Raw genomic sequence first — 57,671 nt, 5'->3', positions numbered from 1 at the left:
TGACCTCCTCATGTCGGATCATCATGATGAGCATTCTCCATCCTTCGGTCAGTCCCAGGTAGTATGCAGCAAAACCAGCGATGAGTGTTATAATAATTCCATCAATAATCCCGGCAATGATCCTTCTCCCAAATCCAGCATAGAACCTTTTATCATCTGAAATTTGATTATTGTGATTAATATCTGACACAATACAATATATCTTTTAAAGAGCAATGAATCTGTCGCAAAAATTAGGGGCTAATGGATATCTGGAAAAAATATTGAAAATTCAGATCTTTGTTGGTTCACTAAAGAACATGACGGCCGTTGTTGTATTATTGGATGATGATTCTGAACCATTTTTCTTGTTTTTCCCTTCCTTCAGCCATGGTTTCGTCTCCATCAGTTCATCATGCAGGGCCTGGAGTTCAGGGTCCACTTCAAGAGTGGCAAATGAATCATCAATGTGACATGCCGGACAGTAACTTTTCGTCTGTACCGATGAACCGCTGGATGAACTGGTTCCGTTCGTCTCCTCATTTAATGCATCAGAGTATTTGCTGAGATGGCCGTGCACCATCTCCCACCAGCAGCAATACATGGCAGCGGAGATCGGATTGTTGGGATCATATTCAAACTGCCAGTATCCGTTCCAGTTTTCGGTGTCAGGAGACATATGCGGGATCGACCAGGCGGCACTTACCGGAGAAACAAGGCAGACCGCCAGGACGATCAGTATTGAAAATATAAAGAGAACCTTCATAATTATCAATCATCTTTCAAACCAATAAAACTATCAATCTCTTCTGATAGTAAAGATCGAATATCCACAGACCTCTTTCTCCTGAACATGAACATTCCTCACCTGTATAGCTCCCTGCCTGGTGTTGGAGATTGTCCGGATAAATGTCTCAAGAACGTCTGTTTTCCCTTCAGCATCGATCTCTACCGTCCCGTCCGGGAGGTTTCTCACCCACCCGGTAATCCTCATGTCCTCTGCAATATCCTGAACATAATACCGGAACCCGACTCCCTGAACCTGCCCTGACACGATCATAGATACCCGTTTCATGAGGAGAATATTTGTTCAGTATCCTTTGAATATATATTCAGCCAGAGAGCTCATCTTATATCCCGGAGCAAGATATTTGTAATAACAAAGAGCGGGTTCCGGTTCTGTTCATTATGGTAAAAATCCTTCTTGTCAACGACAAAAGTAAGGACGCTTCCTCCATACAGTCTTCCCTGTCTGACAATTTTCAGATTGAATTGTGGGAGGTCAGATCTATTGCTGAAGGAGAGGAAAAATATCAGGCTATCACTCCTGATATAATTCTCATACCATTCACCGCAGGAGATGATCTGAGCCGTGTCGTCAACTGGCAGCGTCAGTGTATGGTGCACGGATATCATCCCGGTTTTCTCTTTTACATAATACAGAATAACAACGCCATCTTTTTTGATATATCACAGGGGAGTTTTTCAGTTGCTCTTCAGGAGTATGAGGCATCCCGTCAGATCTTTGCATCGATTCGGCAGGTATCTGGACGGGCAAAGGTGGAGCGTTCCCTTCGGGAAGACTATGATCATCATAACCGGATCATCAGTACGATGCCTCTCTCCTGTCTGGAAGTCCGGGGAGGAACCGTTACCCGGGTGAATCCGGATTTTCTTCAACGATCCGGGTATGATGAACATGAAATTCTTGGGCGTCCTCCTGATACATGGCTGATGAATGGACAGACTTTAAGAGATGAACTCTTTCGTCACCAGTGCTTTCATATATCTCTTGAAGGGATTGTCCGGAAAAAAGATGGAAAGGAGATGCCATGTCGGATTACGGTGCATTCTTTGAATGAGGATAACCCGATAGACGGAATCTGGTTCATTGAGGACCACAGTGATTATGCAGCTCTTCATTCTGCACTCAGAGAGACTGAGTATAAATGCAGGGAACAACTGTATCTTGCAGAAACTCTGGTCATCAGACTTGATCCGGATGGGTTTATCACCTTTATCAATCCTTCAGCGGTCAGGTGTTTTGGATATGAGATGGATGAGTTGACAGGAAGGAGTATAGGAGTTCTTTTTCCACCCAGGGCAATACAGAATGTGATAAATCCGGCATCTTTGTTTCTTGAAGTATCTGACGAATCCTCATCAGCCCTGCATATTTTTGAACATTGTAAAAAGAATGGAAATCATCTTTGGGTTGCCTGGACCAGCCGGGGATTGTATGACTCTGACAATACCCTGACCGGCATCATTTGTGTGGGCACTGATATGACCGAACAGGTATCCAGCGGGGAAGAGAGGATATCAACACGGGCCTGGCGTGATCGCATCCTTTCCTTTACGGATATCTCACCAGAGGCGTTTGATGCGGTACTTCAGGCATGTATCGAAATCGGGAGAGAAGGGCGGGAAGGAAAGACAATCGGAACCTCCTTCCTTATCGGCGATTCAGAAGAAGTACTGAAGCGATCCCGTCAGTTGATATTAAATCCGTTCTCCGGCCATCCTCCTGAAATGAGAAATATTTCTGTTCCTGATGTCAGAGAGATGTTGAAAGAATATGCGCTTTTGGACGGTGCATTTGTTGTGAGCGGAAATGGTCTTCTGGAGGCGGCAGGACGATATATCACCGTCGATACATCAATTATATCTCTTCCGAAAGGAATGGGGACCCGTCATTCATCCGTCGCTGCGCTCACGTATGTTACCGATGCAATCGGGTTTGTGGTGTCTGAAAGCGGCGGGAAGGTATCGATCATGAAAAAAGGGAAAATAGTGAAGGTTATCGCCTGAATCAGACTGGTCGAAAGAGTCTTTTAGCCGCTAGACAGACAGGGCATACCCATTCTTGTGGCAGGTTTTGAAAATCAGTTCCGGCAGGAGCATCCTTATCTCCGATGACCGGATCGTACACATGGCCGCAGATACTGCATTTCATCTTTTGCATAGCAGATAGTAGGTATTATAATGATTAAATCATATGTTTTGGGGGTTCATGTCTCCATAATCCTTTCGGGATAGATATCTGAAACCTGGCACCCTCTCCGGACTCTCCTGTTTCAAAAATAGAATACCCGGAAATGTTTATGATCTCTCTGGCAAGAAAGAGTCCGTACCCGGTATTGCTTCCAAATCCCCGTTCAAAGATCTTTTCCTTAATTCCAGCAGCGATTCCATATCCGTCATCCTCATACACAAGAGTCATGTCACCATCCGTATGGTAACAGTAAAAATGTGCCCTGGATACCCGTTTCCCATGTCGCTCTGAATTATCAAGCAGGCAATAGAACACTTTTTCCATGAGGGGATCGGCCAGGATATGAATATCTGAAAGATTCTCACTTATCTCAATACAGGGAATATGAGATCCTTTCCCCGCCTGCCTGACCAGAGTCGGAACATGATGCCATTGTGGTGCGTTCACTCCAATCTCTTGATAGAGTCTGGTGAACGAGATCTGGTTGTTAATAGTATCAATGGTCCTGTTCATCCGGTTCAGTATAGCGTGGATATCCGGATTGTCAGCATAATCGGATAAGAGATCTGTATATCCGCTTAAAACCGTCAGTTGATTCAGGATATCATGCCGTGTTATACTTGAGAGCAGGTGAAGTTTCATGTTCGCCTTTTCATATGCTGCGGTGACTTCTTTTCTAAACGTGATATCACGTTTGCTCTCTCGCCGTCCCAGCCATGTACCGTCGTCACGAAACACTGACTGGCAGAAATGACTGATCCATCGCTCCTGTCCGTCTTTCGTGATTATCCTGTAGTCCATGTGATGAATGCCATCATGGCGGAGTGGTGCATTTGAGTAATGTCTCTCTACCATCTGCCGGTCATCAGGATGCGTAATTTCCAGAACAAGGCCCGGGTTATGTAAAAATTCCTCAGCACGGTATCCGGTAATACGTTCACAGGAGGGAGACGTGTAAATATAGGTTCCTGTCGGGCTAATCCAGGATTCCCAGTCATAGGTGAAGTCAGCAAGGGTGCGATACTTCTCTTCATTCTCAATGATGATCCGTTCAAGTTTTTTTCTTTCACTGACATCAAGGATAACGCCGATAATACCTGTCACCGATCCCTCATGAGACAAAAGGGCAGATTTTGAAAATAGGACATCATGAATTTCCCCTTGTGAATCCGTAATGACATACTCATACTGCTGGATGTAAGGGTTCTTGATTATGAGTTCATCCATATGCCGGTAGTGGTCAGCAAGATCTTTTGGATAAAAGTCATGCACCGACCTTCCGATTATCGAATATTTCCGATGACCAATGAGGTCTTCAAACGCCTTGTTACAGTCACGATACACTCCGTTTGTGTCCCGGAAGAAAACAGGAGCCGGTATTGCATCAAGGAGTGCCTGAATGTATTGGGCATATTCCATCTGTTGCTCGGCAAGCTCCCTGTACCTGTGTTCATTCAGGATGATCTCATCCTGCTTTCTTCTTTTTTCGACAGCTTTTTGTATATACCTTGCAAGTTTAGTCAGTACCTGTACGCTGCCATCACCTTTCTTAAGATAAAAGTCGGCACCTTCATTCAATGCATCTATTGCAATGTCTTCGGATCCGCGACCGGTGAAGAAGATAAAGGGGATAGAACTTTGAGAACTTCGCACCTGTTTTAAAAAAGAAATCCCGTCCTGATCCGGCAATTCATAATCTGCCACGATCACATCGAAGGGATACTCGGATAGGAGCATGAGAGCTCCTTTAACACTATCTATTGTTCTGACCCGGAACCCTTCCTGCCGATTGAGGAATGCAGATGTAATATCGAGAACTGCCGGCTCATCGTCAAGGAGCAGGATACGGATCACGGAGTATTACCCAATACGTCGAATAGCCAGGTTAGGTTACCCTAACCCAGCCTTCCAAGAACGGACCGTGCGATTTTCACCGCAATCCGCTCAAGTTTTTCACTACCCGCTTTTATGGGCGTAATGAAGGAACATCCGTATCGATCTTTGCTTTGAGAGGAAAACTCCTTTTCTGTGTTCAAAATACTCGGTATCAATAAACGGATTTGCATCCAGTTTTATGAATTTCCGGTATTGAATTTTGGTGTTGGAGAAGTTTTCGAGAGTAAGAGTAGAGGTTCTAAAGACCTGTTTTTTGGTAAGTGTTGGGTGCCAGTATTTTCTGGCAATCCATCTCTTCCCTTTATTATTATGACGGCGCTTTGCCCATCTCCACAACATATTTCGGACAACCCAGTCAAGTTTCCCAAAGGTCATACTTGCAGAAACCGTCCGGTGATACATTGCCCATCCCTTAATTACGGGATTTAGGGCTTTGATAAGGTCTTCCTGTTTCCAGGCCTTCGCCGACTTAATGATTACCCTTACTTTATCAATGATTGCGGCAATAGCTTTCTTCGAAGGTTGTATCAGGAATTTGCCTTTGAATTTTCTGAAATTCCAGCCCAGGAAATCGAACCCCTCGTTGATATGAACGATTTTGGTCTTTTCCTCAGAGAGTTCAAGCCCTCGTTCATGAAGAAATTCAGTGATGAGTTCCTTGCACTGGAGTGCCGTTTCCTGTGAGTCTGCCGTTACGAGAAAATCATCTGCAAACCGTATGAGATGAACCTTATTTCCGGGAAAGTGTTCTTTCAACATTCTTTCCATGCCGTCAAGAGCCATGTTAGCCAATAAGGGGGAAATTAAGCCGCCTTGGGGCGTACCTGACTTGTTACGGTAGAGTATTCCATCATAAATATAACCGGCTTTCAGGAATTGGTTAAGGATTCTTTGGTCAAGAGGGATGTTATCAAGCATCCATTGGTGTGCGAAATTATCGAAGCACCCGCGGATATCACCTTCTAATATCCATTGACCTGAAGTCTTTCTGCTTAAGCACTGAAAAGTGTATGAAGCAGCATCCTGTGCATTTCGCTTCATTCGGAATCCGAATGATGTCTTGTCTGCTGTGGTCTCAGCCCAAGGCATAAGAGCCATTGCATACAAAGCTTGCATAGCACGGTCATACATGGTTGGAATCGAAAGAGGTCGCATTTTACTCGATTGCGGTTTAGGGATGTAGATTCTCCGGAGAGGTTTTGCCCGATAGCCCTTGTCCGAAAGCGTTAATGCTGCTTTCATTTTCTGTTCAGGGGTGGTCCATTTTTCCCCATCTACTCCTGCACTTCTTTTACCTCTGTTTTTGGTTACTCGTTGTACTGCCAACATTTTTGCATAAAACGAATGTGTAAGCAGATACTGGAGTCGTCTTGCAAGTCGATATTGGCCGTTCTTCACTGCTTTTGCGATACGTGTCTGAAGTCGCTTTACATAATCTCTTGCTTTAGCAAATGGAAATTTCTTCCATTGTTTTGCAAGTTTTCTGTCCGAGATGTCCTCGCTTTTATGCGTAATTGAACTTATCCCGTTCATTGAAACCATCCTGTTCGCCGTGAAAAACCAGCTGCACGTCGGCACCCTTTCAGGTCAGGGCAAAGTTTGAACCCCTATCCACAGCCATTACAGCCGGGCATTCGCGTTTTGCAGCCTCCTACTCCCACTACGCATGTGGTTCCTCTCACAAGGTTCTTACCTAAAATTTTTTTTTTTTTTTTTTTTAGGAGCGTATTGGGTTTTCCAAGTTCAATAAATCGGATAATTGTGGTATTTTAGGACCCGCCCATAGACCGGAATCAGCTTCGTCCATTCGTACCAGCATAATTCAAGCTACTGATACCGTGATTCTCCCTCAGTGGGGACAGGGGCAAATCTCTTTCCTCCTGATATAATTAACGATCCTGCAGCGGTTCAACGTTTGTTTGTCCATGATACCTTTCCCTGGCAGCTTATCCCAAAGAGACTATGGGAATCACCACGTTGTTCCTGCAGCTTCGCACCCGTTTATTGCTAAACACGCACGTGCAGGTAGGGACGCCCAGAATGGATTGGGTGGCGTTCCCGATTTTAAACCGGGTTCGCAATCCGATTTACTGCTTCTTGTCGCACTGAATTATTTTTAATATGCTTAATAGAACCGGTGGTCTGCACCACGTGCCGGATGCAAAATCGTATGTATGAAGTATGCGGATATTTCTCTACGATTATATATGGTGTTCCTTCGGAAATATCTGGAATCATGCGGCTGTGAACCTGACCTCATAGCACTTATACGATTAATCTCTCGTCAGATGGACCCTATCAGAAAAGCATTTCTTGATAATCAGATGTATGAACATACCCTAAATGCCTCTGGAGAACTGCAGGCCCAGATGGATACATGGGCAGATGAGCACCTGATTAAGGTGGTAGGAGAGTCCGGCCTGGTGCGGGAACTTGCATCAGAGGAACAGGCTGATATCATCCGGTTTGAAAACTCACGGTGTGAGTACTGTATGGTCATGGACCCGCTTGATGGTTCCTCGCTCATCTCGACAAATCTTGCAGTTGGCACTATCGTTGGTATTTATGAGAACGGAGGAGTGCTACAACCGGGCTCGAAACTCCGAGCTGCTTTTTACACCCTCTTTGGACCACTTACAGTCCTTGTAGTCTCCGTAGGAAAAGGGGTTCAGAGCTTTGCATGGGATCCGGAGAGTGAGCATTATCTCCTGCTTAAGGACCACTTCTCAGTCCCTGAAGGGAAGCAATATGGAACCGGCGGTGTGAGAAATGAATGGCTTTTACCTCATCTAAAAGTCATCGAGTATTTTGATCAGAATGGCTTTAAAATCCGATATTCCGGCTCATTCGTAGCGGATTGTCATCAGTTACTGGTCTATGGCGGGATTTACACATATCCGGGATCTGAGAAGAGCCCGAATGGAAAATTCCGGCTTTTATTTGAAGCAAACCCCCTGGGATTTATCATTACCCAGGCAGGCGGACGTATAACAGATGGAAGAAGGAATATTCTGAATATCGTTCCTGAAAAACATCATCAGAAGACTCCGGTTTACATTGGAAGCAAAGGTATTATAGAAAAGATTGAGGAGATCTACAAAAACTTATAACACTTTTTTCATATCGGTATCAGGAATCTTTAATATGGCTGCAAGCCTTATATAAGGCAGATGGTTAGCAGCATTGTCCTCCCAATCAAGAAAGTATATTCTCTTGTTGATACTTTGATTTCCGTAGAAATGAAAGAGGATGAAGGAAGGACATTTCAGGGCCGGCTTGTGGCAGTGGATGAGTACCTGAACCTGCATCTTGAAGAGAGTATTGAAACATCAGGGAAAAACAAGGGTCGCGAGCTTGGAACACTCGTTATTCGTGGTAACAATATTTTGTCAATTGCACCGGTTGCTTAAAGGTGGACATGTCCGGAACAGACGAGGATGCATTTCGGATCATTGCCTCTTCACCTGAAGGTGTACTGCAGAGTGAACTCTGGAAGATCCTTGGGGTTGACAGCAGGAAATGTTCACGAATCGTAAAGAAACTTCTGGATTCAAACAGGGTTGAACGCGTTGAATACCGGCAGGATGGCATTAAGACATTCAGACTTATTGCCCGTAAGGGTCCTGCAGATCCATACTGTCTTCTTGCCGGTGATGAACTGATTCCCTGCATCGCATGTGATGAGGATTGTACCATCGAAACATGTAATGATCTACTTGACTGGATGTATCAGCTGGCAATCAGTGATGCAGAGGAGTCATCCTCTGTTTCAGAAAAAACTGAATAATAATTTATTGTGATATCCCTTCAGGGGTACTATCATCAACAAATGCATTACATTCCGCACAGGAAAGAATGGATATGTAATATTTATGCATGTATTCTTTTACCATCCGGCGGGATGAAAACCGGGGTGCATTACTCTTGATTGACTCCTTCATCATCGCAACCCACTTATGGGGTATTCCATCAAGATCAGTATCGTAATAGAGTGGGACTATCTCATTTTCAAGGAGGGAGTACATTTCAGACGCATCCTCCCAGTTCCGATCATTATTGGTATGGCTCTTTCCGAATATCCATCCGTTCTTGCCATTATATCCCTCTATCCACCATCCGTCAGCAATTGAGAAGTTGAGAACACCATTGACAGCAGCTTTCATTCCGCTTGTACCACTGGCTTCTAATGGGGGAACCGGGTTATTCATCCAGACATCAACTCCCTGCACCAGGTACTTTGCTACCTGCTCGCCATAGTCTTCAACAAATGCAATTCTTCCGCCAAATTCTGGTTGTTGTGCATACTGATAGATCCGCTGTAAAATCCGTTTTCCTTCATCATCAGCCGGATGTGCTTTTCCGGCAAAAATTATCTGTACCGGTTTCCAGGGATTATTCAGGATCTTTTTCAGCCGGTCAAGATCCTGGAAGATAAGGTCAGCCCGTTTATATGTCGAGAAGCGGCGTGCAAATCCGATGGTCAGGGTATTGGGATCTATCAGAGCACCACCTGCCACCACATTTGCACAGTCTGCCTGGTATTTCATCCAATCGCGCCTTTTAAATTGTAATATCCGGTTGATGAGTTTTATCTTCAGCGCATAATGGAGTTCCCAGAGTTTTGCATCAGGTACCCGGTCAATGAGAGCCCATACATACTCCTTATCATGATGTTCAAACCAGTCCGGGCAGATGGGGGAGATGTACCGATTTATGAGCGTAACCAGGCGTGGGTTTATCCATGTGGGAATGTGCACCCCGTTCGTTACCGAACCTATAGGGACTTCATCTAGTTTGTGTTCAGGCCAGAGGAAATGCCACATCCGTCTTGCAACTTCCCCATGCTTTTCACTTACTCCGTTTGCATGTGCAGCCATACGCATACAGAACGCTGCCATGTTAAAGGTGTCCGGGGGATCCTCGAAATGCAGACCTTTCTTCAGAAAATCCTCCCTTGACATATGCATTCCGGAATAGTATGCATTAAAGTACTTGTCAATCATCCAGTGAGGGAATTTATCATGGCCTGCAGGGACGGGTGTATGAGTGGTGAAGAGCGTTGTATTATAGACATGATGGAATGCTTCTTCAGAAGTAAGCCCTTCCTCTATCTTCTGACGATAGAGTTCAACCAGAGCAAAGGCTGCATGACCTTCATTCAGGTGGACTGCAGAATATTTTACCCCAAGTGATTTCAGGGCATGAGTCCCCCCAATACCAAGGACGATCTCCTGAAGTAGTCTCATCTCATTGATACTACTGTACAGACGGCTGCTGATATTGCGAAGATGCGGTGGATTCTGCTCTATCTCCGTATCAATCAGGTAGAGGATAACACGACCGATATCCACTCTCCAGAGAGCAAAATGAATCTGGGGTGCAATAAAAGGAACCTGAAGAATTAACTGGTTACCATCCCTGCCAAGAACCCGCTTGACCGGGGCATTATCACGGTCAAGTTTTTCTTCGACATCCTCCTGCCAGCCGTCATTTCTGATTCGCTGGTGCAGATATCCGTCAGAGTACATGAATCCGACGGCCACAAGTGGTATCCCTATGTCACTACATTCTTTCAGATGATCTCCGGCAAGGAATCCAAGGCCCCCGGCATATAGGGGGAGTGAGTGCTGAAGCCCGTATTCTGCAGAAAAGTATGCGATCTTATGATGCTGGTGTTCCGGGTAATATTCATCAAACCATTGGTTTTTTGCCAGCATGTATCGCTGAAACTTCGCGATGACCGCATCATAGTGATTGGTATAGTCAATATTGGATGCCGCTGCTTCAAGTAATTCAGGTGGGAGTTCCTGAAGCATTCTGACCGGATTGTGTATGGATTCTTTCCATCCCTGACGGTTCAGATTTTTAAACAGGAGCCATGCTTCAGGGTGCCATGAGGACCAGAGATTATATGAGAGATCGATCAGCCCTGAAAGACGATCAGGAATATGATCAAAATCTATCCATCGAATGCCTATCATAATATGCCCGTGCACTCTTGCTGATAGGTGATTATCTTCATATATCGTATATAGTTAATGGCCGAATGTTTTGAGAGGATATCGTGCAGATGAATCAGTCGCTATACTGTGGATAGTCAGCAAAAAAGATACTCCCGGACGGATTCGAACCGTCGTCATCGGAACCAAAATCCGATATGATTGACCTCTACACTACGGGAGTTGAAAAGAGCAGGACAGGCCTTGCCTTTACATATTTGTGCTGCTGGAATATAGAAATTCCCGCATCGCCTATCTGCGTTTTTTCAGAAGGCCTGGGAAGTACTTCTCAATTCTATCTAAAATATCTGGGTCAAGACCGATTTTGCCTGCTGATTGTGCTTTTTTTATGAGGAAATCCTTTGCCTCCTCTTCGGAGAGGGTTCTGTACGCTTCCTTAGACTCGCGCTGCCAGTCGGTCCAGGATATTACATAATAATAGTGTATCCCGTCAGGAAGAGTTCGAAGATAGAGATCCTCACCCTGCCGGTAATCAAGCGATGCTCTGACTGAGGAATGGGGCGTTTTAAAGATCCAAGGATCTGTTTTTGGATCTATCTGTAGCCATTTTCCATCTGTTGTCCGTATTGTCCTCATGGTTCTTCTCCCTGGTATTGCCGGGTACCGGTTTCAGATACCGATCTCCGGGTTGAAGTAACAAGCGGGAAAAACTCCCGATATACCTGACGGCGTTCATCCACATCGGTATGTAAATATACTTCAGTGGTTTTAATAGATGCATGTCCCAGGTTCTCCTGCACAACCCGGAGATTTCTGGATCTCCGATAGAGCTCACTGGCATAACTATGCCGGATCTTGTGTGGTGTGATCCCTGGTGGTGCGTATTTTTTAAAGATAAGCTGCACGGTTCTCACGGATATATGATTGCCTCCCTGACCGGGGAAGAGGGGACCTGACAGTCGGTTTCCGATAAGGCCTGCAATCTCATTCAGAGTAACTTCATCCACAAAGACCATCCGGACTTTCCCTCCCTTTCCCAGCACCCGGATCATCTGATCATCAAAGTCCACATCCTCAACATTCATCGTGCAAAGTTCAGAGACCCGTACTCCGGTTGCATAAATAATCCTTATCATGAGCCGGTCTCGTTCATCAGGAATGGACTGCAAAAGACGCATAACCTGGCTGTGTTTCAGATACTTCAGTTCTTTCTCTTTTACCTTCGGACGGTCAATTCGAGGGACCGGGTTTGTCTCAACCACCTCCTGCATGAGAAGAAACCGGTAAAAAGATGAGAGTGAGGAGAGGATACGGTTGTATGTGGTAGCATGGTACTGCCGATCAAGAGAGAGGAATTCTAAGTACCTGGAGATATCAGATGCACTAACATCAACTCCGGTCTCAAGCCTGAGCAGTTCCTTGTGCTCCCACTTTTTGGACAGGTCACCCCTGAAGGATCGGGTCAACCAGATGAACTGACCAAACCGCCTGATGGTGAGATCATAACTGCTCAAAGTTTTCTGCGAATAATTCCTCATTTTCAGATATTGGATAAATCTGGGAATCCATTCTGAAAAATATCCTTTTTCCACTGTTATATTAACTCTATCTCTAAAATATTAAGCATTTCGTAGAATACCTATTCTGCGAAACTGAGATCTCGGAATTACTTTATATCGATTATTCCAACTATGATAACGGAAACATGCGTGAGTCGCCTGCTGTCTGGCGAGAACCCCCTGAGGTTTATCATATATGCCTGAAAATACAGTCCTGATTGTCGAGGACGATGAGATAATAGCCCGGGTCTTAATCTCTATCCTACGCGACGGTGGATTTATTGTTCATACCCCGGTAAACTCGGGTGAACAAGTACTCGAGCAGGTAGCCGTGGAAAAACCAGACGTAGTCCTCATGGACATTGATCTTCCCGGGGTCATGTCAGGGATAGAAGCTGCGGCACAACTCTTCAACATATTCTCAATACCGGTTATCTTCGTCACCGGCCATGATGAGAAGAAGATTTTTGAGAAGGCTATGTCTTCTACGCCATTTGGTTTTCTCATAAAACCGGTCAATCCGAGTCTTCTTTACTGTGCGATCAAAGTCAGTTTGAATCTATGTGACAGGATACGCCAGACAACAGAGGGAAAAAAGGCAGGTCTCTCTCCTTCCATGTGGGTTCAGATAGCAGATTCTTCTCATCCGGTGATAATCATAAATTCAGATCATGCTATTCTCTGGATGAATCAGGCGGCTGAAGAATGCATTGAAGAACGCAGTTCTGCACTCTTCTTAAAAGACATTCGCCAGGCACTTCGTCTCTTATGCCCAGACCTTGACATCTCACCTGATTTTTTCAGGTCGCATGATGAAAGTGGGATGCAGCTTTGTGTTGGTTCAGGCCAGGAAGAAAGACAATATATAATTACTGCCCGGCCGATTATGAATATGTTTGGTACATATTCCGGTTCATTTATTACGATCACAAAGCCCTCGTAACCTGGCACATGCCCATGGCCCCCAGAACGGGTGAATGATCCGAAGGAGTAATGTATGGATCTTCGGGCAAAAACATTCCTTATAATCGGACTGACCCTGCTCGGGGGTATAGCGCTCATAATACTCTTTTCCTTTACTCTTCTGACTGACAGTTATGCCCAGTTTGAAGAAGATGACACCAGGCAGAATCTCATCAAAGGTTTGAAGGTACTCAGTTATGAAAAGGATCAGATCTATTCCCTGACCGGGGACTGGTCACGGTGGGATGAGACGTACAATTTTGTTCAGGATAAAAACGATGAGTACATCATACAAAACCTCAATTATGCCTCTATCCACAATCTTGGTATCGATCTCCTGATTTTTGTAAGAGGTGATAGCACCCTCAAATATGCAACCAGGATAAATACAACCGCAGGGCGAATGGAATCCGTCCCTGATGAGATCCTGTCACAGGTACTCTCCATCCCGGATATATGTACATTCGAATCGATTCTAGATGGAAAGTCTGGTTTCATCATCCTGCCTGATGGTCCTGCTATTATTGTTGCTGAACCTATCATCACCAGTATCTATGAGGGTCCATCGGTTGGAACTCTCATATGTATTGAATATTTAAATGAGGCAAAAGTTAAGACATTGTCAAGTATAGCAGATCTACATCTTACCATCTCATCAATACATGACTTTCCACTTATAAAAGCCCTGAATGAGATCAATGAAATAACTACCTCCGATATAATCGTAACACCTGAATCTGACACAAACATAACAGGAACGTCATATCTTTCATCCATTGATTCAAATGGCTTTCTTGAGTTTACCGTTACATTACCCAGAGATATAATCACACAGGGGAAAGCAACAATTCTGACCTTTATACTATTCCTCATGATCCTGGGCCTTGTAGTAATCGTTGTCTCACTCATAATCATTGACCGGTTTGTTCTCTTCAGGTTACGAACGCTTATAGAGAATATTAAAAACCGGAACACAGAACGTGCACAGATAGATGCCCCTCTTCTGGAGGGTGATGACGAATTTTCCAGACTCGCCAAGGAGATACATCCCATTTTTCTTGAATTAAACCAGTCACAAAAGGATCTGGAAGAACATAATCGACTTCTCTCTGAAAGTGAGCGCAAATACCGTGAACTCGCGGATTTACTACCTGAATTCGTTTTTGAAGCAGACTTGGATGGGAATATCTCATTCATCAATCAGATGGGAATGAAGATATCCGGACATCGAATGGATGATAAGAATACCGGTTTTCATATATTGAATTTTATTCACCCACAAAGCCATCCTCAGTTTCTCCAGGCACTTGATCAGATCAGAAAGGGAAAACCAATTAACGGGACTGAATTTTCAGGAATTAACCACAATGGTGAGACCTATCCTATTACTGTATATGCATCCCCTATTTGGTCAGGATCACAGGTTACCGGGTTTCGTGGATTTGCAATTGACATATCAGACCGAAAAGAGATTGAGAACTCACTTCGGAAACTTGCCGATATTGTTGAACATACCAGCACCGGTATCGTAACCGGGACCGGGGCAAATGTCGACTATGTCAATGCAGCATATTCACAGATGCATGGAATGGAACCTGCAGAGTTCATCGGAAAAAATCCATTTCTTGTGGGAACCAGGTATCCGGAGAAAAATTTTCTGTCATACCTTGACAGTGCTCTCTTTTCCGGCCATGCCACGTTTGAACTTGATCACATCAGATCTGATAACTCTGTCTTTCCGGCACTTCATGATCTGACCATCCTCTCCGGAACATCAGCTGACAATGCCGTATGGTCGTTGAATGTTCAGGATATTACCGAACAGCGACTGGCCTGGAAAGCACTTATCGACAGCGAAGCTCTTCGTGAATCAGCCCGACAACTCCGCGATGTAATCTCCAGGCTTCCTGATGCAACGTTTGTTATTGACAAAGATGGATGGGTAATCTTCTGGAATCAGGCTATGGAACATCTGACTGGGATTCAGGAGGCAGACATCATCGGAAGAGGAAGATATGAGTATGCAATACCATTCTATGGAGAAAAGAGGCCAATGCTCCTCAATGCCGTTCTTGACAAGGAAGGTACCATCATAAAACTCTTCCCGAATGTCAGCCGGTCGGGCGATTCACTCTTTACCGATGAAACATTCCCGAAGATGGGGAAAGGAGGGAAATATTTCTCATCGATGGCCGGACCGTTATTCGATTCAAAAGGGAATATTATCGGCGCTATCCAGAGCATGCGTGATATTACTGCACGGATCATGGCTGAACAGGCACTCATGCGGACAAATGAGAAATTAAATCTCCTCTCCAGCATAACCAGGCATGACATCAGAAACCGTGTGACCGTCATTCTTGGACTTCTTCCCCTGCTAAAGGAGGCCAGGAATGATCCGGAGACGGCAGAGATTGTAAAGATCATGGATAATGCAACCAGACTCATTCATGATCAGATTGAGTTCACGCGAGTATATCAGAACCTTGGTATTCAGTCACCAGAATGGAAGGATGCAGGATTTCTGGTTCGTAAGGCAGCAGAAATTGGCATTCCTGAACGGATTACTGTTGAGAATAATCTCTCCGGTCTTTTCATATATGCAGATCCCCTCCTTGAGCGGGTATTTTACAATCTGATAGATAATGCCCTCCGGCATGCAGGTCCGAATCTCTCATCCATCCGGTTTTCATGGTACTCTATTGACAATGAGGTGTGTATCTGCTGTGAGGATGATGGTCAGGGTATCCCTGATGACCTCAAGGAGAGGATTTTTGATCGGGGATATGGAAGTAATACCGGTCTTGGATTATTCCTTGTTCGGGAAATATTATCAATAACCGGGATTCGGATCTTCGAAACCGGGACTTATGGGAAAGGCGCTCGATTTGAGATATGGGTTCCGTCTGGCGGCTATTCAGAAAAGGATAATATTGATTAATGAACGCCCAGATCGGAATTCGAATCCGAGTCGTCGGCGTGACAGGCCGACATGATAGGCCACTACACTATCTGGGCTTTGGGAACAACCCCTATACATGTTATCTCTCTTCCATAAAAAACCAGATGCCTGCATCCCCTATCTTCATCCCGTGGACTTATCTGTAAGGCACATCTAACGGTACACTGATGGCAACACCATTCCGTTCACGGGATCCTACCAAGTATCACAAGTTCAGGAAGGTAGACGGCGCATCATATCTGCAGGTAAACCAATTCCTGAGGAAGAGGACCTTCATCACCGCCAGAGAATGGGCGATATCACGGTTATGTGCTGATTTTCAGACTTCCTCAGGGGCTGAAATGACATATATCGGGAAAAATCTCCCTGAACTGGTTCCTTTCATGACTGGGACATATACGCCACAGGCAGTCAACCAGGCACGAAGTTCATTTAAGAAAAAGGTGAGTAAGGCTGGTGCAACATTTCTCTATGGAGCAATGTGCGGGTTTTATACACCTGAAGAACTTGATGATTTATTGTTTGAGGTAAGTGAAGTTGCCCGGTTTCTCATGGAGATAGAGAGCACATCTATTGATGTTGATGATGAGATTGAAGTGGAAGACCGGGTAACTGAGGTGATGCGTCATGTTGCTCTGGCTTCATCACGTCTCCTGAAGATTCGTGAAGATCAGCTGAAGGAAAAGCAGGAAAAACGCAGAAAAAAGGATTCTGGAGCAGAACCGGAGGAAGATCCCGGCATGCAAAACGAAACAAAAGAAGATGCATATGACTGAAAAGAAAAAACAGTTATTTGGGACAAACGGAGTTCGTGGTATCGTTGGAGAACTAATCACTCCTGAACTGGTCATGAAGATCGGAATGGCTGTCGGCTCTATGAGACCGGGAACCATTGCAGTCGGCATGGATACCAGAACCTCCGGGCCTGCATTAATTAATGCAATGAAAGCAGGCCTTATGGCAACGGGCTGTAATGTTATAGACTGTGGGATCCTTCCAACTCCCGCACTTCAGTATATCGTTATGAACCGGTATGATGCCGGAGTAGTCATTACCGCATCACATAATCCGGGAGCCTACAACGGAGTCAAGGTCATTGAAAAAGACGGGACCGAGATGGATGATGAGGCATCTATCGAGATAGAAGAACGGGTCTTTTCTTACAACTTTGACCTGAAAGAATGGAAAGATGTTGGTGTCGTCATTCCCGAAGGGGATCTGGTATCCAAATATATCGCCGGTGTTGTGAAAAAAGTCCCAGAAAAGATAGGTGAAGGCATCATGGTTGCGATTGATCCCGGGTGTGGCGCTGCATACCGGACAACGGCTGAAATATTACAGTCCATCGGGTGTAAGATCTTCACTTTGAATGCATATCCTGATGGTAACTTCCCGGCACGTGATCCAGAACCGTCCATTGAGGGTCTTGCCCCGCTTGCAGAGATGGTTGTTTCGACCGGAGCAGCATTTGGTGTTGCCCATGACGGGGATGCGGACCGTGCTGTCTTTATCGATGACAAGGGGCGGTTCGTTGAAGAAAATAAGGAGTTTGCACTCATTGCTGAGTATATCTGTTCACAAAAGAAGGGAATTCTGGTAACACCGGTCAGCACGTCCAGACTTATCGAGACGGTCATCGCACCTCATGGATGCACGGTTGATTATACCGCAGTTGGTAGTATTTATGTTGCCAGACGGATGCGGGCACTCATTGCCGAAGGAAAACCAGTTGCTTTTGGAGGAGAAGGAAATGGTGGCCTTATCTATCCGGATCATCAGTTCTGCCGTGATGGGGGTATGACGGCAGCAATGATGGTTCTTCTTCTTGCAACGAAAAAACAACCGCTTTCCACCCTCGTCGATTCACTCCCCCCTTCAATAATGTTAAAACATAAATTCCACACCGATAAAGCCTCCGAAATCCTGACAGCAGTGCGAGAAAAATTTTCACGGGACTCTTTGAATCAGGTGGATGGGATCAGAATAGATCGGAAAGATGCCTGGGCTCTTATTCGTCCGTCCGGGACCGAACCTCTTGTCAGATTATACGTGGAATCCACGGACGAATCAATTGCCAAAGGATTTGAAAAGGAAATATTATCCTGTATTTCTAATTTTATTTAACTTATTTTTATATTTATTATAATATAATTGTCTCAATGCCACTTCGCAATCTTCATATATTAAATCATATGATGCTATATATTAGATATACAAAAATATTGTAAAATTTATTAAAATAAATATATACCTGGGTGAAAATATGAAAATAAAAACTGTGGAGAAAAAAGTTAGGGAAAAATAGTTCCGTTAGAAACCTATGGTTTGATAATTGAGAACTGTGCTTCTCCTCGCAATGACTGAATGAGCACATCTATCTGTGTATTGATAAGTTCTTCCTGAATGGATTTTGAAAAAAGATGAATTAATTCTTCAATAACCTCATCATGTAGAATACACCGATCTTTTGTTCGTTCATAGCCATTCTGATGTAACCTGCCGGATCTCAGAAATCCAATCGCATGGTTGTCAATCATCTTCGGTTTCCAGCAGTTCATAAGATCCTGAACAAGGGCCTGATTTCCTCTGTTTAAATACCCATGGCCAGGATCCAAATGTCCACCGATGACAGCCCGTGTACATGCTGATGAGAGCATTCCATACCCAAAAGAGAAAATAGCGTTTACCGGGTCAAGGTACGGACGACTGGTTCTTCTTTTAAAAAGATACGTCGGACTGATGAGTCGACCAAGGATTTCATAGTACATATCCCGGACCAATTGTTCTATTCTCCGCAGTTCTTCAATAAGAACCATGTTTTCCAGTTCCTTCGCATACCCTGTAAGGATGTCAAGTTCTCCGGAGAAAAGAATCTCCGGTCCAATCTCTTCTGCATATTTTTCTATTGCAAGAATCCTGGACTTAATTGATTCATTTGCACAGGCAAGGGCATATGAATACGGAGCTGCAGTCTTTTGCAGATTCTGAATCTCCTTGAAAAGAGAATAATCATAGGGTGAAATATATCCAACCGGCTCACCATCAGACTCACAAAATGAGATAAAAACTCCTTCTTTTACCAGGGATGTTATCGTTGATGTCTGGATGGTATGACCACCGATGAGAAGAAAATGAGAGAGGTCTTTGATTGGTATATCAGTAATTTTTCCCTTATGCTGAATAGTGATTTCAGTCCGGTTTGATTTAATGTGGGCTCCAAATCCTCCCACTACTCTCCATGATATCGTCATTGATCATCTCAAAAAACTGGTAAAGCATAAATTCAGATACATTCGATCCAGTACCCGTCATAATCCCTGATATATGAGGAACCGGTATGTTCGGATAGTTTCTCTGGATCCATCCAGATATCTATTGCATCTGTGGATTTCTCTCCTGCTCCCTGACATCCGGTTATTGCGAAATGGTCAAGTCCGTATCCTCCCGCCTCTATGGGATTTCCATCTGGTTTTGTCAGACCATACAGGATAATGCAGATTTTTCCCTCTGTGCTTTCCAGCCTGATAAATCGTTTCCCTTGGCCTGATCTCGTGATATCAGATTCAACCTTCATTCCAAGTTTTTCACTATAGAATTGTTTGCTTTTATCCGGATGGGTCACATGCAGAGTGATTGAATTCAGGCCGGTGATGAAGGGGGCCGATCCATCATCACTTCTGTTCGGTATTAATTCAATGAGCCGGTCATCAGGATCGCGGACATACAGGGAGTGATTGGGGCAATCCTGTGTGAAGATAGTTCCATCAAGACCTGGATCTCCCCAGGAAAAATCAGCTTCAGCCTGATGAAGATCCCAACCAAGGATCTCTGAATCAACTGCTAAAGAAAGAAAGCATGAAAATCCGAATATGGTATTTCCGTCAACCGATCTGGTAGCGTTTGTTTCCGGGTATCGTTCCTGGACAAGCAGAATATCATATGATCTCCCAGAAGATGAAAGAAGAGCCACATCGGTATACTGATCACGAAGAGCCCGTGATGAGATGCTGCCAAGGATCCCTTTTAAAAGACCATGACCGCCGGCGACTTTTCCTAAAATCCTCCCGCCTGTGGAGAGCGCTCCAAGATGGACCGGACCATAGACCTGCATGTGCAGGATATCCTGGTAAAAGCGGATACTTCGCTCCAGGTTTGTTACCTGTAGTGCAATGTGATCAAGGGTAATGGTTGTATCATTCATATATTCAGAAATCTTCTTATGAGGTCAGTCGCAGAAAAATTAAGGTTGCCTTTTTTATATCGGCCTATGTAAACCGTTCAGCACTTTTTTCCAGGGCAGCTATAGCTGGTAGTTTCTTGCCGGTTAAAAATTCTATGCATGCACCGCCACCGGTTGAGATGTGGGTGAACTTTCTATCATATCCCATCTTTTCAATGACAGCGGCAGTATGTCCTCCCCCGACGACGGAAAACTCAGCTTCTGCTGCAGCTTTAATTATTTCATATGTTCCGAATGAGTAATCAGACTCTTCAAAAAGACCGGCCGGACCATTTAATACAACGGTGCGGGATCTTTTAATAACATCAAGGCAGGGTATGAGCCCTTCAGATCCAAGATCCAGAATAGGGCAGTCTGATGGGATATCACGGACATGCATCTCAACCCTGGCACCCTCTTTTTTTATCGCGACATGTTCAGGAACGACGATCTTTTCACCGAACCTGGAAAGGATATCTTTCGCGATTTCGATCTGTCCAATGTATCCGAGTTGTTCAATCAGGTCCATCGAAGGTTTTCCGATGCTGTACCCTTTGGCGGCAAGGAAAATGTTAGCAACCACACCGACCGCAAGGACGTTATCAGCGATGCCGTTCGTGAGTACATGTCTGGCAACATCGATTGAATCATCAACCTTTGTTCCGCCAAGGATGAATGTCACCGGCCGGGGAGCACCACTGAAAACTCGTGAGAGGTTTTCAACTTCCCGTTCCATAAGGAGTCCGGCTATGGCAGGGAGCACTTCCGGAAGGCCGACAATGGTTGGCTGGGACCGGTGTGCAGTACCAAATGCATCATTGATGAAGAGATCGCCCATTCGTGCAAGGTTTTTCACAAGAACGGTCTTTGCTGACTCCTCACCGGATAGTTTCAGGTTCTCTTCTGCATTGAACCGGACATTTTCCAGCATGATAACATCGCCAACTTTTGCATTGCGGACAGCATCCCGGGCACATGTTCCAAAGATATCATCAACAAATCTGACCTCTTTTCCCAGGAGTTCTGAAAGTCGGTGAGCATGGGAGACAAGAGAAGTAAAATCCTTTTTTCCAGGTCTGCTCTGATGAGTGATGATGACGGTTTTTGCCTTGTCCAATGCTTTTATCGTATACAGAATTTCACGAAAGCGCTTATCATCAAGGATAACTCCGGCCTGGGGATCGATTGGTGAATTAAAATCAACCCTGAGCAGAACTGTCTTTCCTGAAATATCAACGTCAGATAATCCTTTAATTTTTGAATATGTGCCCATAGACTTCCCCGGTTATTGCCAGTTTCGGAAAAATCACAGCTCAATTCAAGCTGGAAGTACATAATCTCCTGTCATTATCTGATTTAATTAAATCGATTGTTTACTCATATTTTCTTTCTGTGGTGTGATGAATAACTTATTTACATCAAACCGGGTATAATAATGGATGAATGACTGACCTGAAATTACCCATCGGTATCCAATCTTTTGTTGAAATCAGGACCGGTGGGTATGTGTATGTTGATAAAACCTCTTTTATATCTTCACTTGTCAGATCAGGTAAATATTATTTCCTCTCCCGTCCCCGTCGGTTTGGAAAAAGTCTATTGATAGATACATTTCATTGTGCTTTTTCCGGAGAACGGTGTTTGTTCTCGGGGTTATATCTGGATACGCCGGATGCTGCCTGGGACTGGAGCAGAAAAAACCCGGTTCTGAAAATTGACTGGTCATTATCTTCTCCCCGAACTGGAGAGGAGTTAAAAACCCGGATCCATGAGATTCTCTCTGCCTGGGCAAGGGAATGGGATTTTGAGCCTTTTGAAACAACCATAGGTGGGCGATTCTCTGCCATCATCCGGGAAATTCACGAAAAAACCGGAGAACAGGTAGTAATCCTGGTGGATGAGTATGACAAACCAATTCTCGATGTTCTTGAGGATCCATCCCGGGCGGCTGAGATGCGTGACGTCCTGCGTGATTTTTATGCGGTAATCAAACCTCTGGATTCTCATATTCGATTTGTCTTTCTCACCGGAGTATCTAAATTCGTTAAAACCGGGATTTTTTCCGGACTAAATAATTTGAAAGACATCACGCTTGACCGAAGGTATTCTTCACTCTGTGGGTATACAGAAGAAAATATCAGGGATGATTTCTCGTCATGGTTTGCAATATGTGATCCAAAACTCGTCCGTGAATGGTATAACGGGTATTCCTGGACTGGTGAGTCTGTATATAATCCCTTTGATATTCTGCTCTATTTTGATTCAGATCTTTTCAAGCCATATTGGTTTGAAACCGGAACGCCATCTTTTTTTTTAAAACTCTGGCAATCACAGCCAAGAATCCCGGCAGAATATGAAGGGCTCATAGCCGGGGATGATCTGCTTGGGTCTTTTGATCCTGACCAGATCCGGCTTGAAACCCTTCTCTTTCAGGCAGGGTATCTTACGATCAAATCCTGGACCAGTAATCCGGAGGAAGGAACATGGTATACCCTTGGTTTCCCGAATAGGGAAGTGAAAGAATCATTTAATAAAAGCATTCTCAATCTTCTCAGAAAGGATGCTACACCCCTATCATTTCCTGATATCCGAAAACTTCTTGGTTCTGGGAATGTTGATGGGTTTCATCGCCAATTAAAATCTTTTTTGGCTTCGATTCCTCATGACAGGTTTAGAAAAAATCCTCTTGCACAATTTGAAGGGTACTGGGCAAGTCTGGTCTATTCATACCTTGCAAGTCTTGGATATGAGATAATCCCGGAAGATACCACAAACAAGGGTCGCATTGATCTGACGGTTAAAACTGCATCATATACCTGGATCTTTGAATTTAAGGTGAAAGGGATCGACAAAACCGGAGACTTAAGTCCTCTCGAGCAAATACAGAACCGGGGATATTCTGAGAAATACCGTTCTGATAAAAGACAATTAATAGAAATTGGGATTGTTTTTGATCCTGAAACGAGAAATATTGATGAGTACTCGTTTCACATACCAAAAATTTCAACCTGATACGGGTCTTTCGATCTTATTTCCGTGAATATCTTATCATCCCATGGTTTATCCGAAGGGTCAAAAATTACAAGATAGACCCCTTCTGCTCTGCAGGTGTCTGTATATCTGGTTACCTGAGTTACTCCTGCCTCTATCGTTTTTTCTCGTGTTCCCCTCTGAATCTTACATTCGATAACAAACCGCTGGTTTGTTCCATTAGAAAGAAGCCAGAGAATGAAGAGATCAGTCCTACCCATTCCAAGACCATATTCCCGTGTTATCTGCCCGCCACCATTGACAATCCGTTGCAGGAATGCCTGGAGTAACTGATTCGACCCGGCCTCTTTATATTCAGTGATCTCAAGCCAGCTCCCTGAATGTTCCCGGAAAAACTGGGTAAATGCACTGATAAATTTTGAAAGAAGGAGTCTCCCGTTCTGTTCAACATATCAGGCGGTTTCGATGGTCACGCCAGTCTGTGTTCTCCAGCTGAGTTCACGGGGGATGATCTCCATAGATGGGGTTTGCAATCTTGATAGCACCGGCTATTTACTATGTTATAAGGCCAAGATCTATCAGGTCTACGACATCATCAGGCCTGAAGTCCTGTTCAAAGACTTCCCCAGTGAGCATAGGTTCGATAACCCGTCGAACCCGTTCCTCTTTGAGTTTATCTACAAGCTGGGCAAGGTGTGTGTCCCGCCGTTTGATGAGACGTTCTTTTTCGTCGATGACCTGATCCAGTGTAATATGATTTGCCCGGTTTTTCCCATCGGGAGTTCAAAGCAGACTTTATATGCTAAGGCATTCACGAGCCATGGCTGTCCTTTCGTTAGGGCCCATATGGCTGAAATAGCATCATATTCAAAGATCTGACCGGTTTCTGTGGTGTGTTGTTGAAGGAGCGTTTTTGTTTCTTCTTCAGAAAAATTTCCCAGACGGAGTGACTTTGCCTTAATATTGAAGGCCCTCCCACCGGTGACAATCTCCTTTTCCCGGTCAGAATGAATCCGATAATCACGGACATCATGAACATCACAGAGAATAATTGAGGATGGAAGTTCAGTTGCTCTTTCCGGGTACCCTGAACGGATCTGACGGAGAAGAGAAACCAGGGTATCACCAACAAAGGCATCAACGTCATCAATACAGAGAACAAGAGGCAATTTTAGTCTTTTACACCAGTCTGATAACAGAGATTTCAGGGCAGCATCTTCTCCGGATTCTGCAATGATTTCGGAGATCCTGTTTCGATATGTAGTATCCCCCAGGGTCCGTTCTGCCTGAAATGCAAGTTCTGTGAGTATTGGTTTGCTTTCATCCCTTTGCCAACATCACCTCTGGCAGTTTGTCCCATTTCGACATATACATAGAATGCAGAGTATGTTCCTTCCTGATTCAACTGATCCCTGAGACCAAAAAACATGAGGTCTTCCCGGTCTGTCGTGGGGCATGAAGAACAAAATATTTTTTTGTGCGATGAGTGAGAGAATTTCTGTGAGATTAAAACGGCTTAATGGAGGCAGGCAATAATGATCCTGGCAATTGACAGGTCCGGCAGTGTTGAAGAACCTCATCGTATAGTATAGTTAAACCTAAAGTATGTTATCTGTTATCAATCGAATAGATAGAATTATCGCAGATTTCACAAATTATGGAAATATGGCTAAATAAAATATATTGAAAAAAATTCCTGTAATGGGTAATATTTTTCCTGCTCTGGTCAATGCTGAAAATATGGTAGTGACAACAATACTCAATGGTTGGTATAAAAAAATCCCGTATCTTAATGGGTATGGGCTGATATATATGAGCTAAAACAACCTGGTCAAACGTTCGATGATATTCTTCTGTTCATGGTGGAGGATAAAAAAACGCAGATTTATTGATGATATGGGTCGCATTGAGGCCGAAGGAGATTTCGTAGGGCTGTCTATTGAAATTCCGGATATTCATTAACCGTAAGACCTATCAGAGTATACGGGTATTAATGAAATAAGTCCCCGAAATTAATAACAATTGATATCTCTGCTGTAACCGACACTCGGCACCAAAAAATTCACGCATAATATTTTTCAACATGCGGCCCTATCAATCGAACAATATCTCTTAATTCATCAGTGAAATTTAGAATTCGCACAATTATTCTGGAATTATCAATTTCCTTAATCTGCCTTACTCTTCTGAACATGAAGAACAACCATTTTGCAGATGGTCTCTGAGTTGGTTTTCCTTTTTGATCCCGGATTTGTTTCTTCTCAATCTTCAATGTCTCACGAACTACCCACTCTGTGAACGAATACACGAGAAGGCATAGAACCATTATCATGGATAAGGCTGCAACACGATTTGAATTCTCCAGATAAACCTCTGATGCGTGAAAAGAATTCCCCTTTATGAACCTGAATCCTCTTTCAACGGCATTTTGTTCCTTATAATATTCAAGACAGGTGTTCGGATCGACAGTAGTGTCATTGCTAGCGAGAATAAACCGACCCATCATTGCTTGTTCTTTTTGAATAACCTCCTGGTTTAGCGCTAATTTGCAGGAGACAGAATACCATTTCTCAAGTACCTCACCTTTTTTCGGTCTCCCAACCTTACCTGACGGTTTTTTGTTATCACATGTTATTTCAATATCAGAAAGGATGTATCGCTTATGCTTTGACATCCATCTTTCTACAGCGAGAAGTGCATCATTTTCGCAAGCAAACCCGTTGACCAATGATTTATTCAGGGCAGTCTGACTTTTCGCCAGTTTCTCCTCAATTTTTTCAATATCATGTTTGATGCTGGCTTTATGTCTCTCTTCAGAGTGGAATAAAAACCATTTTTGATCGATACCGCCATAGTTGCTATCGAAAGCAGCATACTTATACCGGGCATCAGAACACGGAATCCACTCAACGTCAGATTTGAGGATAGTTTTTACCTCCTTAATCGTTTCAGGAACATGAGTTATCCAGTAACAGTGAGAACCTAGATCTTGAACCATTTTTGCGGCGTAAAGGGCTGAATCGGCCATATGGTAAACCTTCTCGTCTGTATTGAAATTCTTTCGCACTTCCTGAATGGTTCGAATTAAAGTCTTTTTATCTGATGCATTACCGGATAAAGGCTCCATAAAAACAGGAATCCCACGTTGATCCGTTACTAAACATAGGACTAACTGTTTCAAATCATTGCGGTGATCTTTTGAATGCCCTCGAACCAGCTTAATCAGACGAGTATTTAGTTCTTGATCATACTCTCCTGTTACACTGATCGTTGTTGTATCATAATGAAGTCGAAGAACTCCATGGAGAAGATTATCAAGGATTTCAAGGATGATACCCGTGAATAACTCAGTGGGACCTGCAGCGGCTATCGCATCAAGAGTTTCACCAAATAAGTACTGATTCAAATGCTTTGCTTCAATTCCCTCGCCAATTAGACGTTCAGTTGCAACATCATCAAAATATTCTGGCATCAGGTAAAGACGCCGTTCAGTAAAACCCAGGCAATTGAGAAGTAATGCTTTCACTGCCTCGCCATGAGTGACAATATGGCTACGCTTTTTGGGAATGAGCCGATCGATATATTCACAAATTCCAAGTTTGTCTATTATCCCTGAGACTATGCCTAAGTGAGCGATGGTTACATTTGAATCAGCAACGATGGACATTATTCAAAAAGAGTATACAACGTACTCAGATTTAAATGTTTGTACAAAAATTATGTTTCGTAACACTCGTTGCTGCCGAGTGTCGGCTGTAAATATACATGGAAAAAATTTTTATTGAAAAATACCTGTAGGTGGTGGAATTCCTTCAGCAGTCCATTCAGGGGATTTTTTTACATTCACTGTTGGTTTAATAAATTCCTTTTTACATTGATTATATTCAGTTTCATCGCCTTTAATCAAGTTAAATTGTTACAATTCACCTGACATCTCAAGTGCTTTATCATACATAATTCGTGAAACACGAAAAGAGGTTCTTTGAATCAGACTGTCCAATTCGGTCTTCATTGATTCAATCTCACCGGTCTTTTTTGCCGCAGCGAGTATGCCAATTACACCAATAACTGGTATGTTATATGATTTTGCCACCTCTCTACCTTCAGCCTCATCAATAAGAAGGATTGGTGCCTTTTCCTGCTGAGCCAGAGCTATGGCTTCAGCTTCCCCTTCATGTAATTGGTTTTTTAATAATTGAATAAGATGAAGGTTTTCAGGGTTAATGATTTTTACAAAATTCGTATCACGGGCTTTTATAAGTTCTAAACATCCTGGTCGTCTGTGTGGATCATCAGTTATTTCGGTCCCAAACTGCCGGAGGGATGATAATATGATCATAATGTTTTTCAAGGATACAGAATCGGTCGATTGATGCCAGACTAATTAATGGTGAAGAATCACTTGCTATGAAAAACATAGGAAAAGTCTTCCTCTAACTTTTCCAGATTATAATGGCGAGAAATATTTCGTTTACCTAATTCCTCTTCCCATTGATATCGTTTCATTCCGGCTAGTTTACAGGACTGTCCTGAACTTAAAATTCCTCTTGTATACAAAGCAATAGCCAGTTCCTTGAGTAATTCTTCCTGTAGAGTATCGGGTGGAAGACGGATTGTATTTGTAATATTACTGGGTATTTTTAAGCAAATATCTGACATGACAATAATTCTCCTTCATCACATAAGATGATTCCTTTATAAAAATTTGTTGATAAATATTCATCATGACGTATAAATAATACAATTAGAAATTAAGAGCTCATAAATGAAGGGTCAACTCCAAATTTTAATCTTTATCGACAAAAATTATTTTTCTTCGATATACAACAACCATTTCCACACCGGCACAATCTGAATCACCCCTTCCGGAACCCGAACTGTTCCCTCTTGGTTTAGAGTAATCAGTATCCCCCAGTCAAGTCCATATTGGTTCATCGCTTCCTGTAAACCACCATATTCCCGCTCCCTGTTCAGATCAGTTAATTCAGAGCAGACCTGATACAGACCATTTACCTGGCCATTCTCAATAATAACAAAATCACATTCCTTAGCCGAAAAATGATAATAAACCCATATTCGTCAGATCTATTACAATTTTATATAATAGTAAACTATATAACTAAGAAGATCTCCATTACTATAATTAATGAAAGATGAGGATGTTTCATTAGAAATAGACTCCATAAAAACCATTGATCATCTTGGAATCGTTGCAGGCACGTTCCATAAGCTTGGTTTAGCTCCTATAATTGACCGGGCAATCCCTAAAATCGGTCAACATCAAATATCAAGTTCTCAAATTTTATTAGCCCTCATTCTCAACGGACTTGGATTCACAGAGAGACGACTCTATCTTTTTCCCGAATACTGCAAGCATCTTGATTTGGAACGTCTCATAGGTCCGGATATTTCTGCAAAAAATCTTAATGAATCAGTCATTGGTCGCCTTTTGGATAAGATATATGCATATGGCCCCAGCAAGCTCTTTACTGATCTTGTCACCCAGATGTTTACTGTTTACAAAGATGGAGTACAGCTTTGTCATGTTGATACAACCAATTTCAGTGTTCATGGTGAATATGGAAATGAATCCGGAGATGGATGTATCAAAATTACAAAGGGACATCCAAAAGACAAACGCTGGGATTTAAACAGATTTGCCTTAAGTATGGTGGTTAACCAACACGGGATACCGATTTTTGCTCGTGCACACGATGGCAACGAATCAGATAAGGAAGTTCTTGTGCAAACAATCCTATCATTGCAAGATTCATTCACATTTGATCCTGATGTAATCTTCATGGGTGACAGTGCCCTGTATACTGATAAAAACATCAAAACCCTCGGTCCGGAAACAAGGTGGATATCAAATGTCCCAGCCACAATAAATGAGATGACAGAGTTACTCAAATCTGATCTTCTCTTCACTCCTACCTCAGATCCACGGTATTCTTGCAGTAGCGTTGACTCACATTATGGTGGTGTTCCTCAAAAATGGATTGTTGTCTCATCTGAAGAGATGAAAGCTCGAGAATTGAAGACGTTTGAGAAAAACCTCCCTGTGAGGTTCAAAGCCGCATTAAAAGGGTTAAAACAGATTTCTAAAGTATGCTATGCATGTGAAACAGATGCCAGTAACGCTCTCTTACGCTATCTTAATGAAACACCTTTAGTAAAATTGGTGGATTCAAGGATCAAGGTCAGTTATAAACGGGAAAATGGTAAGAAGGGGCGCCCAAAAGCAGGAGAAACGTTAATCCCACAATATTCGATCGATGCAAGGGTTGAACTTGCTCAGGATTTCGTTGAAAGTGAAAAACAGTATCTGGGCAGATTTATTCTTGCAACGAATGTTTTGAGTTTGGATTCTGAAACGGTTCTGAATCACTATAAAGGACAGATGCTTGTCGAAAAAGGTTTCCGGTTTTTAAAGGACAAATCATTCCGGGTTGCTGAAGTTTATCTGAAAAGTGAAAAAAGGATCGAGGCTTTATGTATGGTTATGGTTCTCTGCCTCATGGTTTACTCATATACTGAAATGCTGCTGCGAAAAAGGCTGAAAGAAGAAGATGAAACGGTGTTGAATCAGAAGAAGAAACCTACCTCTCGTCCAACGCTCAAATGGATTTTTTTTAAATTCAGAGAGATTAAGTCATGTATTATTTCTGTCGATGATGCACTCCATTCATCTATCCAGAATTTGGATCGAGAACTATTGAAGATATTGCGATTGCTTGGGCCGGAGTACGAAAAATTCTATAGTTGAAAAAAGATCTGGCGAATGTGGGATAAACATCAAAATCCCGACGTTTTAACTCTACCAACACCAGATTTTCCAGGAGTTTTTGATGATCCCCGGAAACCCTGAATGCTACCTGGTTTCTCATACCGATATCGACAGCATAGATCTTTTTACCGGTCCCATACTGTTTCTTCAGGGATGGATCATACCGGTGAACTTCGGTTATCAGATGCGTATCTGCCAGAATATGGATGTAATCCCTGACAGTCATGGGACTTTTCATTCCGAGCATAGAGGCAAGGGATCGGTAATGGACTTTGGTTCCAATGTTCGTAAGAAGGAAGCCCGCCAGTCTGATAAATCCGGAAACATCCCTGATATTCCACCGTGCGATACAGTCCCGGTACAGGATCTCTTCATATATACTTCTGATATGATCTGTATCCCACATTCTGGTATACTCCGGAAAACCACCTTCTTCCAGATACCTGTCCAGATGTGACAATACTGCTACCTGATTTTCAGACGCCGTGCTTTTGTCTATTGCATGCCAGGCGAGATACTCGACAAATGAAAATGGGTGAAGGATAATAGTGACCCATTCTCCCTTTGGTTTATCTGAATGAGAGATATTGGAGCCAGTTTGTGAACTGGTGCAGAATATTTTGTATCCTGAATCATGTAATTGCCTGATGGTATCTTCACATCCGGGCAGGTTCTGTATTTCATCAAGAAAGAGGATCCTGATTCCTGGGTCTCGCTTTTCCAGAAGAAGCAGACTGGCAGTTAGGTCTGATAGTCCATGAAGACGGATGTCGGCAAGGTTCAGATAATGATAGGCCTTAAAATGAGATGCAATCTGTCTGAGCAGGGTTGTTTTTCCACATCTCCGGACACCGGAAATGATGATCACCTGGTTAAGATAAAGATACTTAAAGAGATTGATGGACCTGGGTGTTCCGGGATCTTTCCGTGCAAATGATTTCGCCTGGTCCTGAATGACACGGTCCAGCTGGTAATCCGCGATCATATGTATAATAATATTATAAATTTTTTTAGAATATGTATTTTAATAATATATGATTTTGTGTTTGGATTTTTGAGTAGAATTAAATTTTAGTGATGTTGATGTAAGAAAAAATGTGTTCATAAATAGAGTTTTTAAGATGTGTTTACAACAGGGCGTAGTTTTTTCCTATGATGATCCTATATTACTATGGGTGCAAGTGTTTATGTGAATAGTGCGGCTGTATTTCGATTGATTGTAGGGCTTTAATATTCGATGAAATAAAATGAGATTTATCATAAATTACAATAGTTAAAAGAATTTATGTGTCTTAATTTCTGTTTCATGGCTAATGAGATCTGCAGTTGTGAACATCATAAAAGAATATTTTATTTTATTATTCTAATACAATAAATTATAATATGGCTCTAAATGAGAAAATAATTGAAATATTGCGATAATAATTCGGACGTTTATAAAAGCGGTTGATCTGGCCTAGATCTTTTTGAGGCTGAATAACTCATCACGCTCCATCTCATCAGGCAGACGTTTCATCGTGGTCTCTATCTCAGCATTTTTATGATAGCCTCTACCAGGTTTTCAAAGGAAACTGCCGTGTCATCGATGACCGGGGGGTGCCGATAACAACACACAGTCTATAATACCCTTTCTGACCTGTGTTGGTTAAATCTCCGGAACTAAAACACCAATGATACTTTAATCATGAGGGTGATATCCGGGTTTTCCTGGATAGAAAATGCGGCTGCTTTCACATCAATTGAACCTTCAATTGTATTCAGGCGAAGATCACCATGGTGGGCTACCATACTCCTTTGTCCAGAATTTCACGGATAGCCGATTCGCTGAATATTCATCTGGTCAAAGTGTTTATCCTCTGATAATACCGAAAGTCCGTGAACTTGTGCAGCAGCTCCTATACATGCATCAGCCAATGCGATACCCGGTTTTTTAATCCTCCCTGCCACAAGGGAAAAGCTTTCATCCATTGGGAGAGTTTTCATTCGGGAATTCATTATCTGTCCAATTCTCTGTTATGCGATAGTATGTCCCTCTTGGAGAGTGTACAAATACATAATCTCCGTGAGTACAACCGTTGGAATAAACCCTGAACAATCGTCATCATCAACTGCTCTCATATAGTCCCTGACGATCTCCCATCCCGGCTGTCGTTCGAACATGGTGATAAATGCATGTGTGTCGAAAAGCATATCCGGCATTAAATGTCCCCTTCTTCTTCTCTCATCTCCTGAAGTTTCTGTAATAATCCCTTCCCTTCATCGATCCCGGAGAGGTCAGAGAGATGGACAGGAGGTCTGATATGTATACCATCTGCATCATCCGTGAGTATAATCGTTGAATCTCCTTCGAGATTCCATTTCTTTCGGAATGCTGCAGGTATGACAATCTGTCCTTTTTCTGATATTTTCACAAGTGTCATACTTTTCCTGATTTATCTCCATGATTGCTGATAATCATTACTCCTGGTATAACAATTCATTCAGTGGGAATGGTGAAAAAAGGATAATTGATACAGAGAAAAATTCTCAATATGTCCCTAATTTTTGAAAAAAGCCTATAAAGGAATAAACGAAGAACAGAAAAAATGTCAATTAAAAAATTATGCGGTAGATCTGGCCTTGATCTTTTTTAGCCTGAATAACTCTTCACGCTCCATTTCATCAAGCCGCATCTTGATAAAGTCACGTGCATCGGAAAGTTCAGGAATAACCTTGAACTCCAGAGCATTGACCCGACGCTTGGTGGATTCAATCTCATCAAGCAGACGTTTCATCGTGGTCTCTATCTCTGCACTTTTAATGATCGCTTCAACCAGATCTTCAAAGGCAGCTGCTGTGTCATCGATGACCGGGGTGGTGCCAATAACACCATATCCACGATCTGCAATACCTTTTCTGACCTTGGTTGATTCAATCTCCGGAACCACGACGCCCATGATGTTTTTACTCTTGAGGGTGATATCCGGGTTTTCCCGGACAGAAAATGCAGCTGCCTTCACACCGATTGAACCTTCAATGGTGTTTGCGATAGCCATCATCTCCTGTGCACGGGCATATTTCTCAAGCAGAGCACCTCTGGAGTCCTTTGCCTCCTCAAGCACTTTGAAGAACTCCATAATGAGTCCATCGCGCTTCATTTTGAGGATTTTGTAGCCGTTCTGGGAGAGCTTAATCTTCTTTTTGATATTGATAAGCTCAGACCGTGTCGGCTTGACATCTTTCAGTGCCATGGAGGCTCACTCTGCCTTCTTGCGGTATTTTGGATGATACTTCTGAATAAGTTCACGGTCAATACGCACAAGTTGTTCTTCAGGAATGTCTTTGAGCAGATCCCATCCAAGATCCAGTGATTCATCGATGGTCCGGTCCTCATCCTTGCCCTGACGGACAAAGCGGTTCTCGAACATCTCGGCAAACTCAAGGAATCCCCGGTCACGCTCTGAAAGTGCATCCTTACCGACGATTGCCACCAGTCCACGAAGATCGACACCTTCTGCATACCCTGCATACAGCTGGTCTGAGACTTTCTTATGGTCTTCACGAGTGAAACCCTTTCCGATACCAAGGTTCATCAGACGTGAAAGTGAAGGCAAAACGTTGATCGGTGGATAGATACCCTTCCGGTGAAGATCACGATTCACCACGATCTGGCCCTCGGTAATGTAACCGGACAGATCAGGAATTGGGTGGGTGATATCATCACCAGGCATGGTCAGGATGGACAGCTGGGTAACTGAACCTTTTTTGCCCTTGATGATACCTGCACGTTCGTACAGGGATGCAAGGTCAGTGTACATGTAACCCGGATATCCACGACGACCTGGCACTTCTTCACGAGCTGCACCGATCTGACGGAGAGCTTCACAGTAGTTGGTCATATCGGTCAGGATAACCAGCACATGGTAATCAAGCTCGAATGCCAGATATTCAGCGGTAGTCAGAGCAAGTCGTGGGGTAATGATACGCTCGACTGCCGGATCATCTGCAAGGTTTAAAAACACCACTGCATGCTCAAGTGCTCCGGTTCTCTCGAACTCGGCCATGAACTGGTTTTCTTCTTCCTTGGTGATACCCATTGCAGCAAACACGACTGCGAACTGTTCATCAGATCCTGGAACCTTTGCCTGACGGGCGATCTGCAGTGCAATCTCGTTGTGGGGGAGACCAGATCCAGAGAAGATTGGCAGTTTCTGTCCACGAACAAGAGTGTTTGTCAGATCGATGGTTGATATACCGGTCTGGATAAACTGGCGTGGTGAACCACGTGCCCATGGATTGATAGCCGCACCGGTGATCTCAAGACGCTTCTCCGGAACGATGTCAGGACCGCCGTCTTTTGGCTTTCCTGCACCGGAGAGGATACGTCCGAGCATATCCTTACCGACGGGCATCTTGATGGTCTCTCCGGTAAACCGGACACCGGTGTCCTTTCCAATACCGGTAGTGGTCTCAAACACCTGAACGACGACAATGTCATCAGAGGTATCAAGTACCTGACCACGCTTTTCTGATCCATCTGCAAGGACGAGATTAACGAGTTCCTGGTATCCCACAGGTTCAGTCTTCTCGACAAAGACCAGAGGACCTGCAACCTGTGTGATAGTTCTGTACTCCTTCATCTAAGCCGCCTCCCGGAGTTTGGTAAACTCTGATTCCATTGTCTTGACAATCCTTTCGATTTCAGGCTTGTATTCCTTGACATACTTGATCTGTGGGAGGTCGTTCTTTGCCTTCAGACCGGTGATTTGAGAGGTGATGACCCCGGCCTTCAGAGCTGCATATGCCTGGTCAGAATAGAATCTGATTGCCTTGAGTATGTCAAACTGCTTAGTCATGTCACAATAGGTATCGACCGGGTCGAATGCGTTCTGCTGCAGGAAGATCTCACGAAGCATACGGGCAACTTCGATGGTGACCTGTTCCTCATCAGGCAGTGCATCTGAACCTACGAGCTGCACAATCTCCTGCAGTTCGGCTTCTTTCTGGAGAACTTCCATAGCCCAGGTACGAAGCGGGTTCCACTCAGGCGAGACATTCTCATCATAATACTGGCTTAAGGTATCTAGATACAGTGAATAGGAGTTCAGCCAGTTAATAGCCGGGAAGTGACGCCGCTGTGAGAGTTTTGCATCCAGAGCCCAGAAACACTTGACGATACGCAGGGTGTTCTGGGTAACCGGCTCTGAAAAGTCTCCACCAGGTGGTGAAACCGCACCGATAACGGTAACTGACCCAAAGTCCTTGTTCAGGGTGTTTACACGACCTGCACGCTCGTAAAATTCAGACAGACGGGCTGCAAGGTATGCCGGATATCCTTCCTCACCAGGCATCTCTTCAAGACGGGATGAGATTTCTCGCATGGCTTCTGCCCAACGTGAAGTTGAGTCTGCCATAAGGGAAACGTCGTACCCCATGTCACGGAAGTATTCTGCAATGGTAATACCGGTGTACACAGATGCTTCACGAGCAGCCACCGGCATGTTTGAGGTGTTGGCGATAAGAACCGTACGTTCCATGAGCGGCCGGCCAGTCTTCGGATCTTCGAGTTCGGGGAATTCGGTCAGAACTTCAGTCATCTCGTTTCCACGTTCTCCACACCCGATATACACGACGATCTCGGCATCAGACCACTTTGCAAGAGCCTGCTGGGTAACCGTCTTTCCGGATCCGAATGGTCCTGGAATCGCTGCCGTTCCACCTTTTGCAACCGGGAACAGACCATCAAGAATACGCTGACCGGTGATGAGCGGAATGTCCGGATTGAGTTTTTCCGTAACCGGACGGGGCATACGCACCGGCCACTTGTGCATCATGGCGATCTCTGCCCCGTTGTCAAGGGTACAGATGATCTCATCGATGGTAAAGGAACCGCTTTTGATATCCTTGATCTTCCCTGCGTCGCAGTAGGGGGGAACCATTATCTTGTGAACGATATTGGTCTCCTGAACCTCTCCGATAATAGTGCCGGGAGTTACCATATCGCCTGCTTTCTTGATTGGCTTAAATTCCCACTTCTTATCATGGGAGAGACCGGGAGCAGTAACTCCACGCTCGATGAAATTTCCCATCTTCTCTACCAGTACTTCGAGCGGACGCTGAATACCGTCATAAATACTGGTCAGAAGTCCTGGTCCCAGCTCAACGGAGAGCGAGAGACCGGTGTTCTCTACCGGTTCACCCGGCTTGATGCCTGAGGTATCCTCATAGACCTGGATGATGATATCTTCACCCTTGATCTTGATGACCTCACCCATCAGCTGCTCATCCCCGACCTTCACCACATCATACATGTGTGCGTCGAGATTGACTGCAGTGACGACAGGTCCTGCAATTCTCTTTAAAACCCCTTTGGTTCGTTTTACTTCCACAGATCAACACCCACTGATCGTTTAATTCTCTCACGCATCGACAATCCGCCTTCCTCCTCACCAAGTGTGATAACCGTCGGGTGAACTGAGTTTTCGAGGGTAGTGCGGAGTCGTACTGGAATCTTTGCCATATCACTGCTGTTGAGGACAAGAATTCCGATCTTACCATCATCGAGAACCTTGTGAACATACTCAACAACCTTTTCATCAGATTCTGCCGCGTACGTTTTTGTTATTCCGGCAAGCCTGAACCCGAGGATGAATTCACTATTTCCGATTACCGCGATCTCCATATTATATCACCAGATATTTTGCGATGGTATCACCGGCAAGACGGGATTCTTTTCCACGGGCTATGGCTCTCAGGTTGAAGACCTCGTATTTCTTCTTTTCAAGATAGACGAGGATAGGATGAATTGAGAACGGATTAATCTTGGAGAGCTGTTCCATATGGTCAAGCTGTGTTTTGGTAAGTTCAGCATCGACCTCCTGCTCTGACTTTTCTGTTCTCAGATCTTCCAGGGCAACCTGAATAGCCTTTGCCTTTATCCGTGCGAGCAGGGCATCAATGACCTCGTTCCTGCTGGTCATCTGGTTCATCTGTTGCAGCTCTTCAGGGGTGAATGTGGCTCCGGGGATGAAAAATTCACGTGCATCTTCTTCATATCCGTCACCCCTCATCCGAAAGAGCGTCTTGATGTTCTTCACATCAATCTCCAGCTGAACAAATTTCAGGAACTGGTTACCTCCCTTCACTCCTCTCCGGGCAATCTGGAGAAGATCTGCATACAACCGCTTGTAGAGCTCATTTTCAAGTCTGGCAAATGAACCAACGGCACATCCTTCAGAAAGTTCTGCAGAAAGTGTCGGATACATTTTCCAGCTCTTCAGAGCGTCTGCAACCCGTTCGCAGTTTTCTTCTGCTAAAACCCGGTCAAGGATAGTCCGGTCAAGGCTTCCGGCAGGAATAAGTACTTCTTTAATCTTCCCTTCCTTCATGCCCTGTATCTTCCCACGCAGAATGGTCAGGATATTATAGATATCCCACCGGCGAAGGTATGCCATGGTGAATTCCTTGAGGGATCCGGGGGCAAGTTCAATAACCCGCTGATATTCTTTGGCAAGATTCCAGGAAAGAGCGACCTCAATCAGATCGATACCTTCAAAAGAAGTTCCGAGCTCATCGACCTCTTTCTGGTACTCTGTCTCTCCAATCAGACGAATAATCTCCGGAAGACTCATGTTGAGCATCCGCTGATATTCTTCAGGGGGGAGCAGTTTGGCCTTCCTGACCCGTAACCGTGTACTGACATAGATATACGGAGCCGGGCCGCCACTGTTCTGAACCATTTCTTATACCCCTCTGAGTCACGCGAAGAGAGAGTCTGATGCGTCCTTTAATCCTGATTCCCAAACCTGGTTCAGGAATGTACGATAACTGTAATCGACCTGCAGTTGTCCGTCATCGCTTTCAACGATGATGCCCCCGTCGGTATCGATGACAGAACCGAATGTGTATGCAGAGAATTCGGACTGTTTCAGGACATTCTTGAGGATCTTTTCATCACGTGCTGCGCAGCTGACCCTACCCTTTGGGATCTCTTCCTTTGCTTTCCGAAGCAGGGAAGTGATCGCCTCTTCATGGAAAGATTCAGGCATTGAGACGATTTTATCAAGCGCCTGCTTGTACACCTGATCCATTAAATCCTTCTGGGCGTTCAGAACCTGACGCTTTACGATTAAATGTGCTGCTGCCTCCTCCTGGGAGATGATATGGGAGAGGTTCTTCTCCACTTCATCCCTGACAGTGAGATGTATCTTCTCAACTTCCTGCTTGGCAGCATTCATTATTTCATCCTTGCGTGCGGAGCCTTCGTTAACAATGGTCTCCGCTTCATGTCGTCCTTTTTCCTTTATCTCTGCGATGACTGCGTCCAGTCCCATAGTCTTTTCCTCACTCACTGGAACATGAGAAGGAGTGCAACGACAAGACCGAAAATGACGATAGTCTCCGGTAGAACGGTGAAGAGGAGAGCAAGACCGAACATGTCTTTGTTCTCTGCAACAGCTCCCATTGCTGCTGCTCCGATACCCATCTCACCAAGTCCGGAACCAACGCCTGCAAGGCCTACTGCGAGACCTGCACCGACTGCCTTAAGTCCTGCTGCTGATGCTGCTGCTGCTGCCACTTCTACTGCTACTGATTCTGCTGCCATAATTTAAACTCCAATAATTTTGTTTTTAATCTGTCTGTTTAGTCAGTTTTCTAATCATCCCGAATGGGGTGTATTTCTTTCCTCCACCACGGTAAAATTTGGTGAAGAACTCTACATAGTGAAGACGAAGGGGATGTAATCCACCGCCAAGGATACCAAGTGCAGTATTTAGCGCATGACCAAAGAGGAAGACTACAATTCCTACAATGACCAGGATAATCCCAATCGGTGATAGGAGCTTCAGCTGGGGGCTGATGATCATATCAATTGCGATAAAGTTGGTAACCATTGCGATTGCAACGGAAGAAAGTCCAACGGCGATAAGACGTGTATATGAAAGCACGTGACTGATAATCGTCGGAACTTCCATGAGGTCAAGAACATTTTCCCGGGCAATAAAGACCAGTCCAAGAATAAGCATGACGGCACCTGCAATCATGGCAGGATTCAAACCGGCTACAAGGGCTGGTAACTGGGAAAAGTCAGGCATCATGGGTATTGGGAAATTCGACCAGATAAGGACAAGGATACCCCACATGACCAGAATCCATCCGATGTTCGCATAGATCTTTAAGGTCCGGTGATGTCCGTGATCCATTTTTGCGGCATTTCGTGCACCCCAGATTCTTCCAAGGGTGATATGAAGAATACCAATCCAGATCGAAATAACCAGCAGTTGCGGGATATGTGATACATGTTCTACAGAAGCTTCCATTCCATGTGCTGCAGCTTCAGTTGCTGCCCCGTGTGCAGCTCCGCCCATGTTAATATGACGTGAAAGCCAGATCGGCTGCCATGGAAGTGAAAAACCGAATATTTCTGAGAACGCTAACCCGAAGATGATACTGCTTATACTACAGTTACGGAGAACAGTGATCAGCTGGTTTCCTGCTTCACTGCCCTTTACAAATGACCTCAGACCCATGCTCATGATGAGCAGGATAACACCATACCCGACATCTCCAAGGATAAGCCCGAACATTATCGGGAATAAAATAGCCATTAACAGTGTCGGATCGACTTCGGTATATCTGGGCCGCGAGTACAGATCCATGAATAACTGGGTCGGATGTGCAAAGTCCGGGTTGTGGTATTCAACCGGCGGCATTTCATTATAATCTTCGACCTCAAGTTCAGAGACGTAGACTTTTCCTGCACATGCCTTGTCCAGGTTTTCAAAGACCTTGGTTACTTTACTTGTCGGGACCCAGCCGGTTACAGCAAATGCATGTTCGGAGGTAGCAAACCGAAGTGGAGCTTCTGCCTGTTCTACATCTCCTGAAAGGAATTCTTCTGATGACATCAGGAAAAATTCATGCTTGTCCCGGATGGTTCCCATCTGGCGTTCGATATCTGCAATTTCCTTTTTAAGCCCTTCAATCTTCAGCTCATATTCATGAATAACCTGAGAAGCTGAGCCGGTTTCTGTCGGGATCTGAATCTTTTGAATCTGGAAATCGAGCAGTTCTCTCTCTACCGTTGAAACGTCTGAGTTTTTCACAGCAAGTATGACAAAATACCCTGATTTCAGTTGTTTCTCCCATATTTCACAGGGGACAGACAGACTGACCGGGCTTTTTACATTACCGGCGATGAAACTGATGGTATCATAACCCTGCAGAAGTTCCAATGGCGCAGGGGCATCAATAAATGGTCGCAGTGCTTCAATCCGCTGTTCATACTCCTTGACCATCGACTCATATTTTGTCTTTTTGGCAAGAAGTTTCTCAACTTCTTCAGCAATTGCAGGTAGATCCTGCTCAATGCGTTGCTTTAATACGTTGATCGAAGAGCGTTCTGCGTCACTGACGGTATCTTTACTAATACCAAATGCACTGGCAATTGATCGTATCTTCACAAGTGCCGCGGATGTGACATCGGCCCCGGCAAGGGGCATTCCAATCCTGAACCCTTCCCATTCTCCATCTCCTTTCTCAACATAGTCGTCGATATGAAAGATGTTCATGCGATACAGTTCAGTTATGACTGGCTCGAGTTGCTGCTTGGATGCGACGATGAGCAGTCTGCTCATTGACTCAGGTTGAAACATTGAGCTGCTCCCGGAATCGTGATACGAGCAGGTCTACTGCTTTTGGCAGATTTTGCCGCCCCTTGTTTTCCAGAGCCATTGCTTCAGCCTTTCCATCACTGACAATCCGCTGATAACGGTTATCAGCCTCTTTCCGTGCATCTGCAATCCGCTGTTTTTTGAACTCTTCGGCGTCGGCATGAGCCTTCTGAATCATGTTGTCTGCTTCAAGTTCGGCACTGGTAATAATTGTTTTGCGCTTTTCCTGTGCCTCTGAAATCATCTTTTTGTAGTCTTCTTCTGCAAGTCTGATATCCTTCAAGACCTCAATTTTCATCCAACCCTCCTCTCATTGATGGTACATTACTAAAGTGGACAGTCATCAGTATATTTGTTATTGTTTTACTCCCGAAAGAGAATCACGAAGTATTTGTGTTTTATAACATGAGAAACAGAGAGGGTGTTGCATGACTAAAATTTGGAAAATTTTTGGTAAGTACTTTTTCTTATCAACATCTTTAGAAAATTGTCTCCGATCATTCTGCCCAAAGATGATAATGCATCGGACAATATTGAATAAGGTATTCTAATACCCACTCCCTTATTACAGATAATATGCCGCTTCTTTTGCAGGATCAGTTCTCTGAATTTCTTCAACTCCCCTCTTGAACAGACCTTCCGAAGATTCTGTGTTAAACAAATCAAACTCCATTCATCCTGACAATGTGATATTCCCCTTCTCTGCAATTTTCTTAAATTGCGATTTTCTTTAATCCATCCAAATGCGGGTTCAACAATCGTTTTTCGTTGTGAATATGTCTTTTTGGCACCATACGGAGTCATTGTCACTTCCATAATCCCTTTAGCAATAGAAGCGGGTGTTGGAATATTATCATCTTGAATGAGATTTCTCGTACACCAATCACCAATAGATGCTAACGTTGGAATACTGCAAATGCCATCAAAAAGTTGATCGGAAATTCGTTCAAGTTCAAGTAAACTTCTCTCGAGGCCTCTAATACTGAAAATATCTGGTTCATGGCATGTAGAACAGAGAAATCCAATATCCTGCTGTTTCATATACAGATAGTTTTCATAGCTCCAATAACCAGCATCAGTAAGTAAATTAAGATATTCAAGCGATAAGCCGGTTAATTGAGCAATTTCCTCTAATCTTTCATAACATGGTTGAAGTAATCTGTAATCAACGGGTGAATTACTTAAAAACGGAACCAGAATATAGCCATCCTGGTTTACAATTATCTGGCCATTATATCCTTGAATACAACCAGGCCCACTTTTCATTATTGAACTATCAGGATCTGTAGTGTTTGCAAGACTTTGCTCATCAGGGTTTTTTGCAGGCTTTTTAGGTTTTCTACCTCGTTTCCTTTTTCCAGACTCTCTCTCCTCTTCCTCCCTTTGGGCAATCTTCTCTTCCTTTTTTTGGGATTTCTCCTTATGTTCAGCCTCAAGTCGTTCTTTTGCTTGAATGAATCGTTTTATCCTTTTTGAGTGAGTCTTAAAATCATCGGGAACCTCGTTACCTGATTTATCCGGGCCATAAAGACGATCCTCGACATCATCTTTTTCTTGGACTTCCTTTAGATATTTTTGAATTTCTCCCTCAATCTTTTCATATGGCATGTTCGATCCAAGTGAAGCATTCGCCTTTAGTTTTGTTCCATCCAAGGCGAGAAGGACGTTATTGATTAATCCTGCTTCATTAAGGAGAGTCAATACTGGAATGAAAAGTTGTCCAATAAAAGAACTGTTTTTCTTGATAAATCGCGAGATTGTGGAATGGTCTGGGAGAGAATTGCGGGTTACTATTCTAAATCCTACATCGTATCTGCATTTATTCTCTATTTGACGGCTTGAACGAACTCCATTAAAATATGAGTAAATGATCAAACCAGTCATTATTTCTGGATGATAAAATGCCGCACCTTGGCCGTCTTCCCGGTATTCCTTATATAATGGGGATAGGTCGAGAATTGAGATTAAATCAATTAATATATGGCAGAAATCATCACTCGGAACCCAGTCTCTAATATCCTCAGGGAGAAGGTAAAGTTGTTCAAAATCCCGACCTATCGTATTATACATTGAGTATATGTTGGACGTACTAAGGTAAAGTACTTTTGATTGACCTTAGTTAAAAAATTATGGGGGGATCTGAGTTGTGCAACACCCTCCAGAGTATACGAAAATCCTGATCCACCATATATTAATACGATCCCATGATGAGATAATGGTAGGAATATGCGAGGGAACGAGGGATGGAATTATCAGCAGAGATCTCTTCATTAAAAGAAAAAGTTCGGAATGGAAGATTTGAGGTCAGAATTTCTCCATCTGCCCTGACCGACGGAACCGGGGATCTCGCACGTCTGATAAATGAAATACTGGATCTCTATGAACAGGAGATCAGAAAAGTAACCACCGAGAGCGGAGTTCAGTTGGTAGAGTATAAAGAATCACTTTCCTATGTATCAGAATCTCTAAAGAGCATTACCGAAGGAATGACCTCGCTCGCTGAAGGCGATCTTACAAAAACCTTCAGTGCTCCTCGTGACAGTAAGAATCCTGATCTGAATCAGTCGGTCAGGGAGCTTCTGGATGCCTACAATAAATCCAGGAAGTCGATACAAACCCTGCATACCAGTATCTCACAAATAAAAAGGGATATTGAGGAAGGAAAGCTGGGTACTCACATGGATCTATCCCATCATACCGGTGTTTATAAAGAAATTGCCACAGATATTCAGACATTGATTCATTCGGTAAAAAACCCGTTCGACGAGGCTATGCGAGTCTGCTCACGGTATGCTGCATATGATTTTTCTGCCAGATTTGAGGATACTGTTCAGGCCAGGGGCGATTGGAACGAGTTTAAAAAATCTCTTAATATCATCGGTGATCAGGTTCATGATGCTCTGATGGCTATTAACAAGCAGGTTATGGAGTTATCGGCAAATGTTGAGCAGGCGAATGCGAGTGTTCAGGATGTTGCTCATAGCTCCCAGCAGGTAGCCCGAAATTCAAATGCCGTTTCTGAAAATACTGAGCAGAGTGATGCAGGAGTCAGGCAGGTCCTCAGGGCAATGGAGGATCTCTCGGTAACCGTAGGGGATGTCTCACAAAAAGCCGAATCTGTATCACGTCTTGCACATGAGGGGACCGAAATGGCACGGGAAGGTTCAGAATTTGCGAAAAAGGCAGAACAAGGCATGGGTCTTATTATATCCAGTGCAGAAGAAGCAGATCAGCTCATTGGAGACATCCAGGGTGAGATGAAAAAGATAAATGAGATCGTCCGGTTAATTACCGACATTGCCAATCAGACCAACCTTCTTGCCCTGAATGCAGCGATAGAAGCTGCTCGTGCTGGGGAAATGGGAAGGGGTTTTGCAGTTGTTGCCGCCGAAGTGAAAGCCCTTGCCTTGGAGTCCCGCCAGTCTGCTGAAAAGATAACTGATATGATAAGTAACCTTCAAAAACAGTCCCAGAAAGCAGCTGGTGCCGTGAATGGGGCAACGGTTGCAGTTCGCGACGGAAATGTACTTCTATCCGATACCCTGGCAATTTTTGGGAAACTGGCCAATTCGGTTGAGGAGATATCAATGAATATTGAGCAGGTTGCAAGTATGAATGAAGAGCAGGCTGCAGCTGTTGAAGAGATCACCAGTAGTATGCATGAAGTATCTGCCATGCTGAAAGATACTGCAAAGGAGGCTGTTGATTCAGCAACAGCGACAAGTGAATCGTCTGCATCAGTCGAACAATTACGGGTAATCATTGATCAGGTTGCAGGTATTGCCGAACAGATATCTGCATCCATGGCACGATTTACTCTCTGATCCCTCGCGCATATATATTTTATATTTTTTGTGGATTTTTTCTTTTTTCTACTGTAAGTCCAAGAGTCATGAGTGTTTCACACAATAGATGAGATCATTTTATCACCTCTCTTATATACTAATTATAAACAGGAATTTTCCATGGGCTTGTGGGGGGCTGTATGGATTTAGCGGAGTCTATTCTGAATGAGCTGGTGACACTTCAAAAGAAAAATGAGGAATTATTAGGTATAATCAGCCGACTTGAGCATGAGTCTGACGTGATTATCAAGCAGTTTGAAGACAAAATTGCCGATTTGAATAAGAACCTGAAAAAGGCCCAGGATATATCATCAAAATCTGAAAAAAAATATGAGACTCTCTGCCGTGAAAAGAACCGGGAGCACGAGTCTTTTGAAAAAGAGAAAAAGGAACTTGAGGCAAACTATCTGACCCGAATATCTGAACTTGAAAAGTCTCTCTCCGAATATCTCTCATCAATTCAGGAAAAAGAAGCCCAAATACAAATACTCACCGATCTGGTGAAAGAACACGAGAATACAGCCTCTCAAAAGATAGAGGATTTTTCTGCACGCATTAAGCAATTGACTGATCAGCTGGAATCTCAAAAGGTTTTATTCGAAAAAGAAAAATCAGATCTTCGTTCGGAATATGAAGAAATCCTTGCCAAAACCAGAGACGAGGTTGTCAGAAAAGAACATGAGCTCAGGACCCTTGCCAGTGACCTGAAAAACCGGATTGCAGAGGAGAAAAGAGTACAGAAAGACCGGATCAGGGAACAGGGGGAGTATACGAAGAGGATATCAGAGCTACAGTCTTTTCTTGAATCGGCCCGTTCGGATTATACTCATCTTCAGTCGTTGTTCAACGAAGAAACTAAACAATTGACCAGAAAAGTTCAGGATCTTACCCAGGAAATAGAACAACTCATACAGGGAAAAACAGATCTTGAAGCTGATCTTTCACTCAAAATCAGAGATCTCGAGAGAGAAATTAAATCCCTGCATGAAAAATCAGCACGTGATGCAGAAACAATAGAACAACTGACAAGAGAAAATTCAGATCTCGTTCGTCTTTCAAATGAACTTCAGAATGACGGTGCTTTGAAAGATAAGAGAATAAGCGAGTTATCCAGTTCCTTTGATCTTAAGGCCGCTGAAATGGAACAGACTATTTATCAGCTTACTATGGAAATCGAAATGAAGGATCAGGAGCTGAAATCGGCAGAGAGCCGTATATCGGAACTGAATCTGGAGATACAAAGACTTGAAGACCAGCATCGTGCAGATGAAAAATCCTATGCGGAGTCCATTCAATCATTCAGTATTCAAATAAAAGACCTTCAGGATCAACTTGTGACAAGTGAAGTATCACATAAGGATGAAGCACATAAGCTTACCGCCCGTATAGAGGAGATCGCACATGATCTGGAAGAAACAATTCATCTGAAAGCCCAGAGAGAACAGGAGTTCAGGGATGAGATCACCTATCTTCACGAGGAACTGATACGAAGGAAGGAAGAGTGGAAGGCAAAACTTGAGTCTGGTGCACGGGAGATAGCGGAGAGGGATCGGCATATCTCTCTTATCAGTGGAAATAATGAGGCTCTTCGTGCAGAACTAGAACGTGTCAGGGCCCGCCTCCTTATGCTTGAAAAGACCATTCGGGAGGAGAAAGAAGAACCGGTTCACGCATTATACCGTCAGATTCAGAATCTTTCCGGTAAACTTGCTGCTAAGGAGTCTGAAAACTCAGTATTGGCTTCCAGGATCATCCGCCTTGATACTGAAAATACCCGTCTGTCACAACTCCTTACAGATATCGGATGTCCTCATGAGACAGAAGCTGCTGAAGAAAAGGGAATAAAACCCGGATCTTTAGATAAAACTCCTGCTCCTAACCGGTCAGATATATCCGGGTTTCTCATGAATCTTGATGATCCCCTGCATGCCATGGATGCAGCAGCTTCTATTCTCCGATTCGGTCCACAGGTAACCGATATGCTCATACCACTCCTCTACCAGGGCCCGCAGAGCAGACGGGCATGGGTAGCAGTATTATTGTATGAACTCAATGATCCCCGGGCTACAAAGCCCTTATCAGACCTCCTTGAAAGTTCTGAAACAGGTTTACGGGAACTTATCTGGGATACAAGGCTTCGATTCAGGGAATGGCGTCGTTCAGGAGTTTCATCAACAACGGCTCAATAAAAACCAGATGTCCGGTTTTTTAGAACATGAAATTAAAGGCTGCAAGTGCTCCGATGATAAGGATGCAACTATGTTTCACGCCTGCCTTTATTGAGGATTCTCCCATCAGTCCTGCCATCAGCCCTGAGCACAGTCCCTGGATCAAACATATGTGATAGAGCAGACGATCCATGGTAATAAGTGATGTTGATCCAAGGTTTGATAGCGGCCCTGCCATGGCAAGCCCCTCCTTACTCTGTTCTGCAAGGACGGTGAGAAACTGGGTAGTAATTACTCCGATAACAAAGATGAAAACAAAGAATGACAGATACACAATTGCGGTATAGATAAACATCTCCGAGAAACGATCACGCCTCAGATTTTCTGACATACGTGCATCATTTGCTGCAATACGAAGGAGTGAGGATATTGAGCTGCTCATGGTTGCTGCCCGGGTAATAAGGGTGACGGTACGTGCAATCAATGCCGTTCTCACCCGGTGTTCAAACCGGATTAGTGCATCTGAAAAATTTGCCCCCCACTCAATATCACGGTGTATCCGGCTGATCTCATACCCGAGAACTCCCATATTTGCCCGTGCAATAACCGCAATTGACTGGGTAAGGGTAATCCCGACTTCATTAATCCCTGCCATCCTGTCAAGAAAATCCGGAATCATCGACTCAAGAGATCGGATCTTCTGGTTCCATCTGGTATAAAAAATTGCAAACGGAATGAGAGTTATCAAAAGGGCAATCATCAGTTGATCATCAATATAATTGATGTTGTCCTCAAGTGTCCCGACCGGAATGGTTAGAAAGATATAGATAACATAGGCCAGAGCTATGGGGATACTAAAATAAAATGATAGTTCCGGATGCTGAACAAATCCCTGGACCGGGTTTGCCAACCATCTTTTTAAAGGTTTTATCTTTTCAAACCGTGCCAGGGCGGCAAAGAGATGTTCTTCATTTCCTCCCTCGGAAATCCTGACATCAGAGTACTGATTCAGCCATTTCGCACTCACATATCTGACAACATTCTCATCTTTTATTGATATGGTATCAATCATCAGTATAAAAATGGCAGCTCCGATGGGAAGTACGGCATACCCGATAAGTGATAATTCAAGGATAGCTGATGATCCCATCATCCCCATGACTACAAGAATTACGATGAGAAAGAGTGGTCCGGCAATGAATATGGTAACATATATCTCGGCCACGAGCCCCAGGAACTGGAGAAACTGTTTCTGTTCAAACTTCGCTTCTTCCTGAAGAATAAAAACCCGGTCCTGAAGGAACTGAGCAAGATTTCCTCCACTCTCAACCGTAGAGATAAGATCCTGCAAAAAATCCCTGAGTTTTCTGCTCGGGGTGGTTTCACTTACATGCTTTAAGGCATTAATGATATCATAACCGAAGAAATCAGCATCTCTGACTGCCTGTCTGAACTCCAAAGATACTTCCCCATATATGGCAGACATCTCTGAGAGGGAGCGCAATATGGTAATTATTTCTGCGCCTCCCTTTCTCATCGCATACATGTACGAGACGGCATTGGGAAGGCCAATAGTAATTTTTGTCTCCCGTGATTTCTTTGTCAGGGAAGGTAACACGGTGTATGCCCAATAGCCGATAAAACTACCGATGAGGAACAGGATGACTCCAAGCAAAATCTGAACGATAATAATGATTGGGAGGTCTCCGGTATCAGGATCATATGAAATGTTCAGGACATTATATAATTCAGGCTTTAATCCAAGATCCAGAGAAAATAATGCGAAGCCTGTAATAAAACCCAGAAGTCCTAAAAAAATACCTGTTCCTATTCCTACGAGTACAGCCCTGTTTAAGAACTGTTCAAGGGTAAGTCCGGACCTGATACCAATTAAATCGATATGCAAATCATGATATTTCTCCGGATTTTTGTATACCAGCCGGTTTACAACCCATGCAGGAATCATGCTACCAGCGATGCAAGATCATCGAGATGTTCTATAACATTTTGTTTATCAATGTAGTACGCCTGGATAACCTTCGTAAAACTGACATAGTCCCTGATATTTTGATCTTTTACCGATTGCAGGACCATTTTTCTTCGGTTCATCTCTTCAATAAGTTTATCAGGCCCCCATCCATGAAATGCTGCAATATCACCCAGAACCTGTGATCTGCCGGTATAGGTAAAATCATCGGCGACTGGATCGTACTCAAATACGGTATTGACCATGATATTTCCGGTGGCGGGATCAATGCCGGCAATCTCCACGATCTCATCACACCGGCGAACCCGGTCAGGACCGATCTGGATCTGTTTCTGAATACTCATGATATTAAGTGCCTGAAGCATGTTTCGTGGAACATTCAGAGGTTCGTTTTCCAGACGATGTATTGCTGCATCAACACTTCCTGCATGCATAGTAGAAAAAGTGGTATGTCCGGTGTTCATCGCCTGGAATAACGTCTGGGCTTCATGACCTCTGACTTCACCGACCAGGATATACTCAGGCCGCTGACGCATTGCAGCCTTCAGGAGCATGAACATGTCAACATGGGCTCCACCACCTTCGGCAACAATCTCCCTTGTCACACTGGCGATCCAGTTATCATGAAACAGAGTTACTTCTCTGGTATCTTCAATAGAGATGACCTTGGCAAGCGGGGGTATAAAAAGAGAAACGGCATTAAGTGATGTCGTTTTCCCAGATGCGGTTCCGCCTATAAATACCAGACTCATGTTGTTCTCAATTGAAAGCCAGAAGTACACCAGCATATCAATATTGAACGTATGAAGATCCATGAGGTCAACCGGGGTGAAGGGTGTTTCACGGAATTTCCGTATCGTAAATGATGTCCCACGGGATGTTACTTCTGTCCCGAAGGTAAGCTGAAGACGTGAACCGTCCGGCATCGTCGCATCGATGATCGGATTCGCGGATGAGATATGTTTTCCTGATCGCTGGGCAAGGGTAATAGCGAGAGATATTAATGAATTGGTATCAAATGAGATGTTGGTTTTAATATTCTGCTCTTTTCTGTGGAACAGAAAGATCGGTATATTATCCCCGTCACAAGAGATATCTTCAATCAGGGGATCGATCATAAGGGCATTAATACGGCCCCAACCCAGGTAGTTACGAAGAAGATAATATTCAATTTTAAATAGTGAATTCTGTTCTATTTTCAACCCGTAATATTCGATCAGATCGACAACTTTTGAGATAAGAAGTTTCTTTCGTTCAATTCCCAGTTCCTCATCGGTGAGAATGAGTACATCTCTGAGATCCTCATGGATTCGTTCAAGAAGTTCATATTCAAAGGGGGTAAGTTCGGGTTCAAATAAAAGATACTCTCTCAGCTTGGATCGAACATTATGTGCAATAACCACCTTAGCGAGGCCAGGCTCCACCCAGTATTCCTGCCTTGCTTCATAGGGATACTGTAATTTTATATCAAGAAGGCTGCCGTGTTTATCAAAATCATACTCCTCGAATCCTTTTTTATGAGTCAGACTTAATTTTTTCAGGAGTTTTCTATCAAAATTCTTATCCGGACTCTCCTTTACGGTAGTAAATGTCCCTTCCAGATCTTTTTCAACAGCAACGATCTCTTCTTCCCGTTTTAATAATGGTAATTTTATCCGGGTTATTCCAGAAGGCTGCTCGATCTCTTTTTGAGGTTGCTCTTTTATCAGGTCGATATGGGGGACTTTTTTTATTCCAAGTCCTTTTATTTCTGGTTTCTTAATGATTTTTTTTGGCTTCTCTGTATGGGTGGGGGGAGTGCTGCTTTTGCCGATACTAATATTCGGTACTTTTATTTTTATAGAGCGACGGTTATTTTCCCGCTGTCCCTTTTTATTTTGTGTATCTGATTCCCCCATCTGTTACCCACCAGAAATTATTACTCTCCGTTATGGTTCCCCCCGGCACCAGTTAAAATATCATATGACATCAAAGCATAAAAATAATACAACCGATAGGAATGAGACAAGGTTTTGATCCATCAATTCCAAGAGAAAGGTATATTCTCTTGTCTCCCTGGTGTGACCTTATCATTCAATCCAAAGACTTAATTTGTTATTGCGGATGAAATACAGGTACCCGGATCTTCGTATAATGACAGGGATAAAATTCGAACAACATATGCCAACCGGATTATCAACCCTTGATCCGGTTTTTGATGGAGGTATTCCTCCTGGCTCTGTGGTACTTTTAAAAGGGGATATCGGTTCAGGAAAGATAGAGTTTGCATATAGTTCAATGATACACCTCTCTCACCTGATGAACCGTGAATCAACGGATGAGAAAGTGCTAATTCCCAAAGATATTTGTTATATCACCGTAACAAAGAGAAAAGAATCAATATTGCGTGAAATTTCACAATCATTTCATGAAGATTTCTTATCTCACATTGATAGGATTCACTTTGAAGATTTATCCGATATCTATTTTGACACCAGTCTTGTTCCTATCACTTGGTATTCCGAGTATGATGATATTATTGAACGAATGACAGCGCGCCGGAAGATCCATGACAACCTTCTGACCACCCTTTCCTTTACTCTTGACGATGTTCCCAATCAGAGTCTGGTAATAATTGATTCATTAACGGAGATTGCAACCCAGTATATTGCAGCAGGAAAATGGCCTGACCTCTCCGCATACCTCAGAGGAATGCAGCGTGTTGCCAAAAAATGGAATACCTCCTTTTATCTGATTCTGACGAAAGGCATACTCAGTCCGTACCAGGAGATTGAGGTTGCTGATGCCATGGATGCAGTAATTCATTTCAAATGGGAAGAATCATCGAGCGCAAAGCGTCAGCGTGTTTTATATATAGAGAAATTCAGGGGGGTGATGATCCATCTTGAGGATCGTGATCTTGTGAAATTTGCCGTAAAGATCACTCCTGAACGCGGATTCGAAGTCAGTAACATCAGGGTGGTTATATGAGAATTCCGTTAATGAGTATTCCACGGTTCGGGTTTGGAATTAAGGGACTTGATGAGATGCTCTCCGGCGGTCTCATTGAAGGGACTGTTTCCTCAATTATTGGAGCATATGGTACTGGAAAAACCAATTTTGCACAGTATTATATTTGGCAGGGTCTGATACAGGGTCAGAGTGCATTATATATCACCCTTGAAGAAAGAACCTCCAGAATTCTTGGATATATGGAAAATAAGGGATGGGATGTCTCTCAATATTTGGATTCCACATTTACCATCGTAAATCTTGATCCATCGGATTTCAATCTTGCGATAAATAGCGTGAAAAACGAACTACCAACATTGATTAAAAAGACAGGTGCACACCGGGTGGTTATCGATCCGGTCTCCCTCTTTGAGGATCTCTTTCATGATGATGCAACACGAAGACGGGAAATGATGCGGTTTTTAGAGAGTCTTCGTGATCTGAACTGCACATCACTGCTTATCAGTGAGGCAGACAAAACCAACACATTTGCCAGTAAATATAATCTTATTGAATATCTGAGTGACACGGTCATTCTTTTAAAATATGCTCGAGGTGAAGATGTAAATGACGTGCATCTAGCGATTGAAGTTGTCAAGATGCGTATGTCACAGCATTCACGAGAGGTTAAACCATTTGAAATCCACCAGGATTCTGTGACGGTGTATACTGAAGCTACTGTGTTTTGATCATGCGTGTCTGCTGGAGAACGATTCCAAGTCAGCGGAACAGCATGGCGTGTTTGTATGCTGCCTGTGAGCGGGCAGGATACACGCTTGATTTTTCGTGCGGTCCTGAAAAGGATGTAACGCTGTATAGTTTGAACTCCATCACCGGTCCCTCTCTTATACCTGAAATAAACGCTGCCGATACTATTACTGTAATCGGCGGTCCCCATGCATGTGCACGTTGGGATGAACTAGTTCACATCGCCGATTATGTGGTAGTAGGAGAGGGCGAGTATACCGTACCACGATTATTACAAAGCATTGAGTCCGGAACCCCGGTACCACCCGGAGTTGCGACTGCTTCATCTTTCCAGCCTGTTGATCACACGGTTTTCCTCGATGGAAACCCAAGTTTTAGTGAATATAAAGGATATATTGAAATTTCCCGTGGCTGTCCGTATGGCTGCACCTATTGCCAGACTCCCCGGATTTTTGGAAATACCATACGCCACCGGAGTATTGGGTCTATCGTTCGGCTTGCGCACTCATTCCATGATATCAGGTTTTTAAGTCCGAATGCGCTTGCATATGGTACTGATGGTCTTCATCCTGATCCCCGGCATATCAGATCCTTACTACATGAGCTTGCAAAGATACCTGACAAAGATATCTTCCTTGGAACATTTCCCGGTGAGATAAGGCCTGAGTTTGTTTCGGAAGAGGCAGTGGATCTGATTGCCAGGTATTGTTCAAATACCCGGATTCATATTGGTGCCCAGTCGGGTGCAGAGAGTACTCTCAAAAGGATTCGCAGGGGACATACCCTGTCTGATGTCTGGAGGGCTATCGATCACACTACTGATGCAGGTTTTACTCCGGTTGTCGATATTATTGTGGGTTTTCCTGATGAAACTGACGAAGAACTGCTTGCCACCGTTTCATTCTGCCGGGAGGTCTCAAAGATCGGGTATGTTCATGCCCATCGCTTTTTTTCCCTTCCGGGAACGCCTCTTGAAGGCCGTGTATCCCGTGATCTGATCCCGGAGGTTGTATCCGCTCTTGGATCACTGGCATTATCTGGGAGATTGACTGGATCATGGAACAATCCTGAGATAAGATTTTTTAGCAAAATTTCCAAGTAATAACGTATGTTGAAAGCGCTCCTGCTTGCAGATCTGCACGGAGAATACGGGATGCTTGAATCCTTCATGGAACTGGCGCCCGATGTTGTCTTCATCGCAGGGGATATCACCAATATGGGAACTGCAAAGGATGTTGAGACCTGTTTTTCCCGGATCGATGTCCCGAGTTTTTCGGTTCCCGGAAATTGTGATCCTAAAGAGGTTATTGATGCTCTTGAACAGAGTAACAGTGTCAACCTCCATGGTTCATGTATGAACCTGGGCCGGATATCTCTGGTTGGGATTGGTGGATCCAACCCCACGCCATTTGGAACTCCGTTTGAAATGACCGATAAGCAGATCGATGATCTGATGAAGGTATCAATGGAGCGGATGCAGAAGAGTATTCATAATGTCCTGCTGAGCCATGCTCCCCCACAGGGATTCCTGGATGAGATCGGTGGAAACCATGTTGGAAGTGCGACTGTTCTGAAATACATGGATCGGTTTGATCTTATCTGCTGTGCCCATGTCCACGAGCAGCGTGGGATTGTTGAAGAAGGTGGCATTAAAGTGGTCAATCCTGGTCCGGCTGCCATGGGCAACTGTGCCATGATACACTTTGGTGAAGAAGCAAAAGACATTGAAGTGAAATTACTTACTGTGTAGAAAGAAGGAGTTCAAGGTAGGAGATGCTGATACGTTCTCCAACCACTCCTAAAGTTTCTGCCAGTTCATCTACTCTTTTTGCAGCTTTCTCTGCATTATTTTCAGTTATCAGTTCAATTTCCACAAATTCGCCCAGGTGATCCACGTTGTCCAGGGCTATTGAAAAATCCTGATAGGTATAATATTCACGCAATTTACGTACATGAGCTACTGGTTTGAATCCGAGATTTTTAAGTATTGTATCAAAAGCTCCTGCATTATCGAGCTGGACATTACATTCTTCTCTTATCTTCGATCCCATCAACGTGTTTTTCGGACCTTTATATGTCAGGATGGTTTTACCGCCGGCACTTCGTACCCGAAGGGCCTCATCGGTCTGTGCAAAATCACGGTGGGGGGCATTGTAATAGAGGTCTTCTTCAACTACGGTTTCTGAATGTTTTCCCCCGATAGTAAGAATACGTTTTTTTATCTCGTCAATATGAGGGACTTTGACTTTTATTTCAATCTCAAGCATATACACTATCCTTTATCTATCTTGTTTGCCACTTACTTAAGGAATCAGGAATGTCAATACAAGAAGGCGACTTTATCCGGTTGAACTTTACCGGATATGCAAATGGTATTCTCTTTGACACAACCGAGGAACAGAAAGCCCGTGAGGCCGGAGTCTTTGAAGAAGGGCGGGACTATACTCCAAAGGTTGTGTGTGCAGGAAAACGTCAGATCATTCTGGGATTAGATGAAGCTATCATCGGAAAAGAGGTTGGTTTTGAAGAGACACTTGAGGTTCCTCCGGAAAAGGGGTTTGGTGAGCATGAACAGGAGCTCCTCCGTTCATATGAAAAGAAGGTTTTTAAAACCAAACCTGAACGGGGAATGCGGGTAACTATCCCTGATACTGGAACCGGTACGGTTGTAAATGTCATTGGAAATCGGGTTATCGTTGATTTTAACCATCCACTTGCCGGGCAAACCCTGACGTACACATATCGAATCGAAGGGATTGTTGAAAGCGCGACGGAAAAGATCGCCGGACTTATCAAGCTCTTTTCAGGATATGACATGGAAGTCAGTCTTGAGGATAAAACTGCACTCATCAAGCTGCCCCCTGGTATTTACTATGCGAGCAGGACCTGGCTGAATATGAAACCCTATATAACGAACTCAATCTTTGATGAGATCGAGGGTATTGAAGAGATCAGGTATATCGAGAGATATAAAAACTCAAAAAATGAGTCTGAAGACTGATTTTCAGACAATAACTGCTTTCAGGATGACAACATCTTCTTTTGGTCTGTCAAACCTGTCTCTTTTTACTTTTGATATTGCATCAACAATGTCCATGCCTTCAATTACCTTTCCGAATACCGGGTGTTTTGGATCAAGGTAGTTATTGTTGACAACATTAATGAAGAACTGACTGCCGCCGGTGTTCGGGCCACAGTTTGCCATAGAGAGGGTGCCGCGATCATTCCGGTTGTTCTTCCCAAACTCATCTTTGATAGTGTAGCCAGGGCCTCCGGTTCCTTTCCCTTCTGGACATCCTGCCTGGATCATGAATCCGTCAATCACACGGTGAAAGATGATCCCATCATAAAATCCTTTTTCGACGAGTTTTTTGAAATTTCCTGCGGTAATGGGTTTATCTTCATAGAGTTCGATGAGAATATCTCCCATGGATGTTGTCATTTTCACCCGTACTGGCTCTGCCATACGGTACATATGGAATGTTTTTGTTGAAAATTACTTCCCTGCTTCAGGTGGTTTGTGGTTTGTTTTATATGATCAATTAGGGGTAAGGAGAGGGATGAACCGAAAAAATATGAATATATTTATAATATCTGAAGAATATGATCTTCTATATATCAAGAGCTGGTTCTGGTTACTGAGTTTCAGGTCTGAAATGACGTCAGGTGTTGATCTGAAAACTCAAAGGGACTGGCATCCACGTGGGGAGTGTTATAAGTCATGCATGAACGACCGTTATACTATGTATTTGCCCTGTTTGTGGCATTATTGATGGTAAACCTGGTGAGCCCGGTTTTTGGGGATGGAGAAGTTAATGTTGAAGGGATAGTGACCTTTGATGTTTCAGCGAATGCATCTTTTATTGATGTGTCAAATCCCCCTGTAAGTGTTAATTATACAGCGATTATTTCACCTGAATCTTCTCATATTGCTGATTGGTATCAGTGGAGTATTAAAGAGAGGTATGCTACTACTAATTTTTTGGAAGTCATAACAACTTCACCTATTAATTGGATTGTCTGCAATTTTACTAATGTAGGACAATATGATCTAAAATGCAATGCATATAACAATTCAAATCCTCAGGCATTTAATCCTGTCAATAAAACCTTTGGGTTTGTAACGGCCTATTTACCTGTATCAGCTAATTTCACGAATACATCTACCACAGGCGTTCTACCTCTATGTGTCACCTTTACAGATAACTCGACTGGGGGGCCAACAGATCGTGCATGGCAATTAAATGACGGTTTAGGGAATCAAACAATCAATCCTGCAACTACGTGTTATTCAACAAATGGGACAAAAGTAATTAATTATACGGTCTGGAACAGGTCATATGATTCTCCCTTTTACCCGGATGGTGGATTACGTGTAAACAGTTCGATTTCGCGTTCGATTTATATCGATAGTAGAGATGATATTTCGACAATTTTCACGACGAATATAAGTTCATTTACCGAACAGGCAAAAGGTCAGGTTCCATTATGTTTACAATTCTTTAATAATTCAACATCTGATTATCGTGATACTCTACACTTTAATTGGACTTTTGGTGATGGAAATACGAGTACAACAGAACATCCAATTCATACCTATTACACCCCTGGCCTGTATCCGGTTTCATTAAATGTAAGTGGAAATTGGTCATCTAATCTGACAACCCGGACAAATTATGTTAATGCATATCTTCCAATATCTGCAAATTTCTCTTCAAATCCAATAACTACATGTTTACAGCCCGTATTTCCAGTAACATATTCATTCACCACAAATGCGACCCAGGTAGGTTACAGTAATCCGGATCGATATAATTGGAGTTTTGACGATGGGTCATCAAATATTACAACACGTGATGCAACTCATATTTTCAATTTGCCGGGTTTGTATAATGTGACTCTAACTACGCTCAACACAACTCATGATATAAATCAATCAGAACGAAAACAAATTCATGTAACTGGGTTATATGCAAATTTCACATCTGATAAACTAGTGGGGTACCAAA

At 43.6% G+C, this 57,671-nt stretch carries 55 protein-coding genes and 2 tRNA genes (2 of these 57 running past the window's edge); 18 read left to right on the top strand and 39 right to left on the bottom strand.

Annotation, left to right across the window (positions count from 1 at the left end):
• The 3 genes from MHUN_RS06365 to MHUN_RS06355 all read right to left on the bottom strand — a co-directional run.
• Nucleotides 1-190, bottom strand: partial view of an RDD family protein gene (locus MHUN_RS06365; RefSeq protein WP_011448237.1) — the 5' end (the start) only. The gene continues 341 nt to the left of window position 1, outside the view; only the first 190 of its 531 coding nucleotides appear in the window; it begins with the start codon at nucleotides 188-190; its stop codon lies off the left edge, out of view.
• A gap of 81 nt (nucleotides 191-271) precedes the next feature.
• Nucleotides 272-745, bottom strand: a complete 474-nt coding sequence (locus MHUN_RS06360; protein WP_011448236.1) for a hypothetical protein — start codon at nucleotides 743-745, stop codon at nucleotides 272-274.
• A 33-nt stretch (nucleotides 746-778) separates the two neighbouring features.
• Nucleotides 779-1,054, bottom strand: a complete 276-nt coding sequence (locus tag MHUN_RS06355) for an acylphosphatase (protein WP_048067328.1) — start codon at nucleotides 1,052-1,054, stop codon at nucleotides 779-781.
• 113 nt (nucleotides 1,055-1,167) lie between these two features.
• Between MHUN_RS06355 and MHUN_RS17310 the strand changes: the two genes are divergently transcribed.
• Nucleotides 1,168-2,790 (top strand): PAS domain-containing protein, encoded by a 1,623-nt coding sequence (locus MHUN_RS17310; protein ID WP_011448234.1) that lies wholly within the window; start codon nucleotides 1,168-1,170, stop codon nucleotides 2,788-2,790.
• A 1-nt stretch (nucleotide 2,791) separates the two neighbouring features.
• On the opposite strand, the gene MHUN_RS18185 is transcribed toward MHUN_RS17310, so the two are convergent.
• The 3 genes from MHUN_RS18185 to ltrA form a co-directional block, all read right to left on the bottom strand.
• Entirely contained in the window at nucleotides 2,792-2,935 is a 144-nt protein-coding gene (locus tag MHUN_RS18185) for a rubredoxin (protein WP_338040844.1), read from the bottom strand.
• A gap of 33 nt (nucleotides 2,936-2,968) precedes the next feature.
• Nucleotides 2,969-4,828: a hybrid sensor histidine kinase/response regulator gene (locus tag MHUN_RS06345; protein ID WP_011448232.1), complete on the bottom strand. Its 1,860-nt coding sequence runs from the start codon at nucleotides 4,826-4,828 to the stop codon at nucleotides 2,969-2,971.
• Nucleotides 4,829-4,930: 102 nt separating this feature from the next.
• Complete coding sequence (gene ltrA, locus MHUN_RS06340; protein ID WP_011448231.1) at nucleotides 4,931-6,403, bottom strand: group II intron reverse transcriptase/maturase; 1,473 nt, start codon at nucleotides 6,401-6,403, stop codon at nucleotides 4,931-4,933.
• Between the two features lie 674 nt (nucleotides 6,404-7,077).
• On the opposite strand from ltrA, the gene MHUN_RS06335 reads away from it, so the two are divergent.
• The 3 genes from MHUN_RS06335 to MHUN_RS06325 are packed head-to-tail and all read left to right on the top strand — an operon-like array spanning nucleotide 7,078 to nucleotide 8,657.
• Nucleotides 7,078-7,980 (top strand): class 1 fructose-bisphosphatase, encoded by a 903-nt coding sequence (locus tag MHUN_RS06335; RefSeq protein ID WP_052288937.1) that lies wholly within the window; start codon nucleotides 7,078-7,080, stop codon nucleotides 7,978-7,980.
• Between the two features lie 60 nt (nucleotides 7,981-8,040).
• The gene (locus MHUN_RS06330; RefSeq protein WP_011448229.1) at nucleotides 8,041-8,280 is read left to right on the top strand and encodes an LSM domain-containing protein; all 240 of its coding nucleotides are present in this window, start codon (nucleotides 8,041-8,043) and stop codon (nucleotides 8,278-8,280) included.
• Between the two features lie 8 nt (nucleotides 8,281-8,288).
• Complete coding sequence (locus tag MHUN_RS06325) at nucleotides 8,289-8,657, top strand: helix-turn-helix transcriptional regulator (protein WP_011448228.1); 369 nt, start codon at nucleotides 8,289-8,291, stop codon at nucleotides 8,655-8,657.
• Between the two features lie 4 nt (nucleotides 8,658-8,661).
• On the opposite strand, the gene glgP is transcribed toward MHUN_RS06325, so the two are convergent.
• From glgP to xerA, 4 genes are all read right to left on the bottom strand, one after another.
• The gene (glgP, locus tag MHUN_RS06320; protein WP_011448227.1) at nucleotides 8,662-10,851 is read right to left on the bottom strand and encodes an alpha-glucan family phosphorylase; all 2,190 of its coding nucleotides are present in this window, start codon (nucleotides 10,849-10,851) and stop codon (nucleotides 8,662-8,664) included.
• 129 nt (nucleotides 10,852-10,980) lie between these two features.
• Nucleotides 10,981-11,053 (bottom strand) — tRNA-Gln (locus tag MHUN_RS06315).
• 68 nt (nucleotides 11,054-11,121) lie between these two features.
• On the bottom strand, nucleotides 11,122-11,466 hold the full coding sequence (locus tag MHUN_RS06310; protein ID WP_011448226.1) for a hypothetical protein: 345 nt from the start codon (nucleotides 11,464-11,466) through the stop codon (nucleotides 11,122-11,124).
• Nucleotides 11,463-12,422 (bottom strand): site-specific tyrosine recombinase/integron integrase, encoded by a 960-nt coding sequence (xerA, locus tag MHUN_RS06305; protein WP_048067327.1) that lies wholly within the window; start codon nucleotides 12,420-12,422, stop codon nucleotides 11,463-11,465. The genes MHUN_RS06310 and xerA overlap by 4 nt, the downstream gene beginning before the upstream one ends.
• 163 nt (nucleotides 12,423-12,585) lie before the next feature.
• Between xerA and MHUN_RS17305 the strand changes: the two genes are divergently transcribed.
• Complete coding sequence (locus tag MHUN_RS17305; RefSeq protein ID WP_011448224.1) at nucleotides 12,586-13,332, top strand: ATP-binding response regulator; 747 nt, start codon at nucleotides 12,586-12,588, stop codon at nucleotides 13,330-13,332.
• 54 nt (nucleotides 13,333-13,386) lie between these two features.
• On the top strand, nucleotides 13,387-16,293 hold the full coding sequence (locus tag MHUN_RS17300; protein ID WP_011448223.1) for a sensor histidine kinase: 2,907 nt from the start codon (nucleotides 13,387-13,389) through the stop codon (nucleotides 16,291-16,293).
• A gap of 4 nt (nucleotides 16,294-16,297) precedes the next feature.
• Here MHUN_RS17300 and MHUN_RS06290 read toward each other — a convergent pair.
• Nucleotides 16,298-16,370: transfer RNA gene (locus MHUN_RS06290), tRNA-Asp, on the bottom strand.
• Between the two features lie 111 nt (nucleotides 16,371-16,481).
• Here MHUN_RS06290 and MHUN_RS06285 point away from each other — a divergent pair.
• Entirely contained in the window at nucleotides 16,482-17,090 is a 609-nt protein-coding gene (locus tag MHUN_RS06285; RefSeq protein WP_011448222.1) for a DUF5806 family protein, read from the top strand.
• Nucleotides 17,077-18,438 carry a phosphoglucosamine mutase gene (gene glmM, locus MHUN_RS06280; RefSeq protein WP_011448221.1) on the top strand — a complete coding sequence of 454 codons (1,362 nt, stop codon included), beginning with the start codon at nucleotides 17,077-17,079 and terminating at the stop codon, nucleotides 18,436-18,438. The genes MHUN_RS06285 and glmM overlap by 14 nt, the downstream gene beginning before the upstream one ends.
• Nucleotides 18,439-18,632: 194 nt before the next feature.
• On the opposite strand, the gene cas1 is transcribed toward glmM, so the two are convergent.
• The 3 genes from cas1 to MHUN_RS06265 all read right to left on the bottom strand — a co-directional run bounded on the left by cas1 (nucleotide 18,633) and on the right by MHUN_RS06265 (nucleotide 21,806).
• Nucleotides 18,633-19,565 (bottom strand): CRISPR-associated endonuclease Cas1, encoded by a 933-nt coding sequence (cas1, locus tag MHUN_RS06275; RefSeq protein WP_048067326.1) that lies wholly within the window; start codon nucleotides 19,563-19,565, stop codon nucleotides 18,633-18,635.
• Nucleotides 19,566-19,597: 32 nt separating this feature from the next.
• Nucleotides 19,598-20,515, bottom strand: coding sequence for a VOC family protein (locus MHUN_RS06270; protein ID WP_011448219.1), 918 nt, complete (start codon nucleotides 20,513-20,515; stop codon nucleotides 19,598-19,600).
• 64 nt (nucleotides 20,516-20,579) lie between these two features.
• Nucleotides 20,580-21,806: a phosphoglycerate kinase gene (locus tag MHUN_RS06265; RefSeq protein ID WP_011448218.1), complete on the bottom strand. Its 1,227-nt coding sequence runs from the start codon at nucleotides 21,804-21,806 to the stop codon at nucleotides 20,580-20,582.
• Nucleotides 21,807-21,976: 170 nt separating this feature from the next.
• Here MHUN_RS06265 and MHUN_RS06260 point away from each other — a divergent pair, with 170 nt between their 5' ends.
• Complete coding sequence (locus MHUN_RS06260) at nucleotides 21,977-23,545, top strand: ATP-binding protein (RefSeq protein ID WP_011448217.1); 1,569 nt, start codon at nucleotides 21,977-21,979, stop codon at nucleotides 23,543-23,545.
• On the opposite strand, the gene MHUN_RS19460 is transcribed toward MHUN_RS06260, so the two are convergent.
• The 6 genes from MHUN_RS19460 to MHUN_RS06240 all read right to left on the bottom strand — a co-directional run bounded on the left by MHUN_RS19460 (nucleotide 23,521) and on the right by MHUN_RS06240 (nucleotide 28,183).
• The gene (locus MHUN_RS19460) at nucleotides 23,521-23,784 is read right to left on the bottom strand and encodes a hypothetical protein (protein ID WP_239441578.1); all 264 of its coding nucleotides are present in this window, start codon (nucleotides 23,782-23,784) and stop codon (nucleotides 23,521-23,523) included. The genes MHUN_RS06260 and MHUN_RS19460 overlap by 25 nt on opposite strands.
• Before the next feature lie 417 nt (nucleotides 23,785-24,201).
• Entirely contained in the window at nucleotides 24,202-24,693 is a 492-nt protein-coding gene (locus tag MHUN_RS19455; protein ID WP_239441577.1) for a hypothetical protein, read from the bottom strand.
• Between the two features lie 35 nt (nucleotides 24,694-24,728).
• Nucleotides 24,729-24,953 carry a hypothetical protein gene (locus MHUN_RS19450; RefSeq protein ID WP_239441576.1) on the bottom strand — a complete coding sequence of 75 codons (225 nt, stop codon included), beginning with the start codon at nucleotides 24,951-24,953 and terminating at the stop codon, nucleotides 24,729-24,731.
• Nucleotides 24,954-25,586: 633 nt separating this feature from the next.
• Entirely contained in the window at nucleotides 25,587-27,191 is a 1,605-nt protein-coding gene (locus MHUN_RS06250; RefSeq protein WP_011448216.1) for an IS1634-like element ISMhu7 family transposase, read from the bottom strand.
• Between the two features lie 249 nt (nucleotides 27,192-27,440).
• The gene (locus tag MHUN_RS06245) at nucleotides 27,441-27,863 is read right to left on the bottom strand and encodes a DUF3368 domain-containing protein (RefSeq protein ID WP_011448215.1); all 423 of its coding nucleotides are present in this window, start codon (nucleotides 27,861-27,863) and stop codon (nucleotides 27,441-27,443) included.
• A gap of 59 nt (nucleotides 27,864-27,922) precedes the next feature.
• A complete protein-coding gene (locus tag MHUN_RS06240) occupies nucleotides 27,923-28,183 on the bottom strand; it encodes a UPF0175 family protein (RefSeq protein WP_011448214.1) in 261 nt (86 codons plus the stop codon).
• 487 nt (nucleotides 28,184-28,670) lie between these two features.
• Here MHUN_RS06240 and MHUN_RS06235 point away from each other — a divergent pair, with 487 nt between their 5' ends.
• Entirely contained in the window at nucleotides 28,671-30,290 is a 1,620-nt protein-coding gene (locus MHUN_RS06235) for an IS1634-like element ISMhu5 family transposase (RefSeq protein ID WP_011448213.1), read from the top strand.
• Here MHUN_RS06235 and MHUN_RS06230 read toward each other — a convergent pair.
• From MHUN_RS06230 to MHUN_RS06165, 15 genes are all read right to left on the bottom strand, one after another.
• Nucleotides 30,214-31,296: an ATP-binding protein gene (locus tag MHUN_RS06230; RefSeq protein WP_011448212.1), complete on the bottom strand. Its 1,083-nt coding sequence runs from the start codon at nucleotides 31,294-31,296 to the stop codon at nucleotides 30,214-30,216. The two genes, MHUN_RS06235 and MHUN_RS06230, sit on opposite strands and share 77 nt — an antisense overlap.
• 674 nt (nucleotides 31,297-31,970) lie before the next feature.
• Nucleotides 31,971-32,099 carry a hypothetical protein gene (locus tag MHUN_RS19720; RefSeq protein ID WP_275039203.1) on the bottom strand — a complete coding sequence of 43 codons (129 nt, stop codon included), beginning with the start codon at nucleotides 32,097-32,099 and terminating at the stop codon, nucleotides 31,971-31,973.
• 18 nt (nucleotides 32,100-32,117) lie between these two features.
• Nucleotides 32,118-32,306 (bottom strand): PIN domain-containing protein, encoded by a 189-nt coding sequence (locus tag MHUN_RS06225; protein WP_048067325.1) that lies wholly within the window; start codon nucleotides 32,304-32,306, stop codon nucleotides 32,118-32,120.
• 18 nt (nucleotides 32,307-32,324) lie between these two features.
• On the bottom strand, nucleotides 32,325-32,510 hold the full coding sequence (locus MHUN_RS06220) for a hypothetical protein (RefSeq protein WP_048067324.1): 186 nt from the start codon (nucleotides 32,508-32,510) through the stop codon (nucleotides 32,325-32,327).
• Nucleotides 32,510-32,731 (bottom strand): AbrB/MazE/SpoVT family DNA-binding domain-containing protein, encoded by a 222-nt coding sequence (locus MHUN_RS06215; protein WP_011448211.1) that lies wholly within the window; start codon nucleotides 32,729-32,731, stop codon nucleotides 32,510-32,512. The genes MHUN_RS06220 and MHUN_RS06215 overlap by 1 nt, the downstream gene beginning before the upstream one ends.
• A 180-nt stretch (nucleotides 32,732-32,911) precedes the next feature.
• Entirely contained in the window at nucleotides 32,912-33,541 is a 630-nt protein-coding gene (locus MHUN_RS06210) for a V-type ATP synthase subunit D (protein ID WP_011448210.1), read from the bottom strand.
• Between the two features lie 6 nt (nucleotides 33,542-33,547).
• Entirely contained in the window at nucleotides 33,548-34,930 is a 1,383-nt protein-coding gene (locus MHUN_RS06205; protein ID WP_011448209.1) for a V-type ATP synthase subunit B, read from the bottom strand.
• Nucleotides 34,931-36,679 (bottom strand): ATP synthase subunit A, encoded by a 1,749-nt coding sequence (locus MHUN_RS06200; RefSeq protein ID WP_011448208.1) that lies wholly within the window; start codon nucleotides 36,677-36,679, stop codon nucleotides 34,931-34,933.
• A complete protein-coding gene (locus MHUN_RS06195; RefSeq protein WP_011448207.1) occupies nucleotides 36,670-36,972 on the bottom strand; it encodes a V-type ATP synthase subunit F in 303 nt (100 codons plus the stop codon). Before MHUN_RS06195 ends, MHUN_RS06200 begins: the two co-directional genes overlap by 10 nt.
• 1 nt (nucleotide 36,973) lies before the next feature.
• Complete coding sequence (locus MHUN_RS06190; RefSeq protein ID WP_011448206.1) at nucleotides 36,974-38,029, bottom strand: V-type ATP synthase subunit C; 1,056 nt, start codon at nucleotides 38,027-38,029, stop codon at nucleotides 36,974-36,976.
• A gap of 18 nt (nucleotides 38,030-38,047) precedes the next feature.
• Nucleotides 38,048-38,623: a V-type ATP synthase subunit E family protein gene (locus MHUN_RS06185; protein ID WP_011448205.1), complete on the bottom strand. Its 576-nt coding sequence runs from the start codon at nucleotides 38,621-38,623 to the stop codon at nucleotides 38,048-38,050.
• Nucleotides 38,624-38,637: 14 nt separating this feature from the next.
• Nucleotides 38,638-38,895 (bottom strand): H+-transporting two-sector ATPase C subunit, encoded by a 258-nt coding sequence (locus MHUN_RS06180; protein ID WP_011448204.1) that lies wholly within the window; start codon nucleotides 38,893-38,895, stop codon nucleotides 38,638-38,640.
• Nucleotides 38,896-38,920: 25 nt separating this feature from the next.
• On the bottom strand, nucleotides 38,921-40,945 hold the full coding sequence (locus MHUN_RS06175) for a V-type ATP synthase subunit I (RefSeq protein ID WP_011448203.1): 2,025 nt from the start codon (nucleotides 40,943-40,945) through the stop codon (nucleotides 38,921-38,923).
• Nucleotides 40,932-41,261, bottom strand: a complete 330-nt coding sequence (ahaH, locus tag MHUN_RS06170) for an ATP synthase archaeal subunit H (RefSeq protein WP_011448202.1) — start codon at nucleotides 41,259-41,261, stop codon at nucleotides 40,932-40,934. Before ahaH ends, MHUN_RS06175 begins: the two co-directional genes overlap by 14 nt.
• 134 nt (nucleotides 41,262-41,395) lie before the next feature.
• Nucleotides 41,396-43,033, bottom strand: coding sequence for an IS1182-like element ISMhu1 family transposase (locus MHUN_RS06165; RefSeq protein WP_011447217.1), 1,638 nt, complete (start codon nucleotides 43,031-43,033; stop codon nucleotides 41,396-41,398).
• Between the two features lie 173 nt (nucleotides 43,034-43,206).
• Here MHUN_RS06165 and MHUN_RS06160 point away from each other — a divergent pair, with 173 nt between their 5' ends.
• Together MHUN_RS06160 and MHUN_RS06155 are read left to right on the top strand one after the other, a co-directional pair.
• Nucleotides 43,207-44,787, top strand: a complete 1,581-nt coding sequence (locus MHUN_RS06160) for a methyl-accepting chemotaxis protein (protein ID WP_011448201.1) — start codon at nucleotides 43,207-43,209, stop codon at nucleotides 44,785-44,787.
• 161 nt (nucleotides 44,788-44,948) lie between these two features.
• Nucleotides 44,949-46,997: a hypothetical protein gene (locus MHUN_RS06155; RefSeq protein ID WP_011448200.1), complete on the top strand. Its 2,049-nt coding sequence runs from the start codon at nucleotides 44,949-44,951 to the stop codon at nucleotides 46,995-46,997.
• A 19-nt stretch (nucleotides 46,998-47,016) separates the two neighbouring features.
• Here the strand turns inward: MHUN_RS06155 and MHUN_RS06150 are convergent, their stop codons facing one another.
• Together MHUN_RS06150 and MHUN_RS06145 are read right to left on the bottom strand one after the other, a co-directional pair.
• Nucleotides 47,017-48,942, bottom strand: a complete 1,926-nt coding sequence (locus tag MHUN_RS06150; protein WP_011448199.1) for a type II secretion system F family protein — start codon at nucleotides 48,940-48,942, stop codon at nucleotides 47,017-47,019.
• Entirely contained in the window at nucleotides 48,939-50,861 is a 1,923-nt protein-coding gene (locus tag MHUN_RS06145; protein ID WP_011448198.1) for a type II/IV secretion system ATPase subunit, read from the bottom strand. The genes MHUN_RS06150 and MHUN_RS06145 overlap by 4 nt, the downstream gene beginning before the upstream one ends.
• 235 nt (nucleotides 50,862-51,096) lie before the next feature.
• Between MHUN_RS06145 and MHUN_RS06140 the strand changes: the two genes are divergently transcribed.
• From MHUN_RS06140 to MHUN_RS06125, 4 genes are read left to right on the top strand one after another with little or no spacing between them, the layout of a single operon-like run.
• Nucleotides 51,097-51,933 carry an RAD55 family ATPase gene (locus MHUN_RS06140; RefSeq protein WP_143709383.1) on the top strand — a complete coding sequence of 279 codons (837 nt, stop codon included), beginning with the start codon at nucleotides 51,097-51,099 and terminating at the stop codon, nucleotides 51,931-51,933.
• Complete coding sequence (locus MHUN_RS06135; RefSeq protein WP_011448196.1) at nucleotides 51,930-52,643, top strand: KaiC domain-containing protein; 714 nt, start codon at nucleotides 51,930-51,932, stop codon at nucleotides 52,641-52,643. Before MHUN_RS06140 ends, MHUN_RS06135 begins: the two co-directional genes overlap by 4 nt.
• A 2-nt stretch (nucleotides 52,644-52,645) precedes the next feature.
• Complete coding sequence (locus MHUN_RS06130; RefSeq protein WP_011448195.1) at nucleotides 52,646-53,764, top strand: TIGR04013 family B12-binding domain/radical SAM domain-containing protein; 1,119 nt, start codon at nucleotides 52,646-52,648, stop codon at nucleotides 53,762-53,764.
• Between the two features lie 6 nt (nucleotides 53,765-53,770).
• Nucleotides 53,771-54,412, top strand: coding sequence for a metallophosphoesterase family protein (locus tag MHUN_RS06125; protein WP_011448194.1), 642 nt, complete (start codon nucleotides 53,771-53,773; stop codon nucleotides 54,410-54,412).
• Here MHUN_RS06125 and cyaB read toward each other — a convergent pair.
• Nucleotides 54,402-54,929 carry a class IV adenylate cyclase gene (gene cyaB, locus MHUN_RS06120; RefSeq protein WP_011448193.1) on the bottom strand — a complete coding sequence of 176 codons (528 nt, stop codon included), beginning with the start codon at nucleotides 54,927-54,929 and terminating at the stop codon, nucleotides 54,402-54,404. The genes MHUN_RS06125 and cyaB overlap by 11 nt on opposite strands.
• 50 nt (nucleotides 54,930-54,979) lie before the next feature.
• Here cyaB and MHUN_RS06115 point away from each other — a divergent pair, with 50 nt between their 5' ends.
• Nucleotides 54,980-55,663, top strand: a complete 684-nt coding sequence (locus tag MHUN_RS06115; RefSeq protein WP_011448192.1) for a peptidylprolyl isomerase — start codon at nucleotides 54,980-54,982, stop codon at nucleotides 55,661-55,663.
• Between the two features lie 3 nt (nucleotides 55,664-55,666).
• Here the strand turns inward: MHUN_RS06115 and MHUN_RS06110 are convergent, their stop codons facing one another.
• Nucleotides 55,667-56,137: a peptidylprolyl isomerase gene (locus tag MHUN_RS06110; RefSeq protein ID WP_011448191.1), complete on the bottom strand. Its 471-nt coding sequence runs from the start codon at nucleotides 56,135-56,137 to the stop codon at nucleotides 55,667-55,669.
• A 246-nt stretch (nucleotides 56,138-56,383) separates the two neighbouring features.
• Here MHUN_RS06110 and MHUN_RS18180 point away from each other — a divergent pair, with 246 nt between their 5' ends.
• A protein-coding gene (locus tag MHUN_RS18180) for a PKD domain-containing protein (RefSeq protein ID WP_011448190.1) crosses the window boundary here: on the top strand, nucleotides 56,384-57,671 show its start. The gene runs 1,748 nt beyond the window's last position; only the first 1,288 of its 3,036 coding nucleotides appear in the window; it begins with the start codon at nucleotides 56,384-56,386; its stop codon lies beyond the right edge, outside the window.

Origin of the sequence: Methanospirillum hungatei JF-1, assembly GCF_000013445.1 — an archaeon.
Classification (GTDB): domain Archaea; phylum Halobacteriota; class Methanomicrobia; order Methanomicrobiales; family Methanospirillaceae; genus Methanospirillum; species Methanospirillum hungatei.
This window is presented reverse-complemented; position numbering and strand designations above follow the sequence as displayed.

Coding starts and splice junctions, on each gene's coding strand:
- MHUN_RS19450 (WP_239441576.1), bottom strand. CDS start 24,953: ATGTTTTTTGGTCTCAGGGATCAGTTGAATCAGGAAGGAACATACTCT.
- MHUN_RS06180 (WP_011448204.1), bottom strand. CDS start 38,895: ATGGCAGCAGAATCAGTAGCAGTAGAAGTGGCAGCAGCAGCAGCATCA.
- MHUN_RS06190 (WP_011448206.1), bottom strand. CDS start 38,029: ATGGTTCAGAACAGTGGCGGCCCGGCTCCGTATATCTATGTCAGTACA.
- MHUN_RS19460 (WP_239441578.1), bottom strand. CDS start 23,784: ATGGGTAGGACTGATCTCTTCATTCTCTGGCTTCTTTCTAATGGAACA.
- MHUN_RS06195 (WP_011448207.1), bottom strand. CDS start 36,972: ATGGAGATCGCGGTAATCGGAAATAGTGAATTCATCCTCGGGTTCAGG.
- MHUN_RS06330 (WP_011448229.1), top strand. CDS start 8,041: ATGGTTAGCAGCATTGTCCTCCCAATCAAGAAAGTATATTCTCTTGTT.
- ahaH (WP_011448202.1), bottom strand. CDS start 41,261: ATGAAAATTGAGGTCTTGAAGGATATCAGACTTGCAGAAGAAGACTAC.
- MHUN_RS06205 (WP_011448209.1), bottom strand. CDS start 34,930: ATGAAGGAGTACAGAACTATCACACAGGTTGCAGGTCCTCTGGTCTTT.
- MHUN_RS06125 (WP_011448194.1), top strand. CDS start 53,771: ATGTTGAAAGCGCTCCTGCTTGCAGATCTGCACGGAGAATACGGGATG.
- MHUN_RS06260 (WP_011448217.1), top strand. CDS start 21,977: ATGACTGACCTGAAATTACCCATCGGTATCCAATCTTTTGTTGAAATC.
- glmM (WP_011448221.1), top strand. CDS start 17,077: ATGCATATGACTGAAAAGAAAAAACAGTTATTTGGGACAAACGGAGTT.
- MHUN_RS06145 (WP_011448198.1), bottom strand. CDS start 50,861: ATGGGGGAATCAGATACACAAAATAAAAAGGGACAGCGGGAAAATAAC.
- MHUN_RS06360 (WP_011448236.1), bottom strand. CDS start 745: ATGAAGGTTCTCTTTATATTTTCAATACTGATCGTCCTGGCGGTCTGC.
- MHUN_RS06325 (WP_011448228.1), top strand. CDS start 8,289: ATGTCCGGAACAGACGAGGATGCATTTCGGATCATTGCCTCTTCACCT.
- MHUN_RS06140 (WP_143709383.1), top strand. CDS start 51,097: ATGACAGGGATAAAATTCGAACAACATATGCCAACCGGATTATCAACC.
- MHUN_RS06155 (WP_011448200.1), top strand. CDS start 44,949: ATGGATTTAGCGGAGTCTATTCTGAATGAGCTGGTGACACTTCAAAAG.
- MHUN_RS06235 (WP_011448213.1), top strand. CDS start 28,671: ATGAAAGATGAGGATGTTTCATTAGAAATAGACTCCATAAAAACCATT.
- MHUN_RS17300 (WP_011448223.1), top strand. CDS start 13,387: ATGGATCTTCGGGCAAAAACATTCCTTATAATCGGACTGACCCTGCTC.
- MHUN_RS06270 (WP_011448219.1), bottom strand. CDS start 20,515: ATGAATGATACAACCATTACCCTTGATCACATTGCACTACAGGTAACA.
- ltrA (WP_011448231.1), bottom strand. CDS start 6,403: ATGAACGGGATAAGTTCAATTACGCATAAAAGCGAGGACATCTCGGAC.
- MHUN_RS18185 (WP_338040844.1), bottom strand. CDS start 2,935: ATGAAATGCAGTATCTGCGGCCATGTGTACGATCCGGTCATCGGAGAT.
- cyaB (WP_011448193.1), bottom strand. CDS start 54,929: ATGCTTGAGATTGAAATAAAAGTCAAAGTCCCTCATATTGACGAGATA.
- glgP (WP_011448227.1), bottom strand. CDS start 10,851: ATGATAGGCATTCGATGGATAGATTTTGATCATATTCCTGATCGTCTT.
- MHUN_RS17305 (WP_011448224.1), top strand. CDS start 12,586: ATGCCTGAAAATACAGTCCTGATTGTCGAGGACGATGAGATAATAGCC.
- MHUN_RS06220 (WP_048067324.1), bottom strand. CDS start 32,510: ATGCCGGATATGCTTTTCGACACACATGCATTTATCACCATGTTCGAA.
- MHUN_RS17310 (WP_011448234.1), top strand. CDS start 1,168: ATGGTAAAAATCCTTCTTGTCAACGACAAAAGTAAGGACGCTTCCTCC.
- MHUN_RS06135 (WP_011448196.1), top strand. CDS start 51,930: ATGAGAATTCCGTTAATGAGTATTCCACGGTTCGGGTTTGGAATTAAG.
- MHUN_RS19720 (WP_275039203.1), bottom strand. CDS start 32,099: ATGGTAGCCCACCATGGTGATCTTCGCCTGAATACAATTGAAGGTTCA.
- MHUN_RS06240 (WP_011448214.1), bottom strand. CDS start 28,183: ATGTCAGATATTTGCTTAAAAATACCCAGTAATATTACAAATACAATC.
- MHUN_RS06210 (WP_011448210.1), bottom strand. CDS start 33,541: ATGGCACTGAAAGATGTCAAGCCGACACGGTCTGAGCTTATCAATATC.
- MHUN_RS06310 (WP_011448226.1), bottom strand. CDS start 11,466: ATGAGGACAATACGGACAACAGATGGAAAATGGCTACAGATAGATCCA.
- MHUN_RS06185 (WP_011448205.1), bottom strand. CDS start 38,623: ATGGGACTGGACGCAGTCATCGCAGAGATAAAGGAAAAAGGACGACAT.
- MHUN_RS06115 (WP_011448192.1), top strand. CDS start 54,980: ATGTCAATACAAGAAGGCGACTTTATCCGGTTGAACTTTACCGGATAT.
- MHUN_RS06110 (WP_011448191.1), bottom strand. CDS start 56,137: ATGTACCGTATGGCAGAGCCAGTACGGGTGAAAATGACAACATCCATG.
- MHUN_RS06355 (WP_048067328.1), bottom strand. CDS start 1,054: ATGAAACGGGTATCTATGATCGTGTCAGGGCAGGTTCAGGGAGTCGGG.
- MHUN_RS06165 (WP_011447217.1), bottom strand. CDS start 43,033: ATGTATAATACGATAGGTCGGGATTTTGAACAACTTTACCTTCTCCCT.
- MHUN_RS06215 (WP_011448211.1), bottom strand. CDS start 32,731: ATGACACTTGTGAAAATATCAGAAAAAGGACAGATTGTCATACCTGCA.
- MHUN_RS06245 (WP_011448215.1), bottom strand. CDS start 27,863: ATGATCATATTATCATCCCTCCGGCAGTTTGGGACCGAAATAACTGAT.
- MHUN_RS06265 (WP_011448218.1), bottom strand. CDS start 21,806: ATGGGCACATATTCAAAAATTAAAGGATTATCTGACGTTGATATTTCA.
- MHUN_RS06225 (WP_048067325.1), bottom strand. CDS start 32,306: ATGAATTCCCGAATGAAAACTCTCCCAATGGATGAAAGCTTTTCCCTT.
- MHUN_RS06335 (WP_052288937.1), top strand. CDS start 7,078: ATGGTGTTCCTTCGGAAATATCTGGAATCATGCGGCTGTGAACCTGAC.
- MHUN_RS06175 (WP_011448203.1), bottom strand. CDS start 40,945: ATGTTTCAACCTGAGTCAATGAGCAGACTGCTCATCGTCGCATCCAAG.
- cas1 (WP_048067326.1), bottom strand. CDS start 19,565: ATGACGATATCATGGAGAGTAGTGGGAGGATTTGGAGCCCACATTAAA.
- MHUN_RS06230 (WP_011448212.1), bottom strand. CDS start 31,296: ATGATCGCGGATTACCAGCTGGACCGTGTCATTCAGGACCAGGCGAAA.
- MHUN_RS06250 (WP_011448216.1), bottom strand. CDS start 27,191: ATGTCCATCGTTGCTGATTCAAATGTAACCATCGCTCACTTAGGCATA.
- MHUN_RS06130 (WP_011448195.1), top strand. CDS start 52,646: ATGCGTGTCTGCTGGAGAACGATTCCAAGTCAGCGGAACAGCATGGCG.
- MHUN_RS06160 (WP_011448201.1), top strand. CDS start 43,207: ATGGAATTATCAGCAGAGATCTCTTCATTAAAAGAAAAAGTTCGGAAT.
- MHUN_RS06150 (WP_011448199.1), bottom strand. CDS start 48,942: ATGATTCCTGCATGGGTTGTAAACCGGCTGGTATACAAAAATCCGGAG.
- MHUN_RS06285 (WP_011448222.1), top strand. CDS start 16,482: ATGGCAACACCATTCCGTTCACGGGATCCTACCAAGTATCACAAGTTC.